A 50,718-nucleotide genomic window follows, 5' to 3' on the forward strand; every position below is an offset into this window, starting at 1 on the left:
GGCGAAAGAAAGAGGAAGAGGCACTAGGTCTTAGTCCATAGGCACTAGGGGGGAGTGTGAAGGAAAATCAAAAGAAACCTCCCCTCTATCACATACTCCGCTCTCGCAGGGCACATACCTAGCTGTCGCTGGCTACCTTCAAAGGGGGAGTTGATGCAATGCTAAAAGGGCGAATGTAGCGAGGCTGAGGTGTGTTTGCTTTGAAAAATAATAGTAGTGTTTTGTTTTCTGAAAAATAAATAGTACTTTTGCCCTTTATTGAAAAACATATTTAATATATGAAAAATATAGCTGAGAAAGATAAAAAAAACACCTCCGAAGAGAACTTGGAGATTGTAAAAAAGGTGCTTACCAAATATTTGGAAGACAACGGACACCGTAAGACCCCTGAACGCTATGCGATTGTGAAGGAGATTTACGAATACAACGACCATTTTGACATAGAGACGCTCTATGAAAATATGAAAAAGAAAAAGTATCGGGTGAGTAGAGCGACCCTCTACAACACGATTGAGCTCTTGCTGGAATGTGGTTTGGTGCGCAAACATCAGTTTGGACAAAACCAAGCGTATTACGAGAAATCGTATTTTGACCGTCAGCACGACCACGTAATCCTTACCGATACGGGTGAGATTGTGGAGTTTTGCGACCCTCGTATTCAAGCAATACAGAAAACCATAGAAGAAGTTTTTAACATTAATATTAGCAATCACTCTCTTTATTTTTACGGTACACGCAAAGCAGATGCCCCCAAAGAAGAGAGAGCAACTAAATAAAAGAAACAAAAATGGCAGTAGATTTATTATTAGGTCTTCAGTGGGGAGACGAAGGAAAAGGGAAAATAGTAGATGTCCTTACGCAAAACTACGACATTATCGCACGCTTTCAAGGAGGCCCTAACGCAGGGCATACTCTTGAATTTAACGGTATTAAACACGTGTTACACACTATTCCGTCGGGAATCTTCCACAAAGGTGCTGTAAATATCATCGGTAATGGGGTGGTGATAGACCCTATCATTTTCAAAAAAGAAATAGAGGCACTCGCTCCTTACGAGGTAAATTTGAAACAGAATTTGCTTATCTCTCGCAAAGCACACCTTATCTTGCCTACCCACCGCCTCTTAGATGCTGCTTCGGAAGCTTCCAAAGGTAAAGCTAAAATAGGTTCTACTCTTAAAGGTATAGGGCCTACTTATATGGATAAGACAGGTCGTAACGGCTTGCGCGTGGGCGATATAGAGCTCAGTGACTTTAACGAGCGTTACCGTAACCTCACCGATAAACACGAAGAAATGCTCACTAACTACAAGGTAGATATTCAGTATAACCTACAAGAGTTGGAAGCCGAGTTTTTTGAAGCGATAAAAGTGCTGAAAGAGTTTCAGCTTATCGACAGTGAAGAATACCTATACCAAGCCCTCAAAAAGGGTAAAAAAATACTTGCCGAAGGAGCACAAGGTTCTATGTTGGACATTGATTTTGGCACCTATCCGTTTGTTACCTCGTCGAACACAACGGCTGCCGGAGCTTGTACGGGCTTAGGTGTAGCCCCTCGCAGTATTGGTGAGGTAATAGGTATCTTTAAGGCTTATACAACCCGTGTGGGCAGTGGACCTTTCCCTACCGAACTGTTCGACGAAGTGGGCGAAACAATGACCCAAGTAGGTCGCGAATTTGGAGCCACTACCGGTAGGCGTCGCCGTTGTGGTTGGCTTGATTTGGTAGCCCTTAAATACGCTGTACAGGTAAACGGAGTTACCGAACTTACAATGATGAAAGCCGATGTGCTCAGCGGTTTTGAGACTTTAAAAGTATGTACGTCATATCTTTATAAAGGAAAAGAAATCAAGCACTTGCCTTACAATATAGAAGAACAGAACGTAACGCCCATATATACAGAACTCAAAGGCTGGCAACAAGACCTTACCAAACTCACCAATTACCAGCAACTACCCAAAGAACTTTTGGATTATATCAGTTTCTTAGAGAAAGAACTCGAAGTGCCCATCAAAGTAGTATCGGTGGGGCCTGATAGAACTCAAACGATTATTCGGTAGAACATCAGTGAATTTAGGAAGTTATAAAATGAATGAACTATGAACATCATAGTACACAACCTTTACATACCGAAGAGCAATTATTAGTAGAAGAATGACTCAAGGAAAAACTGATTTCTTTTGACAGAAGAAAAACTTATTTCACAAGAGGGTAATTAGCTTCCACAGAAAGAGGTATTGAGCAAGCTAATAACGGATTGTTGAGACCTTATACTGAAGTTAAGAAAAGAGCACGTGAAATATCCCTAAAAAATTAAAAATACTTAATATAATGAATTATCAGAATGTAACAGACTTGCCTAATAACAATACCATATTTTTGGTATGGGCATTTAAAAAAGATATAGACAAGACATTGCTTAATAATACTTTTGCAAAAGTATGTGGTTTGGTAGGAAACCTCAACAACTCGGTAGCCGACCGCTTTCCCGAAGGTCGTGCCAGTGTAACCATAGGCATTAGCCATAGGGCGTGGCTTACTTTAGGGTTACCCAAACCGCTCCCCAAAGAACTCAAAGATTTTGAGCCCATCAGAGGTAGTAAACACACTGCTGTATCCACCGAAGGCGACTTACACTTTCATATCCGCGCACACAACCCCAGCTTGGCTTACGATATGGCAGCTGCCATTAGCGAGGTAATGCAACCCATCGCCAATGGTATTGTAAACGTACAAGGGTTTAGGTATTGGGACGGGCGCGCTATCATTGGTTTTGTAGACGGTACCGAAAACCCGCGTGGCGCAGAACGCGAACAGTTTGCGGTAGTGGGTGATGAAGACCCCGATTACCAAGGAGGAAGTTATCTATTCGTACAAAAATACGTACACGATATGAACGCTTGGCGTGCGCTCCCCGTTAGCGAACAAGAAAAAGTAATAGGGCGTAGCAAAGAAATGGACATAGAAATGGACGAGGATACCAAGCCTACCAATGCGCACTCGGCACTTGCCAATGTAGGCGATGATTTGAAAGTAGTGAGAGACAATATGCCTTTCCACGACCCCGTAAGTCACCAAATGGGCACTTACTTCATCTGCTATGCTAATACGTTTAGTACAGTAGAAAAGATGCTTACCAATATGTTTATAGGCAATCCTGCTGGCAATTACGACCGCCTATTAGATTTCAGCACTGCCGAAACAGGAACACTTTTCTTTGTACCATCTTTGGATATGTTAGATGAATTTGCAGGATAAAATATGAAACTCCTTTTAACCAGCTTACTATTAGTTTATTTTATGACCACTACAGCGCAAGAAGTAGTGCCTGAAACACCTTTGGATACGATTGTGCTCAATGAGGTAATTGTAAAAGCACAGCGCAAAACACAATATACCGATAAGGCGAGCTTTACCTTTGAGAAGAAAGCTGTGGAACAAGCACGCTATGCCAAAGACCTCTTGCGCAGTTTGCCCAACCTGCACCTCAATCCTGTAACCAACCAAATTACTACCCTTAAAAGGGGTACGCTCTTGGTATTAGTAAACGGTGTAGAGGCAACCGACCTACAAATACGCGGTATCGCTCCTCAAAACGTGGCACGCATAGACTATTACGATATTCCGCCTGCACGCTGGAGCAATAGAGCTGACACAGTGGTGGACATCATCACACGTTCGGCTGAAGAGGGGTATTCGGTAGGGGTAGATGGGCTTTCGGCATTTACTACGGGTTTTGTAGATGCTTCGGCTTATGGTAACTACACCAAAGGCAAACATACGTTGGGAGTGGAATACAAATTGGAGTTTCGCGATTACAACGACAGACATTATGAAAAACATTCCGATTACGAACTATCGGGTGTGCGTTATGCAAACGACCAACAGTCAAAATCGGGGTTTAGCTATAATGCGCACAACGCTTCGGTGCGTTATAGCGCAGTAGTACCACAAAACTATAGTTTCCAAGCTAAAGCCGGAATGGAACTTTTGAATCGCTCTGCACATAGCAATGGCATAAACCTATTTACACAAGGTACAACCATTAGCCATCACACATTATCAGGTAAAAGTCACGACCACTGGTTGCGCCCCAAAGTAGACCTATACTTCTCTAAAAAATTAGGCAAACGAGATGGATTGAGCGTGAACGCCGTGGGGAGTTATTACAACACTACCAAAGAGAACCTCTCAAAGGAATGGGAGACCGCAACCCAGCAGAATGTGTACGACGATGATATGGATTTGAAAGTAAAACAACGCGGTTGGGTAGGTGAAGTAGCACATACTCATCAGTTTACTATAGGCAAACTCAATTCGGGCTACCGTATTAGCAGTACTTTTATCGACAACGACTTACGTAACTTGGCAGGTACTTCGGCTTACGATGTTACCTATACCAATCAGTATTTGTACACCGAGTTTGTAGGCAAAAAGGCTAATTTTATGTACAGAGCCAGTGCTGGGCTTACCCAAACCCACAACCGTAGTGCCGAAAACACTTTTACCGAATGGGTATTTACCCCAAAAGTAGTGTTGGGTTATGAACTCGCTAATAACCAGAGTTTGCGCCTCACAAGTTACTATGTACCCCGCAGTCCGCGTAGTGCAGAACTCAGTAGCAATATAGCACAACAAGCGCCGAACATCTTGGAGACAGGAAATCCTTACCTAAAATCACAACATATATTTTGGACTGGACTCTCTTATACTTTCAACAATGAGTACACCGATTTTAACCTTCAACCCTTCTACAAAAACACCCAACGAGTAATTACTGATATTTATATCAAAGACCCCGTACGCAATGGAATACTCAGCACTTATGAAAACAGTAAATATCACGAGGAGTTTGGTTTTTCATTAGATGGTACTTTTAAACCATTAAGGAATGATTTATTTGTATTTTCAGCTAATATAGCCCCTACACGTGAGACTTTGGTTACTGATGCTGGACTACGCGCTCGCAATGATTATATCGACAACAACCTATCACTTACTTTTACCTATAAAGATTTGAGGATAGATTACAGTTTCAACTTTCCTATTTATTACATAGACGGCAACACTATGAGCACTTATGAAAATAACAATGATATTTTTATAGAATACCAGTTAGGTAGTTGGACACTTAAAGGTGGTGTGTTTTGGTTAGGAATGCCTTCGGAATACAGGATGAAGAGCAGTTACGAAGGTTTGGTAAACCAACATAGTTATACCTACATAGAAAACAACCGGAATATGTTTGTATTAGGGATTAGCTACGATTTTTCGAAAGGAAAGAACAATTCGGTAGACAAGAAGCTCAACAACGATACCGCTCCTGCAGCGCAATTTTAAGGTAAGAGGTAAAAAATGAATACACCTTCAGCAAATTATACTATATACAACGCTTCGGCAGGGTCTGGAAAGACCTACAGTCTGGTGAAAGCCTATCTGAGAATTATTCTCGGCAGTAAGCAACCCGATTTGTTTAGGCAGTTACTTGCTATTACCTTTACCAATAAGGCGGTTTTTGAAATGAAGAACCGCATCATAGAGTTATTGGGGGTATTCAGTGAGGACAAAATGCTCACTAAACCTCACACTATGTTTACTGAATTAGCAAAGGAATTGAATCTCCCCGACGAAGAACTGAGAACGCGTTCGGCTAAGGTTTTGGAGCATATACTGCACAATTACGCGGCCTTTAATATCAGTACTATCGATGGGTTCAATCACCAACTGATACGCCACTTTTCACAGGATTTGCATCTCAATCCTTTCTTTGAAGTACAGTTGGACAGCAAGGCTTTACTAGAGCGAGCGGTTGATAATTTGATGAATCAGGCAGGAAACGACCCCGAGCTTACCCAATTGCTCATCGATTTTGCCAATGAAAAGATAGATGACGACAAGAGTTGGGATACTACTAAAGAATTATTAGGCGTAGCTGAAATGCTTACCAATGAGAACCATTACGAGCAATTACAATCACTGAAAGACAAGGAAATACCTGATTTTCTAACCCTTAAAAATACCTTACTCAAACAACGCAACAATGCCCTGAAAAGCATTAAAACTTCTGCCCAAGACTTTATGCAACTGATGTGTGAGCACGGTTTGGATAAAGGCGCTTTTAATGGAGGACATTTATACAAATTCTTCGATAACCTCACTGCCGACAACTCTAAGGAGCCTTCGTGGGGCAGTGGTTGGCAAAACAATCTATTAGAAGGCGAACCTCTTTATTCTGGTTCAGCGGCTAAGAAGTACGACACTGCCCTGATAGACAGTTTGCAAGAGATGATTGCCAACTTGTTTTTGGCAATCAAAAAAGCTTTTGGTGCTCTTGCCTTTGCGAACAACGCGCTGAGATATGTTGTGCCTTTGGCTTTGCTCAACCGCATACAAAAAGAAATAGAGACCATTAAAGAAGAAGAAAACATCTTGCCTATATGGGAGTTCAACGGAGTGATTTCCTCAGAGCTCAGCAACCAGCCTGCACCTTTTATCTACGAACGTATCGGAGAGAAATTCCGCCACTATTTTATCGATGAGTTTCAAGACACCTCAGTACTGCAATGGCAGAACTTTATACCGCTTATCCTCAATGCAGTACAAAGTGAAGTGAACAATAAGTGCGGGTCGGTATTACTTGTAGGCGATGGCAAACAATCGATTTATCGTTGGCGAGGAGGAAAAGCGGAACAGTTTATGAGTTTGTATAACAATGAAGTAAACCCTTTCCGCATCAAAGGAGAAGTGAAAGACCTCAATGAAAACTTTCGCAGTTTAGAAGCCATTATTGATTTTAACAACCATTTTTTTAAGTTTGCTGGAGACCTTTTCCAAAGTGAGACCTACAAAGAACTTTACAAAAACTCTACACAGGAATATCCCAAAAACAAAAAAGACCAATCCCTACCTGAAGGCTATTTCAATCTTTCGTTTATAGAAGTTGGAGAAGAAGTGCCTACAGAAGAAGACAATAGCAATGTTGTAGCACTTTCACCGCGCGAACGGAGTTATTGTGAAGCGATTTTAGAGAAAATAGAACACGCTAACCGAGCAGGGGCAGCCGATAAGGATATTACTATATTGGTGCGCACCAACCGCGAAGGAGCTGCTGTAGCCTCTTTCCTTTCAAAACAGCAAAGAAATGTAATTTCACCTGATTCACTATTACTGAAAAATGTCGCATCGGTACAGTTTCTCGTCACCCTATTACGTCTGCTTTATCACCCTGAAAGTGAAGAACTCAAACTGCAATTGCTCTTTGATTATCTGCGTTTTAAAGAAACTAAAGACCCTCACCTATTCCTCAGCAAATATGTAGAGGAACCCGTAAATACTTTCCTTGCCGATTTTCACTTCTCTATAGAGCTGTTCAACCAATATTCTTTATACGAAGGAGTAGCTTTGGCGGTGAATTGTTTTGACCTTGCCCGTCCTTCCGATGCTTATCTCACTCACTTTATGGATATTGTATTCGATTTTAAGAATGCGCGCAAAGGAGGCTTAGCCAATTTTCTAGAGTTCTGGGACGACCAGCAAGAAAAACTGAGTATCAGTTCACCCGAAGGGTTGAATGCTATTACTGTAATGACGGTTCACAAGAGCAAAGGACTTTCTGCCCCCGTGATTATCTACGCTTTCGCCGATAGCAAACTCATCGATACACATACTGAAAAACTTTGGTTTCCCGTAGACCACGAGCAGTTTAACGGTTTTGACTATCTGCTGGTAAACAGCAATAAAAGCTTAGTGAATTACGACGCACAAGCCGAAGAGCTTATGATGCAACTACACGAACAAAATCTCCTCGGCCAGCTAAATGTGTTATATGTAGCGATGACGCGTCCCGAATCATTTCTCTATGTAATCACCTCACTCTCCAAAAGCAGTGCCGAGACTTATGGCACACTCTTTAAAGAGTTTTTAGAAGAAAACGGGCAGTGGAATAGCGATGTAGTGGAATATACCTTTGGAAGTGCTGTATTTCCTAAGAAGAAAGAGAAAGAAGCTACAGAAGAATCACCTATTCCTTTCCAAAAAGGTTGGCAGTATCCGAACTACAAGATTGCGACAGGGGCTTCCCTGCTATGGGACACTCATCAACAAGAAGCCTTGGAGCGCGGCAACCTCATTCACGAGTTATTCTCGAAAATCACTTACGCTACCGACCTCGACACTGTACTCAACGATGCACTACAAGAGGGTACACTCACTGCCGAACAATACGAGTTATTGCAACCTCAAATGGCACGATTGCTTAGCGACAGCTCTTTAGCACCTTTCTTTAGCAAGGACTACGAATATTTTACCGAACGCGAGTTTATAGACACTAACGGCAACTATTTCCGTCCTGACCGACTTGCCTACAACCCAAGTACTCGCGAAGTCTATATCATAGATTACAAAACCGGACAACCCAACGACCAATACCGTACCCAACTACAGCATTACCAACAAAACATGACAGCCATAGGCTGGCAAGTAAAAGGAAAATATTTAGTGTATTTGGATTTAGGAGAAGTGGTAAAGATTCTCTAATCCTCTCTAAAATACGCCTTAGGATTGTTCAAAAAAGTTTTAGTAATGATATAATGTTCTACTTCTTGTAAAGGGGTAGCTTGCATTCCATTTTTGGTAACTTCATAGATTAGTGCATCAGGCATTGCCATTAGGATTGGAGAATGGGTAGCGATGATAAACTGTGAACGCTCTTTCTTTAGGTGTTCGCGTATGAGGTAGATGAGTGATAATTGGTGTAAGGGCGAAAGGGCACTTTCAGGCTCATCAAAAATATAGATTCCTTGTCGTTTCACACGTTGGGTAATGATATGCAAAAAGGCTTCTCCGTGAGAAAAAGATGCTAAATTTTGTCCGTAGTTGAACATCATATTCTGATAGGTAGGATTCTGACTTTTGAACGAATCAAAAATATTACCTTTGATCACATAATCGCCAAAGTCCTCTGAACGAAAGAAAAAACCACGACCATCACGTATCATATCGAGTTCTAAATCTTCTGCGAGCTCAGCAATAGGCTCAAACGATTCTTCTTGAAAGCCTAACGTATTGTTAATACGAGCCAAGCGGAGTTTGTAGGCAATAGCTTCAATAAGGGACGATTTACCCACCCCATTATCACCTACAATGAAAGTTACGGGCTGATCAAGATTGATATGTTTAGCATAGCGCACAGCTTCAGTATTATAAGGAAATCCTTGCACTCTATCAGTGGTAATATTTAAGGAACGGATATACATAAGTAATTAGAAAATGAGAAAATTATTAAATATGTGATGCGACAAAGATACAACATTTTGAAAAATAAACATATCCTTTCTTTGTTATTCCAACCAAAAACATTATCTTTGCCTTTGTTTATCACTGATGTATGAAACATATTGCTATTATTTTTATATTGCTTTGCCTTGGGGCGTGTAAGCACTCTAATCCTTATAGGGACACTACTATCGAATTGGTAGAGGTAAAGTCTTTTCCGTTGGAGAAGATAAGCGTGCGAGCAATGGTGCTCTTAGAGAAAAACGTGGCTTTTGCAGGCTCCGATGCTACCTTTGGTTTTATCAACACTCAAAACCAAACCATTGCGACTTCTAACTTGAAGAATCGCGGGGTGATTTCGGATTTCCGCGCGGTGGCAGCAACGACTCAGAACTTTTTTATGCTCTCTATCGGCAACCCTGCATTGCTCTACAAAGCAGAACAAAGTGGTATGGAAGAAGTGTATCGAGAGGAACACCCCGATGTATTTTACGATGTATTGCGCTTTACGGACGACCAATTTGGCATCGCTATAGGCGACCCTATCGATAATCGCCTATCGGTAGTAACAACGCTCAATGGCGGACAACAATGGACGAAACTCACGTGGTCACAATCGCCAAAACTCGAAGAGGGTGAAAGTGTATTCGCTGCTAGCAATTCGGCTTTGGCGCACTATGACAACAAACTATGGGTAGTAACAGGCGGAAGTAAGAGCAGGGTGTTATTCTCGGACAACAAGGGCTATAAATGGCAAGACCTCGCTACCCTACCTCTTGCCCAAGGTTCAGCTACTCAAGGGGCTTTCACCATAGCTTTCTACAAGGACCAGCAGGGTATTGTTCTCGGTGGCGATTATGAACAACCTACAGAGCGCAAAGGCTCTGGCGCACTCACTTTTGATGGGGGTAAAACTTGGCAGCCTATCGCGACCGACAAGGCTATTGGCTATGCCAGTTGTGTGCAATACATTCCTAATAGTGAGGGAAATGCTTTGGTAGCAACTTCGCCTAATGGTCTTTTCTTCTCTAACGACCAAGGTAGGAGCTGGCAACAACTTTCAGATAAAATCTATCACGCGCTACTCTTTGTAGATGAGCAAACTATGGTTGCTTCGGGCAATGAGAAAATCACCCTTTTTAGAGTTGTAAAGAAATGATGATAAGTGAGGTAACGGCTTTACGCAAAGCAGGTGACTTAGAAGAGGCGTTGCGCATCGCTCTTGAGGAATTTAAGGAAAACGATAGCAGTATCAACAAATATTCGTTGGGCTGGGTGTATTACGATTTTTGCAAGAGGGCAGTAGTCGAAAACGACTTAGACACTTTTCTGCAATATGTGCAAGCACTCAAAGACCTGCGTTTTAGCATTGAAGAAGTGCTCATCACCGACCAACTGCTTTGGCAATACGTGAAGTTCTTCGCACAGTTGCGCAAAACAGGAAAAATGGAACTTATTGATGTACTGTACGAGAGTTTGAAAGGTATGTATTTCACGATGCCTTCTGAAGCGTTTTCTGCCTTAGCAGAGCAGTTGCACAAAGCTTATAAAGACCGTGATGAATATTTAGAAGTAATTACTGATGTAATGCCTTTTCTGCGCGCTGAGGATTTCGCACCTAAGTCATACCAAGGTATACTTATAATGCCTTTGGCAGAGCAAATCTATATCGCTTATAGCAAACGTATATTAGAAAGTGGCGACAAAGAGATTATCGCCACCTTTATACCTATCTTGCATCAGTGGATTCAAGCGCACCCTGAATACAATTCGCTTATTTATTACTATGTGGAAATGTGCAATTTTGCCAATTTACCAATGTGATAATTATCAATTGTTCATTGCTGAACATTGGTTATAAAGTTCACGCCACGATGCTCCGCGTTTCCTCATTACATTTTCGAGGTATTCCTTCCACACCATTTTATCTTTGTCTTCATCTTTTACCACAGCTCCTTGCAATCCTGATGCTAAATCTTCATCGGTAACAGTACCGTTGCCAAAACTACCTGCTAATGCCATACTATTGGTAATAAGCGAAATAGCTTCGGCGGTAGAAATAACTCCGCTAGGCGATTTGAGTTTCTGTTTTTCGTCTAAAGTAGCTCCTTTGCGCAATTCGCGGAAAATAGTTACAATCTTCTCTATAGCTTCATTGCTTGGCAAGGCAGCTTTCAGTTTGTAGTTGTTAGAAATCTCGGCTACGCGCTTGGTTACGATAGACACTTCAGTTTCTAAAGTAGCAGGGGCAGGTAGCACGATGATGTTGAAACGTCTCTTGAGTGCTGAGGACATCTCGTTTACACCACGATCGCGGGTATTAGCTGTGGCAATAATAGAGAAACCGCGCTGAGCAAGTAATTCTTCACTGAGTTCTGGAATGGCAATATTCTTCTCCGATAGAATAGAAATCAGTGCGTCTTGCACTTCGGAGGCACAACGTGAAATCTCCTCAAAACGAGCGACAGTCCCTGTTTCCATCGCGCGATAAATAGGTGATTTAAGTAAGGCTTCGTGCGATGGCCCGTTAGCCAAGAGCATTGCGTAGTTCCACGAATAGCGAATGTGTTCTTCGCTGGTGCCCGCAGTACCTTGAATCACTTTGCCCGAATCACCACAAATAGCAGCTGTAAGGTTTTCGGAAAGCCACGACTTGGCGGTTCCTGGCTCGCCTATAAGCAGTAGAGAGCGGTCGGTAAGGAGTGTAGCAATAGCGATTTCCACCAAGCGGTTATGACCGATGTACTTAGGGGTAATCTCTACCCCACTAGCAGTACCTCCAGTTACAAATTTCAGCACAGCTTTAGGCGACAATTGCCAGCCTATGGGCTTTTCTTGTTTTTTATCCTCTTCTTTTAGAGCTTCTAATTCTTTTGCATATAGTTGTTCCGCAGGAAGACGTAATACGTTTGACATAAGTTATATAATCCTCCCTCGCCCCCTCCCAAGGAAGAGAGAATGCAATATAAATAGTTAGAAAATATATTATCCTACCCCCTCCCCTTGGGGGAGGGAAAGGGGTGGGGATTCTAATTAGCAAATGCGTGTTTGTAACCTTTTTGTTTATTCCAAGCTCCGCGAGTAAAATCAGGTATTTCTACAGGAGCACTGCCGTTTTCTAATGATAGTTTAGAAAGAGGTGCTAAGCAACACCATTCAGCAAGGTCATACACGTCCATATCCAAAGGTAAACCATTGCGCAAACAGTAGATGAGGCGATAGTCCATAATGAAATCCATACCTCCGTGACCGCCCACTTCTTTTGCTTTAGTTTCCAATTCTCTAAGAATACGTGGTTTGTATTTTTCCATCATTGCTTTTTTAGCCTCTTCGGGCATAAAGCTGTGTGCCGAAAGATTTTCGTGATTAGGCACTTCATCTTTTGCTATACTTTCTGGCTGAATAAGATAACCTTCAATCGGATATTTATTCGCAAATCCATTCGTTCCAGTAAGTTGATACATACGTGAATATGGACGTGGTGTTACCACATCGTGTTGTATTTGTATGGTTTTCCCTTTTTCAGTTTTAATCATTGTAACAGTAAGGTCACCGTTTTGGAAGTTAGGTTCTTCTTTGCCCATTACGCGTTTGTACACTTCTTTGCCTCTAAAAGCGTGCGTATCAAATGAAACCAAATAGTTCATCTTGTCTCCTCGGTGAATATTAAGCGCTTGGCATACAGGACCTATACCGTGCGTAGGGTATACATCTCCACGATTTTTAGCATTGTAGTCTAAACGCCAGTTGTTCCAATACTCAGTCCAAAAGTCGTCTAAGTTATGAATATAAGAGCCTTCGCCGTGAATCACTTCACCCAAGAGTCCTTGTTGTGCCATATTAAGAGTAGTAATTTCAAAGTAGTCATACACGCAGTTCTCAAGCATCATACAGTGTAAGCGTTTCTTCTCACTCATATTAATCAATGCCCAAATCTGTTCCATATCAAGAGCTGCGGGCACTTCTATCGCCACGTGTTTACCGTGTTCCATAGCATAAAGCGCCATTGGTACGTGGTGTTTCCAGTCAGTTACTATGTACACGAGGTCTACATCTTTGCGCTCACATAGCGCTTTCCAAGCATTTTCATCACCTGTGTACTGGGCTACACGCTTATGTCCTGCTTTTTCAATTACTTGTTGCGCTTTTTCTACCATTTCAGGACGTATATCGCAGATAGCTGTAACTTTCGCTCCGGGCACGTGCATATAACGTTCTACCGCACTATGTCCGCGCATTCCAAGACCAATGATTCCCACACGCACCGTATCCATTTTAGGAGTAGTAAGGTTTAGTACATCTGTTTGCCCAGCTGGACGAGGGGGGGTAGTTACTTTAATTTGATAAGAACTTCTACTCTTATTCTCATTAGAAGTAGCTTGATTGCAGTTACAAGCCACAAAGCCAAGACATACAGCAATGCCTATGGCTACTTGATAGATTTTTTTAATCATAGCTGTGAATATTTTTAAAGGTTGATTATTAATGTGACAAAAGTAGCAAAAAAAATTAATAGTAACAAAAGAAAAGTAAAAAAGATTTATTTATCCACTCCTTTACAATTACTTTTCAGTACCTTTTTTACAAAAAAACGTTCACTCTTAACCATTCACTTTCAACTATTTATATACCCTTTGTATACCAATCGTCCAAGATTCGTATAAGCTTCCTATAAGCTACCTATAAGCTAAACCTACCCTCCTTCCTACCAAAATTTGGCTGTGTAGTTCACACCTAATTTGTTAATTTGCTAATTAAAATAAGTTTCGTATCTTTGCGTTTTAAATGATAACAACCAAACAAATGGTATGGAAGAGTACATACTTACACTTGTAAATCAAACAAATAGAAATATTTTTCTCACAGGGAAAGCAGGAACAGGTAAAACTACTCTGCTACACAAAATCATCAATACTTGTTATAAAAATACGGTGGTAGTTGCCCCTACGGGTATTGCTGCTCTCAATGCTGGTGGCGTAACCATTCATTCGATGTTCCAACTCCCTTTTGCTTCTTTCTTACCAACACTGAGCAATCCCCCTATTGTGAATGAATTCTTGCGCTTTGAAAACCGATTTTCTTTGCGAAAACACTTCCAAATGCACAAAAATAAACAGCAGGTTATCCGCAATATGGAATTGCTAATTGTAGATGAAGTGAGTATGCTCCGTGCCGATGTGCTCGATGCTATGGACTATATGTTACAGTTTATCCGAAAAGACAAACGACCCTTCGGAGGCGTACAAGTGGTCTTTATCGGAGATTTGTTACAGTTGCCCCCCGTAGTAAAACAAGAGGAATGGGAAGTGCTCAAACATTATTATAAAGGAATGTATTTCTTTCAGTCCGAAGTCATAACTCAAAATCCTTTGCTATATGTAGAACTCGAAACCATTTACCGACAAACCGATAAGCTGTTTATCTCCATTTTAAATCACTTGCGTGAAAACCAACTTACCTCTGAGGATATCAAACAGTTAGAAAAGTATGTACAGCCAGATTTCCCTAAAAAACACCTAAAAGATTATATCACCCTCACCACTCACAACGCCAAAGCTGATGCAATGAACCAACGCGAAATGAGTAAGCTCACTTCTCCCCTATTCTCTTACGAGGCTGATATTGTTGATGATTTTCCCGAATACCTCTACCCTATCGAAAAAGTCATTCAGCTAAAAGAAGGCGCAAGAGTAATGTTCATCAAAAATGACATTTCAGGAGAACACCTGTTTTTCAACGGAAAGATGGGTACAGTGGTCTCTCTTTCCGAAGGTGAAATTACCGTGAAATTAGACGGTGGAAGGGTCATAAACGTCGAACGCTACGAATGGGAAAACGTGCGATATAAACTGAATGAAACAACCAAAGATATAGAAGAAGAGCGCCTGGGCTCGTTTACCCAATACCCATTGCGCTTGGCGTGGGCAATTACCATACACAAAAGTCAAGGGCTCACTTTCGAGAAAGCCATCTTAGATTTGGCAAGCGTATTTGCCTCAGGTCAAGCCTATGTAGCATTTTCGCGCCTGCGCTCGTTAGACGGCTTGATTTTGCTTTCCTCAGTAAGTGCTAATGGTATCAACAACAATGGTGAAGTGATAGGTTATGCCGAGAACAAAGCCTCCGAAAAAGAAGTACAAACCGCTTGTTATACAGGGAAAACCGATTTTTTGCAGGAGAATATTCTAAACACTTTCCAATGGAATACTCTTTTAGAAGAATGGGTGCTACACCGCAATAGTTATTCAGGTGAAATTGGCAATAAGAACCTATATAAAGATTGGGCATCACAGCAGTTGGTAAGAGTACAAGAACTTGTTACCGTCTCCGAGAAATTCATCAAGCAACTCAAAACACTTTTCAATAATGCAACCGATGTTCAGCATATTTTCGAACGCGTAGCCAAAGGTATCACTTATTTTACACCGCTCTTAAAACAATTGTGGTATGAAGTGCTATTAGTTGAAGGCAAAATAGCCAATCAGAAAAAAGTCAAACAATTTTTCACCGAACTAAAAGAGTTAGACAATAGCCTTTCCGAAACGCTAAAGAAGCTCTTCCGCTTAGAACAAATGATACAATTAGCACAATCCGACCAACCCTTTGATAAAGAAAAGATACATTCAGCCAAATTAGAAACTTTGTATACTGAACTCACCGGAAAAATTAATAATATTTTAAAGAACGAAAAACTCTTTATAAGCGAATATCCTCTCTCCAAAGATGATAAACCCAAGAAGGAAAAACGCTCTACTTATGATATTACACTTCAGCTTTGGAAAGAAGGTAAAACAGTAGCCGAAATAGCCAAAGAGCGTACACTATCACAGGCTACTATCTATTCTCACATAGCCAAATGCATAGAACAAGACAAAATTGCTATTACTGAGGTACTTCCTGAGAAAACTATCAATGAACTGAATACAATTTTCAAAGAAAACGAAGAACTTACTACCCTGAAAAGTCTTTATGAAAAGACAGAAGAAAGATACAGTTGGGACGAACTGCGTTTATTCAGAGCCTACTTACTAAAAGAAGCTAAAAAAGCATAATAAAAAAGAGACTTCTGAGGAAGTCCCTTTTTTCATTTTTTAAGTTATTAAAATCTATAAGTAACACCTGCTTTAAAACCTCCTGTTGCAAAAGAGTTGTGTTCTACAAACAACTCAGCATTCACACCGAAGTTTTCTGTAAAGAAGTAACGCCCCCCTGTTTGAAGACGCACTGCAAATCCTGAGTCATAATAAGGATCCCAATTGTCATATTTATAATCATTATTCCAATTGTAATATCCCAAACTTAAACCACCGTACAAATCTACGTTTGAAGGAAGTCTTCTTATAAGTTTATTGAAGTGGTAATTACTCGTAGCTAAAACACCTATATTATTGTATTTTACGCTATTGTAGTTTCTACCACGGTAAAATAACTCACCTCCTACAGTTATTTGGTCGTTAATCCCAACGTCCACTGAACCATATATCATAGCTCCTGGACCTGAAACACCAAGACCTCCATTAATTTGTACATCACCAGCCCCAAACGACTGTGCTGAAGCTACTCCTGCACTGAGGAGTAATCCAAAAAGTAAAACGATTTTTCTCATAAATAATTACTATTAACTTGTTTTAATAATGCAAAGGTAATATTTTTATTCATAATAACAAAAAAGACTACCCTAATTTTTAAGGTAGTCTTTTTAACACAGAAATATGTTTCTTATTTATTTTTGATTCAAAGGAGAACCTTCACGAGCGATATAAGTCAATTTCAATGCATTAACATCTTGTAATTTCTCACGAATATCACTCACTAATCCCATATTGGTATCAGCATCTACTTTCAAAGCGGTCATAAATACATCTTTTAGTGCATCGCGTAAACCTTCTCTATAATTCAATATATAGTGGCTTACCTCCGAAACATCAATGAATTTATCGTTCACTTGGATTTTAGCATTTACACCAAACTTAGCCTGATACTTAGGAAGTGGTTTCCCTGCATAAATGTAGACAACTGGGTCTTTCTTGTCCAATTTTTGTACCTGATCTGCCACTGGCAACTTATTTTGTACCATCAAATCACTATCTTTAGATTCTGTTACTGTCATAAAGAAGAACAAAAGCATAAAGATGATATCTGGCAAAGAAGCCGTAGAAACAGCGGGCGTTTCGCCACTTTTCTTTTTTGTAAATTTTGACATATCCTTCTAATTTTAGTGTTTCTTAGGTGCTGTTTCAAGCAATTTTCTTGGGAATAGCTCCTGTAATTTCACGATTTTAGGTTCTAACGCATCTTTCCTGTCTTTAGGAGTACGAGCTGCGTTAAATTCTTCCTCTATCTGAACGTAAGGTACTTCGTTAGGGAACAAACGTCTGCGTTCACGCTCACGTAACTCATTATATGCCTTAATCAATTCATTTTGTACAGCTATATAAGTGTGATATGAAGTTTCACGGTCGTTGCGCAAAGAAATAACTGCTTTATCTGGGTTGTCTGATGATAGAGGGTCTCTTTTACCTTTACAGTAAGTACAAGAACCATCTCCATTGTTATCCAAGAAATTAAGCGCTGTTTCTTTTACGTCTTTAAGTTCCTTAACTTCGTTGTTTATTAACAACTGGTTGTACTTGTTCACTACCACTACCAATACGTTTTTCTCTTTTACTGGTGGAGGTGGTGGCGTATTTTCTTGTGGTTTAGGAGGTAACTTTACAGTAATCCCTGAGTTGCTCTCAATAGTTGTTGTTACCAAAAAGAATATCAACAACAAGAAAGCAATATCAGCCATTGAACCTGCATTTACCTCGGGTGCGGAACGTTTTGCCATAATTTCTTATTTCATTAGTGCTTTTTTCACATTGGAAGCTATAAGAGCTACTACGGCTACCGCTACCAATATGTACAAAGCGATTAAACCTGTGCTTACCCATCTTCTTACAGATTCGCTGGCTTTCTTCACTTCGTCACTGGCATTAGCTTCTACAGCTCCTGAAGAGAAGATATAAGCTAAAAGAAGAACTACCACAAATCCTCCTGTATAGATAAGCGTTTTCTTAAGTGCTTTTGGTGAAGCTAAAATGTTTTGTGCCGCTGATATGATTACTGCTAACAAAGCTATTCCTAAAAGAACATATGTGAGCACAAACAAAGCTTGCATAGTACCGTTATTGGGATCCTCTGCGTTTGTAAAGAAAGACAAAACAATCCATAGAACTACCCCAATTACGCCCAAAGCAAGAGCTCCATATTTTGCTATTTTATACATACTTAAAGTTGTTTAATGGGTGAATAAATTATTTCATTTTTCTTGCTACTAAAAGGTCTATCAATGAGATAGAAGCATCTTCCATATCATTTACGATAGCGTCGATTTTAGCAATGATGTAGTTGTAGAATACTTGTAGTATCATCGCTACAATCAAACCAAACACTGTAGTAAGCAAGGCAACCTTGATATCACCAGCAATCAATGATGCGTCCAAACCACCAGCTGAACTAATCTTATCGAACGCTTCAATCATACCAATTACCGTACCCATAAACCCTAACATCGGTGCAATAGCAATAAAGAGCGAAATCCAAGATACGTTCTTTTCTAATTGTCCCATCTGTACACCTCCGTAAGATACTACTGATTTTTCAACCATATCAATACCTTCTGATGAACGGTCAAGACCTTGATAGAAAATAGATGCAACAGGGCCTTTTGTATTACGGCACACTTCTTTAGCTGCCTCAATACCTTTGCTATCCAATGCCTCTTCAATATCGGCAATTAGCTTTTTAGAATTGGTAGTCGCCATATTGAGATAAATAATTCTCTCAATAGCTACTGCCAAACCAATAATCAAGCAGAGCAAGATTGGAGCCATATAGGCAGGACCCCCTTCAATGAAACGCTCTTTAAATACTTGGTGGAAGCCTTTGCTTTGTTGCATCGCTTCAGTTGCTTCCTGAGCGCTAACCATAGCCACGTTTAAAATTAACATTGCTACTAGAAGTAGCTTAGATGACATTTTTTTCATTTGTTTAATCTTTTTAAATTGTTAGTTAATAATTTAATGTTTAATAATTATTCTGTTTTTTTTAGAAAGAAGCAGAGAGGAAGGGATTCGAACCCTCGATACGCTTGTGGCGTATATACACTTTCCAGGCGTACTCCTTCGACCACTCGGACACCTCTCTCTATGCTGTTTCTGAATGCCAAAGTAACAAATTATTTTTCTATCCCACAAGTTTTTTCTTAATTTTTTGCTAAATTTCTCCAGCTATATTTTCTTCAAACTTGATTTTGAATAGTTTATGAGAAATATTTTTTTTAAGCAAAAGCATCAATTTTGTGATTGCCGACTCGGTTGTGAGGTCTTTTCCGTCTATCACTCCCATCTTTTTGAGGGCTTCACTCGCTTCATATTTGCCCATCATCACACTACCTCCAGAACACTGGGTAACATTCACTATATGTATTCCTTTATTAATAGCACTCTGCAAACTCTCTACAAACCACGCATCGGTAGGAGCATTACCTGAACCGTAGGTTTCTAACACTACCCCTTTCAGATTTGGGATATTGAAAATACCATTCAGTATAGGTGCAGTAATGCCTGGGAACATCTTGATAATCGCTACGTTAGTTTCAAAATCTTTCCACACTTCTAAATGTTGCTTTTGCTTGCGGGGTAAAAGGTTCTCTTTCATCACCTTTAAATGTACACCACTTTCTACCAACAGCGGGTAGTTCAGCGAGGCAAAAGCTTGAAAATGCTCGGCGTTTATTTTGGTAGTGCGGTTACCTCGGTAGAGCTTGTACTCGAAATAGAGTCCTACTTCTTGTATCACGGGCTCACCATTTTCTTTTAGGGCTGCCAGCTGTATAGAGGTGATGAGGTTCTCTTTGGCATCGGTGCGCAAATCGCCTATCGGCAGTTGTGAACCGGTAAATATTACAGGTTTAGTAAGCCCTTGTAGCATAAAGCTTAAAGCCGAAGCCGAGTAGCTCATCGTATCACTGCCGTGCAACACTACAAAACCATCGTAGTGATTATACTCTCTTTCAATCACCTCAGCAATTTCAATCCAATGTTGGGGGTTCATATCCGAGGAGTCTATCACTTTTTCAAACGAGTGCACCGAGATTTCACAATCTAAGTGCGAGAGCTCAGGAATACGCTTGTAAAGATTATTAAACTCGAAAGCACGCAAGGCTCCTGTTTGGTAGTCCTTTATCATCCCGATAGTCCCCCCCGTATAGATGAGGAGCACTTTTGAATTATTGGTTTCCATCGAATTTGTTCTTTACAGGATTAGCGTACATCTCTAAGAACTTCTTTTGTGAAAGGTCTTCAGAATTGCTTCGGTTGTTCATTCGGCGTTCAAAACGTCGAAAATCTTTTTCGTTGTAGTATTCCTTATATATAGAGGTGTCGTTCAGCAAATCATAAGCAATATAATTCGCAGGAAACAACTTGTACTGTTGATGAATAGCACTGTCCAAACATTCAGCTAAGGCTTGCAATTGCTTGTTAAGATGCTGATGTGTGGCTTCTATAGTGTCTATCTGGTCGTACAGCGGTTGTCCTACCGAAATATGTACACGTCCTTTTTGTCCCAACAAGCCTTGAATGATGTTCTCAAAATCCTCTTTTTTAGATTTCACGTATTCTACCCCGTTATGTTGGGCAATAAGTGCAGGCAACTTCAACACATCAGTGGGGTCAAACTCATAGGAAATCGACATCGGTACTAAATTAAGTGTTTTCAGGTACTGCAAAGGTGATATATCTTCGGGAGCATTAAGGGTGAGCATCTTCAAAACCCCTTGCTGGGTACGGTCATCGCCGTTCTTAGTGCGCCCTTCTCGTTGCGCAATCCACACATTGCGATGCTCTTCTGTAATGCAGTGGTAAATATATTCCGATACCAATTTAGAATGCTCCAAAGCCTCTCGTGGGGGCAGACTCCTATATATAATGATATTTCTGTTGAGCATCGCCAATATCTTCAAATACTTTTTCCTGAGCAAATTGTCACCCATTGCCGAAGCCGTCATCGAAAGGTGATTGTCGTATAGGGCAACGTTTAATAAGGAAGTATCTAAAACAATATCGCGGTGATTGGAAACAAATACATAAGCTTTGCGCGGGTCTAAACCGTCAAACCCATCACAGGTAAATTCCGAAATACTTTTCTCAATCGCCTTAGTAACCACTTGATACATTATATCCTCCTGAAAATCGGACACCTTTTGGCAAGCAAGCAGTCGTCGCTCTCGCTCCTCAGGAGTTTCATCAGGAAATGCATAAGCCATCATCGCTCGAATCAAAGGATTATCTTTAATTTGCGACAAGGCACGTGCTACTTCGTTGTCGTTAAACGGACGTATGGACTTGAAATAATCGGTCATTTCAGATACTCTATATTCTCTTGTTTTGGATAACGAAAGGCAAAGTAACGAAATATATTTGATAATACCTAATTAAATCTTAAATATATTTGTAGCATTTTCGTCAGTAAGGCGTATAATCTCGCTTTCAGGCAAAGCATATATATCCGATAATTTCTCTACAACTTTCACTATATAAGCACTTTCGTTGCGTTTCCCACGGTAAGGTACTGGTGCCAAATAAGGTGAATCGGTTTCTAAAACGATATGCTGTAAATCTATATTTTTTAAAAACTGGTCTATCTTTCCGTTCTTAAAAGTTACCACTCCGCCAATACCTAAATGTAAGCCGTAGCCAATAGCGCGCTGAGCTTGCGCTTCTGTACCCGTAAAGCAGTGAAAAATGCCAAAAAGGTCGTCACTTTTTTCGGATTCTAAAATCTCAAACACTTCGTTGAAAGCCTCTCGACAGTGAATAACAATAGGCAACTGATGTTTTTTAGCCAACTGTATTTGCCTCTGGAAAGCCTCTTGTTGCTCTTTGAGAAAAGTTTTATCCCAATAAAGGTCGATGCCTATTTCGCCAATAGCACAAAAGAAATGCGATTGCATCAAATTCTCAACGTGCGCAAGTTCCTCCTGATAGTTTTCTTTCACGCTACAAGGGTGCAGACCGTTCATTAGGAAAACGTAGTCAGGATAATCGTTTTTCAGCTGAAACATTCGCTGGGTATAGCTCGCATCAATAGCTGGAATAAAACAACGGGTTACACCAGCTGCTTTGGCTCGTGCAATCATCTCGGTACGGTCAGCGTCAAATTCTTCTGAATATAAGTGTGTATGTGTATCTATCATCAGTTGTCAGCCGTTAGTGTTTAGTAGTTATTTACAATTATATAGGTTAAATACATCACAAGTGCAACTCCTAATAGCCAATATTTCTATAATCTTTCTTCACCTTATCTTCGGTATAGATTCGTCATTTATTCGTCTTTCCTTCGTCTTTTGTTCGTCCTTTAGCCACTGTAGACCCACTGTAGACCCACTGTAGACCCACTCTTCGTTCACCTTTCCTTCGTCTTTTGTTCATCATTCGTTATTCCTGTACTTCCCTTTTCCCTTTTACCTTTTACCTAAATAAAACGCTACTGCCGATGTTACAAACCTCTCAAAAGCCTCGGTTACTTGAGGAGCGTTCTTGGTAGTGAGAGCAAACGGACTCATATGGGTATACGGATAAGGAAAATCTTCTATTTGTACCTCTATATTGATATTTCTGTAGCCTCCTTTAAGGGTGTTGAGTGCCTCAATAGGAGGTGTTACCTCGTCCTTCTCCAATACTAAAGCTTTGATTTGCTTCTCCAACTGCAAAAAGCGCTGTTCACGTTCTTTCTGGTAATAGTTGTAGCGCAACATCGTTTTGAACCAACCTTCACCAAAATGAAGGTTACTGTCTTGATAATGTCTTAGGCGGTCGTCGTTCTTGAAATTGGTGCTGAGCAGTTCGGCAAAGGTTTTCTGCATTGTTATCGCTGCACGTCCGTCCATTATGTATTTAGAGATGGGGAACATACGGTCGATAGTCATACCTCCGCAGAAGCAAAAGAGTTTGGAATTAGTAAAATAGTCTTTGGGATTTGCCATCATCAATATTACAGAAAGGAAAGAGCCTATGGAATACCCAAAGAGGTCTACTGTAGCCGTAGGTGCAATAGTAGGGAGCAAGCCCGCTTTCAGGTCGGTGATGAGCTGTACTATGTCGTTATACGTTTGCAAACCCGACCAAAAGAGACGTTGAGGAAAGGCATCTAAACGCGTAGAAGTCGCCGCATTCACATAAGAGGTTTCCGAATTATCCGGAAACTCATTCATACGCTTTTGTGCAATAATGTACATTTCTTGGCGAGAGCTCCATCGCTCAGGGGCACGACTCATATGGAAGGCTATTGGGAAGAGCATTACTGCCTTACCTGTTTGTGTTGCCAATCCATAAGCCCACGGTAAGTATTTATCCCATTTCTTTTCGTTGAGTCCGTGAAATACAATAATCACTCCTTCAGCTTTTGGAGTTCCCAAAGGTTGTATTATATGATACTGGAAATGAATATTACAATCCACATCATAGTCAGCCCAATGGAGGTCGTCTTGCGCATCATTAAGCTGAGAAGGAAACGATAAGTTATGTTCTTGACAAAACAAATGCGGACTTCCTGGCAGGTAATACTTAGCCCCTTCGGAGAAGAAGCTATTATGCAAAATACGAATACCCAGCTCGGGTAATTCGGTATCGCACTGGGTATCGAAAACTGTTTTTAGTTTTTTGTATAATTCGTAATATTCCATATTTTTATAAATTAGAAAATTAGAAAATTAGCAAATTTTCACATTTACTAATTTGCTAATTATAGGATTACCAATTAGGATTTTGTTTCCAATTGCCTTGTTCGTAGTCTATATCATCTACTGGTATAGACCATACTATTTTGTAATAGTAATTACTTCCTACCTGAATATTGAGTTCACTATAATCAGAGGCAGGAGTATTCCTAATAGCCGTTACATCCTGAGGAGTGCCTCTTTTTACAGGCAATCCCCAGCGATTAAGGTCATACAGGCGGAAATCTTCAAAAGCTAACTCTCTATTGCGCTCGTTTTGTATGTCGGCAAAAAGGTTGCTTCCTGAGGTAGTAATAGCACTGAGCCCTCTTGCAGCACGTAATAGGTTTAAGTACTTTTTAGCATTAGTTTCATCATTGTTTTTATAGGCAGCTTCGGCTGCTATAAGGTAAGTTTCAGCTATGCGAAAAAGCTTAGCCTTATGCCCATAATAAAAATTATAACTATCAATAGGTTCTAATTCTCTATTTCGAGGGTACTTGTTTACAGCATAAAGAGAGCTAAACCCTACGGTTACTTCTTTCAAGAAAACATCTTTTCGCCAGTCGTCAGTAGTAAATAAATCTATAAAATCTTGAGTAGGCAATACATTAGGATTAGCGTCTATCTGTCCTGGGAAAAAGAAACTTTCACTTTCACCTAAATAGAGCTCATTGGTATTATCAGAAGTTTCATAAACTCCTGCATTAACAGCTGCATATAACTGAATAATACTCTCGGTATTATCATCTTCTGTCCATATTTTCTTGAAAGCATCGGCAGAGGTAGCCAATGGATAGCGATTAGTATTGATAAGCTCTACTGCTACTTGGTAGGCTTGTGCCCAATCATTTTTATAGAGCAATACCCTTGCTTTGAGAGCTCTGGCAGCATCGAGGGTGAAAGTATCAGCTCCTGCTGCTCCTGTTTGGCTTGCTAATAAGGTTTCAGCTTTCTGAATATCACTAAGTATAAAATCATAGGTTTCGGCTACACTACTGCGCGGAGGAAAGTTCTTGAGCGTAGGAGCTGTAAGCAGAGGTAAACCTAAATCGGTAGTTGCTGTACTACTGTTATAAGGTTTGCAAAAGTGCGTAACCAAATAGGTAAAGCAATAGGCTCGCCCTAAGTAGAGAGCTCCTGTAAGTTCTTGTATTTCTGATTGCTCAGGTATATTAGGGAAGCCCTTAATACCCGTGTTTATATCTTGAATGATAAGAAAGCGTTCTTTCCATATAGAGGCAGTAGCGTGCTCTGAAGAAGCAAACGTAGACCACCGATGCATATCGGGCAACTTTTCCATTGCTCCCGCAGCTGCGTTGAGATAATCGGCTTGGAGGTCTGAGGCATACATCTGTTGTCCCTGATTGTAATCACGCAAAGCGTTATACATCCCGTTTACCCACATTTCAGCATCGCGCTTATTCTTAAAACTGGTATTCTCACTGGCGTAATTATAAGGGTCTAAGTCCAAACGAGCACAACCCGTAGGCAACGACACCAAAAAAGAACATAAAAGTGCTATATATATTATTTTTTTCATTTTCCCTTTTTAGAATTTAAGTTCTACACCTATAGTAAATTGACGAGCAGGCGGATAACCTCCTCTTGATAACGTATTAGAAAACTCAGGGTCGGCTCCTGAATATTTGGTAATGGTGAAAATATTACGTGCCGATGCATATAGGCGCACTCCTGAAAAGAATCTCATTTGGTCTATTACCTCCTGAGGAAGCGCATAACTTAAACTTATACTCTTCAAGCGCATATAAGAGGCATTTTCGAGTAAGCGGGTATCTTTGCGCATATAATAAGCACTGCTGAGTTTAGGCAACTCTGTATCATCACCTTCTTGTTTCCAATAGTTAAACAATTCTCTATTAAAATTCTTACCTCCAAAAGTGCTTTGGTTTAAAGTATAGTATCGGTCTTCATTGATAAGCCATTTGCCCAAAGCATAAGAAAATGCCAAATCGAGTGATACATTCTTATAAGTAGCGCTTAGCCCAAAACCACCATTGATAGGTGCAAACATTTTCTTACCTGTAGTTTGTATTAGGTCTTCACTGAATTGGGTCGTAACTTTGGAGTCGTCTTTTTGTTGTATCATAGGGTTATCTTCGTTTCGTTGATACCATTCGGCATCTCCGTCTTTATTGATACCCTTAAATATTGGCAATGCCCATTGTAATGGTTCATTTAGCCTATATCCATTATTAAAAAGTCCATTCACAAAATTATCTTTGCTCAAGAATAGCGAGGTTACCTTCTGTTCATTGTAATTCATATTGAAATAAGGACGTATGCTTAAATCATTGTTCTTACTTCTATACGCAATCGTTGAAATAGTAAGGTCAAAACCTCTATTTTGCATATCACCTATATTATCCGGAATAGAAGTAAAGCCAGAGGCTGAGTTTATATAACGTTGTGCAAGAGTTTTATGGGTATTACGCTCATACACTTCAAAATTGATAGTAGTACCTTTGGCGATACCGATGTGCAAGCCGAGTGTTGTTTTCTGTTGTTCTTCCCACATAATATCGGGATTACCGAGCATCGCAATAAAATAACCTGGGGTTTGCTTATATAATTTTGAAGCATCTACCAAGGTTCTATTGCGATAATCACCAATAGAAGAGTTGCCCGAAATACCGGTGCTAAAACGCAAATCTAAGCTGGTAAGCCAATTTACCTTTTGCAAAAACTTCTCTTTTTTGAGTTTCCACATTCCTCCTATCGCCCAAAAATTGGCATAGCGATTATTTGAACCAAAAGCTGATGAACCATCACGGCGTGCTGATAGGTCTATAAAATAACGGTATTTATAAGAGTATTCCAAACGGGCAAAATAGGAATTAAATCCTGATTCAGATTGGCTATCTCCTACATTATATTCTTTAGTTCCGTGGCTGAGCATTGATAAAGCATCAGAAGGTTGCCCCTTAGACGATGCGTTGAACGAGCGCCACAGCGTTTCGATAGATTCTTGCCCCAATAGGAAATCAAAATCGTGTAAGTTCTTTATATTCCATTTGTATTGCAATAGGTTAGTATAAGTACGCTGTATATATTTATTGAGATAGCGAAAGGTTTGTGCTACCGTTTTGCTACTATCATTACTATAACGATAATCTATATAAGAAGGTAGAGGCCCTTTGCTTTCGGTTTCATTTACATTATACTGTATCCCTACTTGGCTTTTAAATGTTAAGTTCTTGATAGGTTCTATTAATAAATACCCTATAGGCAATATATCCTCAGTATAATCAATAGAAGGGTATTTTTCAGCCATATAATCAGGGTGAAAAAAGCCATTCTGACGATTAATAAAAGAAGGAATGTAATTCTTTCTCTTCCCATCGCTCTCTTTGGGAGAATAAATGGGGAGCGACAATATATCGGTTTCACTACCAGCGTTCGATACTCCTTCGGCAGTGGTAGTTCCTAAGGAGATTGAAAGTCCTGCTTTAAGCCAATCGGTTATTTGTGTGTCCAAATTAGTATTGAGATTATAGCGCTTGTAGTCCGAACGCGCCTTGATACCCTGTTGGTCTAAGTAGCCCAACGAAATGTAATAAGAAGTAGTATTACTTCCTCCCGAAATAGACACATCGGTGCGTGAGATAGGAGCGAAATCGCGAAAGAAAACTTTATCCCAACGTGTATTATAAGGATTTGCTGCCAAGATACTATCGGCGATAGCTCTTGCCGTAGTTTGGGTGTAGCCCGAACGCCTACCGAAAGCTACAATAGCATTGGGGTCTTTTTTTACCCAAAAGTCCATATACTCTTGTGGGCTCGCCATATTATCAAAGAATTTGCGAGTTACATTGGTGCGCATTGAAAAGCCCAACTGATGATTAATAGTAATATGAGTGCGCTCATTGCGTTTACCTCTTTTGGTAGTAATTAAAATCACCCCATTGGCAGCACGAGCTCCATAGATAGAAGTAGAAGCAGCATCTTTGAGTACTGTTACGCTCTCTATATCGGTAGGGTTATACATCGTCATTATATCGCCACTTACAGGGGCACCATCTATTATATACAAAGGTTCTGAGACTATCGTCTTATCAAAAACTGACATAAACGTGTTGAGCCCGTGAATGAGTACCGAAGAGCTTGCTCCTGGTCTTCCGGACTCGGTAGTTACCACCATACCTGCCACTTTACCTTGTAGTGCATCGGTGATATTAGCATTAGGAGTTTCGGCAAAATCTTTGCCTTTTACAGTAGCTACCGAAGCCACCGTGCGACTGGCTATTTTTTTGCTTCCATAGCCAGTTACCACTGTACCTTCTAATTGCTGAATATCGTCTTGAAGAACGATATCTATTTGGGTTACACCTGCCGTTACTTTCTTTTCGACAGATTTCATTCCCAAAAATGAATATTTGAGTACATCGCCTACTTGGGCATTGAGAGTATAGTTGCCATCAAAGTCAGTAGAAGTACCGTGTTGGGTGCCTTTTATAAAGACAAAAGCGCCCATCATAGGTTCACCTTTAGTGTCTTTCACCGAGCCCTTAATCGTTACATTTTGCGCTAAGGAAGGTAATACCCAAAGGAAAATACCTACAAAAACTAATAAATTTTTCAAATTCATAAATCGCTTTATTTTTCAGTGCAAAGTTTTCTAAAAAAAAATGAGAAAAACAAACAAAAGAAAAAAGAGATTCCTCTTTTAGAATATTTTTCTGAAAATAGAACTCAAAACAGAAAATAAATATGTTTTATAGCCTCTTTATTGACAAAATGGCGTTTTTAGAACACTGAGAGTTTATATACTGAAAATGTGATGAATATATTTTTTATGAGCGTTTTTTTGGGTAAAAAAAATTTTATATGGAGCTTATAGGAAGCTTGAACGAATCTTGGACGATAGATATAGGAATGTTACTGAAAGCCTTTGTACACCTTGGCTGAGCGCTATAAGGTAGTTACACTTATGTTCTGTTATTGGTTTTTCTAAAAAAGTATTATCTTATAGAAAAATACGCCATTGCTTATTGATAAGGTAAGATTTGGCTATTTGTAATTATTTATTATCTTTGCCGAAAAATATAAACATATGAATATGAAGCGCTTTTTATCAGCTATCACACTCCTTGTTATGAGCCACTTAGCTTGGTCACAAAGTCCTAACATTTTAGACCCTGATTACCAAAACAGCCGTCCTAACCCTTGGACTTATGGGGGAAATATAGGCATTGGTTACTCTACTTATGGATTGGGGATTGATGTATCGCCACGCTTGGGGTACAAAATCACTGAGGATTTGGAGCTTGCTGCTGTGGTGAATGGTTCTTTTCAAAACTCGGAATACTACCGCAGTTTGCTAGTGGGCGTAGGTCCTGCTTTAACCTATTACATAGGTAGGGTGGCGTATGTGAGTAGTTCTTATCAGCATTATTTTATCTCTCAGAAGCATAAAAGCACCAATTACAAATACAATACTGAGGAAGACGCCTTGTATGTGGGAGCTGGTTATATGCAAAATGTGGGGGGTAATGTGTATATACAGATAGGTGTGAGCTACAATGTGCTCTACAAGAAGGACAAAAGTGTTTTCAGCAGTGGTTTTATACCGAGTGTTGGGATAGTGATAGGACTTTAGTGTGAGCCACAGAGTGAAGTGCGGGCCACACAGGCAATTAGCACGACAAACAGGTGTGAGCGAATGAACAGTAGAGAAATTTATTTATTTATAATTGTTCATTTATAATTATTTTATACCTTTGCACCGAAAAACATAACAAGAGGACAAATTTGTACTGATTGCAACCTCTTGGGGTACTCCCCGAAAAATGCTAAAACAGTAATCTTTACTTGCTTTTCACGTCAGTTCCCCATTCTTCTTTACAATTGCGTCCTCTACTAAATCATAATTACCAATGGGATATTTATTCACCTCTGAGTCCGTTTCTGAAGGACACCCCGACAAAATCGCAGACCAAATAAGCGATGCTCTAATCGACAACTTTCTTGCTTTCGACCCTCATTCGAAGGTGGCGTGCGAGACTTTAGTTACTACCGGTCAGGTAATATTGGCTGGGGAAGTAAAATCGAACACCTACATAGATGTACAGCAAATTGCGCGCAACGTGATTGAGAAAATTGGCTATACTAAAAGCGACTATATGTTTGAAGCTAAATCGTGTGGTGTGCTTTCGGCAATTCACGAACAATCGCCCGATATCAATCAGGGGGTAGAGCGCGGTAAACCCGAAGAACAAGGCGCTGGCGACCAAGGAATGATGTTTGGTTATGCGGTAAACGAAACCGAAAACTATATGCCTCTTGCCTTAGACCTCTCGCACACTTTGCTGAGAGAATTAGCCGATTTACGTCGTGAAAACAAAGAGATTACCTATTTGCGCCCCGATGCGAAAAGCCAAGTAACCCTTGAATACAGCGATGACAACAAACCGGTGCGCGTGAACACGATTGTGATTTCTACCCAACACGACGAGTTCGACACGGAAAAGAAGATGCTTCAAAAGATAAAAGAAGACATTGTGAACATTCTCATACCGCGTGTGATTAAAAAGTATCCTCAATATGCACCATTCTTTGACGACAAGATTATTTACCACATCAACCCTACGGGTATCTTCGTGATAGGAGGTCCTCACGGCGATACAGGCTTGACTGGTCGTAAAATTATCGTAGATACGTATGGCGGTAAAGGAGCTCACGGCGGAGGCGCTTTCTCCGGCAAAGACCCGAGCAAGGTAGACCGCAGTGCAGCTTATGCTATGCGACATATCGCTAAGAACTTAGTAGCTGCAGGAGTAGCCGATGAGATATTGGTGCAAGTGAGTTACGCCATAGGGGTAGCCGAACCTACGGGCGTATACGTAAATACTTATGGTACAGCTAAGGTAAACCTCACCGATGGTGAAATAGCGAAGAAGATACAAGAAATCTTCCCTTTGCGTCCGTATGATATAGAACAACGCCTGAAACTACGTAATCCTATCTATAGCGAAACAGCATCTTACGGACATATGGGACGTACACCTAAGGTGGTAACCAAAGTGTTCTCGTCACCTTATCACAAAACAAAAACGATAGAAGTAGAGCTTTTTACTTGGGAAAAGTTAGACTTTGTAGAGAAAGTAAAAAACACTTTTTTTAATGATTAATGATTAGTGGTTAATGTTAATATTAATATAAAGAAGGCTGTCTGATATAAAACAGACAGCCTTCTTTTATTTTTTAGGAGGTGATATACAATGCAAATTAAATAGTTGGAAGGGAGAATATATGATAGAAAAACGATTTTTCACTATCCAATATTCTCTCTTAAAGCTCTATTTGGTATTGCAATACAAAAGTACCTAAGCGAGTGCTTACCTTTTTATCAGTAGCATCGAAGATAGGGCGGTTCTCATAGCCTAAGGAGAGTTTGCTCTTTTGTCCGTTAAAATAAGTATTCACGCCTACTGAATAGATATTCACGTTGCTGTTGAGGGCTTTATAGTTAGCAAATCGCCAGCCTGCATTGGGTTGTACACGGATATTACAATTTTCCCATTTAGGAAGCAGATAGCCTAATTGCAAGAATAAGGTACTACCTGTACCTATGGCGGGAGTAGCATTGCCAGCTCCATTAAGAGAGGTTCCTCCTGCAAAAATGCTATTAGCACCCACACTTCTCACATAATCACTACCAAAATGAGTGCTGTTAAAGCCTAAATAAGCGGTAATAGCGTCGTTGTGTTCAGAAATAGGAGTATCTATAAAAAAGTCGATTCCTAAATTGAAGTAATCGCGATAGGAAGTATTAGTTCCATCAGTGATTTCTCTTATTTTAGCTTGATATTCATAGCCAATACCGAGATTCATTATGTGTTTAGTTCCTAAATAAGTGCCATTACCTCCGCTAGTAGGCAATTTGTTGCTCTCATCGTCCCAAAACTCATATTTTAGGTAAGAGGAAGTAAGCACTTTGGGTTGCCCTTTGCTATAATTAAAAGCTGTACGAACATTATCAGAGGGGGCAGGTGAATTTTGCAAAGACACGAAATAATCAATCTTTCCTAACTGACCTTTGGCGTAAACACCTATCCTACGCCCCATATCATCGAAATGATTAAGGGTGTTAAGATAATAAACGGAAGGGTCGAGAGTGAGCATAGAGCCATTAGAGAAAGTGTTGGAAAAACGCCCAGCTCCTGCAAAGGTGGTCTTGGCTACCCCAATGCTCAATTTTTCGCTAAAAGTATACTGACCGAGCACGTCAAGCAAACGGAAATCGGAGCTTTGGAGGGTACTTTGGTTGAGATTATTATTTCCCATTAGGATATAGAACAACCATTTCTTTTCTACTTGGGCGAAGAAGCCTAAGCGATAACGCCGTACAGAAAGGTCGAATACCTTATCGGCAGGTTCACCTTGTACGGTAGTACCAGGGTTTGTTTCGGTAAGGCGAGCCCAAAACTGTCCACGCACAATACCTTGAATAAAAGTGTCGCCTTCTTCGTCGAAATTATGACGAAGCAACTGAGCTGAGGCAGGAATTGCCATCAATAAAGCTACTAAAAATAGGATTCTTTTCATTTTATGGTATAATATTGGTTTAAAAAGTATTTTCTTAACACAAAGTTTCTATTTAGCTTTCGAATTAGTAAGAGCCATTAAACTCACATCTATCAATTCCTTCAAGTTTTTATCGGAAGGCATTGGTGCATTGCTGTTGATGATATTAGCCTGTGCATCAATAAGCATATAGCGAGGGATACTTCGCAAGTCGTACAAAAACTTATAAGTATCTTTCACTTCTGGGGTGGTATACAGATGAATACCACTTAGTTTATCATTCTTTACCATCTCTTTCCACGCTTCTTTATCACGGTCTACTGAAATACTGAGAAAGACAATAGGCTTACCTTTATAGGATTGCTGTAAGGCTTCTAAGGCGGGCAACTCTTTACGGCAATCAGGGCAATAAGTAGCCCATATATCTACAAATAGCAATTTGCCTTTGAGGGGTAAACTCTCATATTTCACTTCTTTATCGTTCAAGTCGGTAAGAGCTTTAAAAAGAGGGAAAGGTTGTCCTGCTTTGAGTCGGTTTACTGTAGCAATGCGTCCTGAAAGAGCGTTTAACAGTTCGTTATCTTTTACTGCCTTTTGCACTAAGGCTATAATCTGTTCATTGGTAGTCTCAGCCGAGGTAGCCGATACTCCTTCGATGAGCAAAGGGGTGAGGTTTTCTTTAATATTTTGTGATTTAAGCGTATTGAAATCGGCTAAAATCTTACCCCACGGGTCGTTGAACTCATATTGCACTTGATAGCGATAGATTTTCAGTTGGAAGCAATTATGCACTAAGGTTTTATAAGCATTATACGCATCGAAATCGGTAGCGTTATCTAAATCTACATCTTTAAGAGATTCTTCCAAGGCTTTGATAGCAGGGGCTTCTTCTTCGGTATATTTGCGATGATTCAGTAAATAAGCAGAAGTAAGAGACAAAAGTTCGTATTGGTTCTCTTTCTCTTCTTTAACTATAAAATCAGAAGGTAATCCTTTAGCGTTAGTTAACACCTCAGCGCATTGTTTACTTATCGCTTGTAGGTTCTGCTGAAAAGCAACGGGGTTCTGCCCTAAAAGTTCATTTTGCTTTTCGGGAGTTTGCAAACCTATAGCTTCCTTTTGTTGCTGATACGCTTTTATGGCTTCTTCAGGATTGGTACAAGCACTCAATCCTAACACAATGAGAAATGCAATAAATAGTTGTTTCATAGCTTTAGAATTTAAAATAATGACAAAGGTATAATATTTTTTTGGAAATAGGAACTTTTTTTATGAATATTTAAATAATGGTTAATGATTAATGGTGTAATTGGGGGAGGATTATACAAAGCTTATAGGATAATCGAACGATGAGTGGTTTTTCAGTGGCTCTACAGTGGCTCTACAACGAACAAAAGACGAACAATGAACGAACAATGAATGGAGATAAGATGAAGATAAGATGAAGATAAGATGTATATTGATTGTATTTCAGGGTAATATTGAAATAATTTTAATAGGTTTAGGCTAAAAAATATCATTGATTATTTATATTTCAAAAATATTTTGTACCTTTGCAGTCGATTTAAGGAAATAGCACAATGAAGTATCAACAAAAGAAAAAAGCGGTATTACTCCTTGCTGATGGCACTGCCTTTTATGGTAAAAGCGTTGGCTATGAAGGTACTGCTTTTGGCGAAGTGTGTTTCAATACGGGTATGACGGGCTATCAGGAAATATTTACTGACCCTTCGTACTTTGGTCAGATTATGGTGATGACCAATGCTCACATCGGTAATTACGGTATCTGTGAAGACGACAACGAATCGAATGGTATGAAAATTGCAGGGCTGGTATGTAGAAATTTTAGTTATGATGCCTCCCGTGCTGTTGCCGAGGAAACCTTGAAAGACTTTTTAGACCGTAACCACTTGGTAGCCATTTGTGAAGTAGATACTCGCGCTTTGGTAAGTTATATTCGTGATAATGGCTCGATGAACGCTGTTATTTCCACAGAAACTGACGATTTAGCACTGCTCAAAGCTCGCTTAAATGAGATTCCTAATATGAAAGGTTTAGAATTGGCATCGAAAGTGTCGGTTACTGAACCTTATTTTTTTGGCAATCCAGAAGCGAAGTACAAAGTAGCAGCGCTCGATTTCGGCATCAAGAAAAACATCTTACGCAACTTGGCAGCCCGTGATATGTACATCAAAGTATTTCCGTACAACACGCCTTTGGCTGAGCTTAAAGCGTGGAACCCCAATGGCTATTTCTTGTCTAATGGGCCTGGCGACCCCGAACCGCTCACCGAGGTGATTGCCCAAGTAAAGCAGATGATAGCAGAAGATTTGCCTATCTTCGGCATTTGCTTAGGACATCAGATTATTGCACTGGCAAACGGCATTAGCACTTACAAAATGCACAACGGTCACCGTGGTATTAATCACCCTGTGAAGAATTTGCTTACAGGTAAGGACGAGATTACCTCTCAGAATCACGGTTTTGCTGTGAATAGAGCAGAGGCAGAAGCTAATCCTAATGTGGAAATCACGCATACCCACCTGAACGACAATACTGTGATGGGTTTACGAGTGAAAGGCAAGAAGTGTTTCAGTGTGCAGTATCACCCTGAAGCCGCTCCTGGTCCTAATGATGCGACGTATTTGTTTGACCAATTTGTGGAGCAATTGGGGAATTAGAAAATAAGGCAACATCCCCCCTACCCCCTTCGAAGGGGGAAGTAGCGATGGTCATCACACAAGAAATATAACTTTTTGATTAATTTTAATAATAAATGAAAGAATTACTTACACCCGAAGCATTGCTCACTAACCTAAAAGATGTACGTGGTCTCACTCGCAAGGTGATTGAGGCTTTTCCCGAGAAAGACCTCTTTGAGTTCAACATTGCAAACCTGCGTCCGTTTTCAGGAATGGTAGAAGAGTTTTTGAGAGTTATGGACTATCTTTTTAAAGAAAGATTTCAGGAGCAACACACGCTTTTCTTGGAAGGAGCCTTTCCTACTACCAAAGCGGAAGTATTGGCTTTGTGGGACAGAGCTACTGAAATTCTCGACCGTGAATGGCAAAAAGTAGGTGATTATACCCAACCATTCACTATTTATCAAATGACTTTCAGCTTTGCCCAATGGATATTATACTTCATTGAAAACGAGAGTCACCATCGCGGACAAGGGTATACTTACCTCCGCGCTTTAGGTATTCAACCGCCTTTCTTTTGGGGAAGAGAAAGCTTTGGTAATTAGCAAATGAGAAAATTAGTAAATTAGCAAATTGTCTTATGTAGCTTTTGCATTACAAAATTTGCTAATTATCACATTGACTAATTTTCTAATTAAATTCGTAAATAATTAAATAACAAAATATATGAGTATTATTGTAAGCGTGCACGCACGTCAGATTTTGGATTCAAGAGGAAATCCAACCGTAGAAGTAGATGTAATGACCGAGAATGGTTTCCTTGGTAGAGCTGCTGTTCCATCAGGAGCATCGACAGGTGAATACGAAGCCGTTGAATTGCGCGACGGTGGTAAAAGTTATATGGGTAAAGGCGTACTCAAAGCCGTTGCTAATGTAAACGATATCATCGCTGAAGAAATCGTAGGTATGGACGTTTTCGAACAAAACCTTATCGACAAAACAATGATTGAGCTCGACGGTACTCCTAACAAATCTAAATTAGGAGCAAACGCTATTCTTGGGGTATCATTGGCAGTAGCAAGAGCCGCTGCTGAAGAACTCGGTTTGCCTTTGTATCGTTATGTAGGTGGGGTAAGTGCTCGCACTTTGCCTGTACCAATGATGAACATCATCAACGCTGGGGCACACTCCGATGCGCCTATTGCTTTCCAAGAGTTTATGATTATGCCTGTGAACGCTAAGAACTTTTCACAAGCTATCCAAATGGGTTCAGAAGTGTTCCACAACCTTAAAAAGGTATTGCACAAAAAAGGATTGAGCACTGCCGTAGGTGATGAAGGAGGTTTTGCTCCTAACTTTAAAGACATCGAAGACGCTCTCGATTCTATTAAAGAAGCTGTAAAAGAAGCAGGCTACAAATGGGGTGAAGATATCAAAATCGCCTTAGACTGTGCTTCTTCTGAGTTCTACAAAAATGGCAAATACGATTATACTATCTTTGAAGGTGCTAAAGGTAAAGTACGTACTTCAGCTGAACAAGCTGACTACTTGGCTGAATTGGTAGCTAAATACCCTATCATCTCTATCGAAGACGGTATGGATCAAAACGACTGGGACGGATGGAAACTCCTTACTGACAAATTGGGCAAAAAAGTACAATTGGTAGGTGATGATTTGTTCGTTACTAACGTATCTATCCTTGAAAGAGGTATTGCCAAAGGTATTGCCAACTCTATTCTCATCAAAGTAAACCAAATCGGTACTTTGTCTGAAACTATCGCAGCCGTAGATATGGCAAACCGCGCTGGTTATACTGCCGTAATGTCTCACCGTTCAGGAGAAACAGAAGACAACACTATTGCCGACTTAGCAGTAGCTTTGAACACCGGACAAATCAAAACAGGTTCGGCTTCACGTTCTGACCGTATGGCGAAGTACAACCAATTGCTCCGCATCGAAGAATCTTTGGGTTCAGTAGCTTACTATCCTAAAGAAAAAGCCTTCAATGTAAAGAACTAATGTTTTAATATGATTAGGGTGTTCGAGGGCACTCCTCGAACACCTATTTTTTTACCCTTAAAAGAAGTAAGTATGATGAAGAAGATATTATGGTTTTGTATGTTTTTATGTGTGACGACACTTGTAGCTCAGGAAACAGTGTTGCACGGACATATTTACAGTGTGCAAAACAATAAACCAATGCCTAATGTACACATCTTAAACCTCAATAAAGTAAGAGGTACTACTACCAATGACAAAGGTGATTTTAGTATCAGAGTAAGTGCTAACGACACGCTATACATTTCTTTTTTAGGGTATAAATCTACCAAGATACGCATAACAAACGATATGATAAAATATCAAGGGTTGAAAATAGGAATGACAGAGCTTGCTTATACTTTACAAGAAGTGGTTGTAACTCCTTATAAACTCACAGGCTATTTGGATATTGACGCTAAAAATGCACCTATCAATGACAATACGCGTTATAGCATTTCGGGGTTAGATATAGGTTATGAAAGTAGAGCTAGTGCAAGTGCTGTGGGTAGAGTGCTAAGTGCTGTAATGAACCCTGCCGACTTGCTGAGTCGCTCGTTTGGTGCCAAAGGAAAAGAAATGCGCAAACTGAGAGAGATGCGCAAAGACAACGAATTGAGCGATGCTCTTTCCACCCGTTACGACCGCGAAACCCTATTAGAACTTTTGCAAGTAGACCGTAGTGAATTAGAAGATATCATTCGCTCTTGCAACTATTCTAACGATTTTATAATGACGGCAAACGACCTGCAAGTGCTTGAAGCCATCAGTCAGTGTTACGAAGAATATAGGGTTTTACACAAGAAAAAATAAAAAATATTTTGTCATTCCAAAAAATTGACGTACTTTTGCCCCGCTATTGATAAAATAGAGAGATAAAGTATCATTTTTAATAAGATTTTAAAGATTAACAAGCAATGAAAAGAACATTTCAACCTTCAAAGAGAAAAAGAAGAAATAAACACGGATTCAGAGAACGTATGGCAACTGCCAATGGTAGAAAAGTGTTAGCACGCCGTCGCGCTAAAGGACGCAAAAAACTTACTGTATCCTCTGAGCCAAGACATAAAAAATAACAATTTTAATTGTTTAAAGATTAGTGGTTAATGATTAATGACTTGTGAAATTAATCATTAACCATTAATCATTTATCATTATTATGAAGATTACTTTCCTCGGTACAGGTACTTCACAAGGGATTCCCGTAATAGCAAGCAACCACCCTGTGGGGAAAAGTACCAACCCCAAAGATAAACGGTTGCGCACTTCGGCACTTATCAGTTGGGAAGACACTAATATTGCAATAGATTGCAGTCCTGATCTTAGACAGCAAATGCTCACCAACGATGTACAGCATTTGGAGGCTATACTGTTCACTCACGAGCACGCCGATCATACCGCCGGGATGGACGACATACGCCCTTTTGTACGCTTGCAAGGCGATATGCCTATCTACGGACTAAAAAGAGTAATCGATGAGCTGAGAGTGCGTTTTGGTTATATCTTTGCCACTGAAAACCGATATGAAGGAGCTCCTTCGGTAATACCTCACGAGATAGACGAAGCGCCTTTTACTTTGTATGGTAAAACAGTTGAACCTATACACATAATGCACGGTAATTTGCCCATCGTAGGCTATCGGATAGAAGACTTGGGTTATATTACCGATGCCAAATATATAGACAAGAGCGAAAGAGAAAAACTACGAGATTTAGATGTTTTAGTATTGAATTGCCTAAGAGATGATGTACACCCTACACACCTCAATTTAGCGGAAGCTTTGGAAATTATAGGAGATGTACAACCTAAGCGCACCTATCTCACACACGTGAGCCAAACCTTTGGTTTTCACGATGAGATACAAAAAAGATTGCCTAAAAACGTATTTTTGGCATATGATAACTTAGTAATAGAATGTTAATATTTAGTTAATTATTAGGTGGGCGAGAAAAAAAAGTTTATTTTTGCCCTCGTAATCAAAAAACAATTAAAGATGAAAAAAATTGCACTTTTACTTGTAATGGCAGTATTGGTAATGGCTTGTAAGAGTTCTTCAGGCTCAATGACTGCAAAACCCAAAGAAACAAATATAGCTAATAAAGCTATTAAAGGTGAATGGACATTGCAATCCATCACATATAGTGAAAAAGGTAAATATGAAGTTACCTTGTTAAACGATACTTCCAAAGAATGCTTTGAAGGCAGTACTTGGAAATTCGTTCCGAATAACAACCGCGGACACTATACTATCAACGCGAGTGGTTGTTCAACAGGACAAAGAAACTTCATTTTTATTGTACAAGAAGTAGATAAATCAACAGGATACTATGATTTTCTGTTGAAACCTACTAATGAAAAATACGTTTCAGAAACTAAACAAGGTATTCGTTTGCACTTGGCAAGTATTTCTGACAACTCAATGGTGTGGGAACAAACCGTGAGAGTAGATGGCAAACCTTTTGTTATCTCAATGAATTTTGTAAAATAATTAAAGATTAATACAAACAGAAGATGAAAAAAATCGTAGTTTTAGCCTTATCGGCAGCTGTATTGCTTACCGGTTGCGAGGCATACAACAACTCTAACAAAGCACAACGCGGAGCTGTAATTGGTGCTGCCGGTGGAGCTTTATTAGGAGCTATTTTAGGGAACAACGTAGGTAACGGACAAAACAGCGAACTCGGTGCTGTACTCGGTACAGTAGTAGGAGGTGCTGCAGGAGCTGTTATCGGTAACCAAATGGATAAACAAGCTAAAAAAATAGAAGAAGAAATCCCAGGTGCCGATGTTAAACGTGTAGACGATGGTATCGTGGTTACTTTCGACGAAAATAACGGAGGTGTATACTTTGATACTAATAAGTATAACATCAACAACAAATCAAGACAAACACTTGATAAACTATCTGCTATTCTTAAAGAATATCCTGATACTAATGTGATAGTAGCTGGCCACACTGATAATGTAGGTAAAGATGAGTACAACTTAGGTCTTTCACAACGCCGTGCACAAGCCGTTACTAACTATTTTAAAAGTAAAGGTTTAGCGGGTAGCCGTTTTACTACCAAATGGTATGGTGAAAGAAACCCTGTTGCAAGTAACGAAACTGCTGATGGACGAGCTAAAAACCGCCGTGTGAATGTAGTAATCGTTCCTAATGAAAAGATGAAAGCAGACGCTAAAAAACAGGCTGGAAACAAATAAAAATAGTTTGATACTTGACTATACAAATGAGTGTTGAGAAGTACTTCTCAACACTCATTATTTTTTATTAAATATCTAAAACAACAGATAAAAAAGAACGTTAGAAATATAACAATATCACTTCCAAATGACATTTTTTAATCTTCACTTTTCTCTTTTCACTAAAATACACTACCTTTGCACTGTTAATTTCGGTATTTTGGGTATTTAGGTTTATTACTTACCTCTTACCATACTCTGCTGTCGCAGACTTTACCTCATATCTAAAAGAAATGCAGATATTTAAATTTGGAGGCGCCTCAGTAAAAGATGCTGCAGGCGTGCGCAATGTCGCTAAAATATTAGAAACGGTAGGCTATGCTAATACGCTCATCGTCATTTCAGCAATGGGAAAAACCACTAATGCTTTAGAAGTAGTGGTAAATAGCTATTTTAAAGAACAAGAAAAACTTTCGGAAAGCATTCAGCTGATAAAAGACTTTCATTACCATATCATTCGCGAACTATTTACCGATGAAAATCACCCTGTGTATTGGAAAGTAGATGGCTTGTTTGCAGAGCTCACTTCGTTTTTAGAACGCAACAAATCGCCGAAACACAGTTTTGTATATGACCAAGTGATTGGCTTTGGTGAACTCATTTCTACTACTATTATCAGTCAATATCTGAATGACAATGGTATTAAAAACACGTGGATAGATGTCCGTAATCTCGTAAAAACAGATAGTAATTACCGTGATGCCTCTATCGACTGGGAAGAAACACAAAGTAACATTCGCACGCATATTAACAAATCATTACTGAACATCACACAAGGTTTCTTAGGAAGCGATGCAAATTTCTTCACTACTACCTTAGGGCGTGAAGGTTCAGACTATACAGCGGCTATTTTTGCCTATTGTTTAAATGCTGAAAGTGTAACGATATGGAAGGACGTTCCTGGCGTTCTCAATGCCGACCCTCGATATTTTCAGCATACAGAGCTCTTGCATAAAATCCCTTATAAGGAAGCTATAGAACTCGCTTTTTATGGCGCTTCAGTAATACACCCAAAAACCCTACAACCACTCCAACAAAAGGAAATCCCTCTTTATGTACGTTCGTTTTTAAATCCTACCGCTGAAGGAAGCGCTGTGTGTAATGTAGCTGAATTATCTCCAAAGGTACCTTGCTTTATCCTCAAGAAAGAACAAATACTGCTTTCTCTCTCTTCACTTGACTTTTCATTTATAATGGAAGAGGGTATTAGCTATATCTTCAAGAATTTGCATAAGACTAAGATGAAAGTAAGTGTGATACAGAACTCGGCTATTAGTTTTTCAGTATGTGTAGACAACAAATTCGATACCTTAACTGAACTTTTAGAAAAATTGGAAGAACGCTTTAAGGTATCGGTAACTGAGAACGTAACACTTTATACCATTCGCCACGCTACGGAAGAGGCTATTAAAGAAGTGGAAATGAACAAAGAAGTGCTGCTTAAACAAGTGGCTTCAGATACGGTTCAGATAATAGTGAAGTAAATCTATCCTCTTATTATCAGTTATTGTTTAAACAACAATCAAACAAAGCATACAATAAAAAAGGGACTGATAATATATCAGTCCCTTTATATATATTCTATGATTCATATTATTGAAATAATGCTTCATTTACCTCATTAAAATTATATTCTTTTTGAGTGCCTTTAAGCATATCTTTCAATACAAAAGTATTTTTGGAGAGCTCGCTTTCCCCAATCATCACTACAAACGGAATGCTTCGCTTATTAGCATATTCCATTTGCTTTTTAATCTTAGCTGCATCGGGGTAGAGTTCTGCTCTTTTTCCGAGTTTACGCAACTCTTTCAATAGTTTCATACTCTGTAAAGCTTCGTTATTGCCAAAATTTATACAAAGCACTTCTATGCTATTGCTCAGTGATTCAGGAAAAAGATTCAGTTCTTCCATCACCAATCCTATGCGGTCTAAACCAAACGAGATACCTATACCACTTATCCCCTTCAATCCAAAGATGCTCGTAAGGTCGTCATAACGTCCCCCTCCACCAATAGAACCCATTTGTACTCCCGCTGGAGCAGCAACCTCAAAGATAGCTCCTGTGTAATAATTCAGTCCACGTGCGAGGGTAACATCGAGGTCTAAAATAGCTGTTTGTAAGGTAAGCCGCTGTATTTGTTGTGCTATAAACTCCACCTCTTCAATACCTTTCAACCCCGTTTCAGAAGTTTTTAGTATCTCTTTCAGAGCCGTGAGCTTTTCAGCAAGAGCTCCTTTAAGTGCAAAAATAGGTTGTAGCTTGCTAATAGCTTCGTGGCTGATACCTCTTTCCATCATTTCTTTGATAACACCCTCTTCGCCTATTTTATCGAGCTTATCGAGAGCTACGGTAAAGTCGATGAGTTTATCACTCTCCCCTATCACTTCGGCAAAACCGCTGAGAATTTTGCGGTTGTTAATCTTAATAGTCACCCCTTTAAGATTGAGCGCTGTAAACACGGTGTCGTAGAGCTGTACGAACTCCACTTCCTGCCACAAGCTGATACTGCCTACTACATCGGCATCGCATTGGTAAAACTCTCTGAAACGTCCTTTTTGCGGACGGTCGGCGCGCCAAACAGGCTGAATTTGATAACGTTTAAAGGGGAAAGTCAGTTCATTTTGGTGTTGTACTACATAGCGTGCAAAAGGAACTGTAAGGTCATAACGGAGTGCTTTTTCTGATATTTGGGGAGTGAGCTTCTGAGTATTCTTAGTTTCCCAATCGTCTTGTTTAACTCCTTGTGTAAAATCACCTGAATTGAGTATCTTGAAGATAAGACGGTCGCCTTCTTCGCCATATTTACCCATCAATGTATCGTAATTTTCAAAGCTGGGCGTTTCGATAGGCTGAAATCCAAAAGCGTTAAAAGTATTTTTAATAGTGTTAATAATAAAGTTGCGTTTAGCCACATCGGCTGGTGAAAAGTCACGAGTACCTTTAGGTATGCTTGGTTTTTGTATTGCCATTGTTTTTTATTGTTTTACTATTTTCTTAGCTTCTTGCCAATAAGTTTCCATTTCTTGTAAGGTCATATCTTTGAGTGATTTTCCCTTCTCATTGGCTCGTTGTTCCAAGTATTGAAACCGAGTTATAAACTTACGATTAGTGCGCTCTAAGGCATCTTCAGGATTTACTTTCAAAAATCGGGCATAGTTAATAAGACTAAAAAGAACATCGCCAAACTCACTCTCAATATTTGTCTGTTTTTGCGCTTTTACTTCGGCGTGTAGCTCATCTATTTCTTCTTTTATCTTCGCAAAAACATCGTCTATATTATCCCAATCGAAGCCTACACCTGCCACTTTGTCTTGTATACGAGTAGCTTTTACTAATGCAGGCAAACTTTTAGGCACACCTCCTAGTACGCTCTTGTTACCTTCTTTGAGTTTTATTTTTTCCCAATTGCGCTTTACATCGTCTTCGTTGTCTACTTTCACATCTCCATAGATATGCGGATGCCGTTCAATGAGTTTTTCACACACACCATTTGCCACATCAGCAATATTAAAATCACCCGTTTCACTACCTATTTTGGCATAGAAAACGATATGAAGTAACAAATCACCAAGTTCTTTCTTCACTTCTTGCAGATTGCCACTGAGGATAGCATCGCCCAATTCATAAGTTTCTTCAATAGTGAGATGGCGCAACGATTGTATTGTTTGTTTCTTATCCCACGGACATTTCGCACGCAGGTCGTCCATTATATCGAGGAGTCTCCCAAAAGCCTGAAGTTGTTGCTCTCTCATATCAATCCTATAAATTTACTACGGGCGAGAAGACTTGCACCTAATAGACCCGCCTTATCACCTAATTTTGATACTTTTATCGAAGAGTCTTTATTCACTAAATTCAAAGAATACTTCTTGATAGCACTGCGCAAAGGCAATATCAAATAGTCGCCTGCATTGGCAAGAGTACCACCAATAATCACCAATTCAGGATTAAATAGGTTGATGAGACCCGCCACGTGTTTACCTAACGTATTTCCCACCTCTTCAATAAGTTCTATAGCCAATATATCTTCCTGCAAAGCTACATCTATGATATCGTTGAGTGTAATTTCGTCTTCATTTTCCTTCTGTTGAGTAAGTAAAGACGATTGACCGTTATGAAGTTTTTCCAAGAATTTACGATAAAGAGCAGAGCCCGAAGCCTCTGTTTCTAAGCAACCTTTCTTACCACAGTGGCATAATATCTCGTTTTCAAAGGCAGTAATATGCCCAAACTCACCTGAAAAGCCCGATTTCCCATAATATAGCTGCCCATTAACGATGACTCCTAAGCCTAATCCCCAACCTACATTCACGTAGATGATATTTTTTTCAACCTGTACGCGCCCTTTAATATATTCACCATAAGCCATCGCACGCGAATCGTTATCAATAGAGACATCTATACCCAATTTTTCTTCAAACATTTCAGTAAGCGGACGTTCATCGAAATAAAAGAAACTATAACTATGCCCCGTTTGAGGGTTCACACGCCCTGAAATATTAATGCCAATACTCAGTATTTTGTCCTTAGGCACCACTGTATGGCTCATAAAATCTTCAATTATTTCACATAAACGTTCAAAACGCTCGTGAGGATGCGCTTCCTCAAAAGAGATATCCATCTGTTCATCTATCAAATCTCCCTTAAAGTTGATAAGCCCTATATGAACGCGTTTTTGAGAGATATCTACACCTATAAAATATCCCGAACTTTGGTTCAATCCATAGATATTAGGACGTCTACCTCCTGGGGTTTCCATCTTCCCAAAGTCCATCACTATACCATCTTCTATCAGTTCGCCCACCATTTTAGTAACGGTAGGCACACTGAAGTTCAGTTCTTTACCAAGGTCGGCAAGTGTATCATCTCCGTTATTGATGTAATAACAGATAATATTCTTTTTCAATGAGGCGCTTCTGATGCCTTGTTTAATTTCTTCTAAAAATTTTAGTCCCATAGCTTTTTAATCTTAATCATTATTGTAAAGGTGAGGCAAAATTACTAAAAATATTTTAATAAGAATGCAATAATAAAAAAATAATTGATGTTTGTAATTAGTATTTAATGCTTTTCTCTACGGATTAATAGTAACGATTTTACCCTCACGGCGCACCACAATCTTTTGATTATTCTTCCGCTTTTCGGCTATCATTCGCTTGTAAGCAACGTCTAAACCTTTTAAAAGTTTGTCTCGAAATAACTTTTTTTCTGTATTTCTATCTCCCATAGCTGTTTTTCATTTGATTATAGGTAGCATAAAGATGCATAATCACTTCTTATTACTCATCTGTCATCTCATAAAACCAATTTAAGAAAGGGTCATCGGTTGCTTCGTCGTCCATATTATGAGGGGTTACCACTTCTAATCCTATTGCGGGGATAGTGGTATGAAACGTATTTTGCACCCATTCTTGGTATTGTGTATTGGGGTGGACGAACATTTCGTTCTTATCACTGTTAGGAGGGAGTGGATAATACTCGTCCCAACAAATTTCATCATAGCCAATGGCTAAAAGGCGCAAGAAATCCAAGGCGTTTTTCACCAATATACAGGTCATCATAGAGCCTGAACCCGACCCGATATGCACGATTTGGGTACGCCCTTCATCGTCGAGCCACAAGGCACATTCCGAACCATCGGCACCACTGCGTGCAAAGACGAGCAAACGGCGCTTTATCTTCTCGGCGTGCTGTTTGTATTGTATTTCTAATAGCTCATTACGATAGGATTCTTCATCTACATTGAAAGTAATAATGGTACCTCCTTCTCGCTCATCATCTGTCCAGCTTTCTTCTAATTTATCCCACGGATATAGATAGCCATAACGCACGCCATCTCTGTCCTCATAATAACCATTGTCCTCTATCCACTGATAGAGTTGGCGGAGTTCCTCAGGGATTTGCATTCCCTCAGGGAGGGCATTTTCTAATTGTTGTAATAAAATATTTTTCATTTTTCTTTACGATTCATACATCATCGCATCATACCAACCTTCAAAATCATCATTTAAGCCACTATCCTCTGAGTTCATTGGTACAAAAATATCTATTCCTTTTGTGCGAATAGATACTTTATTGAAATTCAATTGCTTTTTTACCACTTCCCAGTTGCCTGCCTCTTCAACCGTATTCACACAACGGACTATTTGGGTTGTTCCTCTGTAGTCCAACCACAAAGCTACCATAGAACCATTGTATATATTTTCGGCTATTTGCAAAAAACGCTGAGCAGCATCGTCGGCATTCTTACCAAAAGAAATGGTTAAGAGTTCTTTACGAAAGTTTTCTTCTTCCATATAAAAGGCAATATCGATATCTACGTTTACGTCATCTAAGTACGTATTCCTAAAAGGATTTTTAGGGTATAGATATCCGTAACGTACACCATCGTCTCTGTCCTCATAATACCCGTTATCTTCTATCCACTGATAGAGTTGGCGGAGTTCTTCAGGGATTTGCATTCCTGTGGGAAGTGCGTTTTCTAATTGTTGCAATAAGATGTTGGGCATAAATTGTTGTTATTTCTCCTTAAAGATATCTAATATTTTATCTCTCACTAATGGAAATTCAGTATATCCTCCTCGGTCGAGAAAGTGTTTCCCTTGTGGAAGACGAATAAACTCACAATTGAGCAAGCGAGAGAGATTATCACTTAGCTGAGTGGGTACTATATCGTCATCTATAGCCGAAATAACCACTGCTTTACCTACCATTGGTAAATGTTTGAAACTTGAAAACTTCTCTACAAATGGGTTTAAGCTCTCGAAATTGGGTACTGGTTCATAAAATCCCGATACGAGTACGATACCTTTAGGTTCTTTTTTGCTCTCCAATAGGAAATCCAGAGTAGTAATCGTACCCAAGCTATGCGCTACTATTACTGTTTGAGGTGTTACATTCACCTGTTTTTTAAGTGTTGCTATCCAATCATCAACGTTTGGATTATCAGGAGAAGGCATTGCAACACGATAGGCTTTAATTTTATGCTTTTTTAATTCTTCTTCCAACCACTTAAACCAATGATTATCAGGTGTGGCGCCATATCCGTGTACTATATACACTTGTTTTTCCATTTTTTTAGTATTTTTATTCTGTGCATAACTTATAGAAAAGACACTTAAAACTAATATTAATAATATATTTTTCATATAAATTATTTATTTAATAGCAATTTTTGACTTTTTTCTACGCTTTCATTATAGTAAAGTGTAAAGGAATATATTTAAAAACCTTCCTCTAATAAATTTCAAAGGGGAATATTGAGAAACTAACACAACAAAACTTTCTATTTCTTAGTTGCTCGTTTAGGTTTTTCAAGTGTTTTTATTTCATTACCTAAAACGGTAATTACTTGATTGTTAGAAATAGGTCGCAAATCTACTTTCTGTGAATATTCGTTTACTATTTTTTGAGTAACTTCCTTATATGGAAAGTTCAAATAATGAGGCAAAAAGTAAAAATCTACCAAATGTAATCCTGAATAATCAGTTAATTCTGGAGCTTTTTTAGTTTCATCCATATCACTAACGAACTCAATATTAGGAGAAGCAATGATAGAACCTGCCGAAGTACCTATGTACAACTTTCCGTTATTAATTTGTTCCATAAGTAGTTTGTCAGCTCCTTTCTTTTTTAGTTCCTGCATTAGGTAGAACGTATTCCCTCCAGAAATGAAAATATAATCATTTCGTTCTAATGCTGTGGCTATTTCTTCAGTAGTAGCGGTAGAAACTTCTAATTCTTCTATGATAATCCCTAATTTTTCAAAGGCTTTTCTATCATCATCGACATAAAAACGCACTTTTTCTACCAAACTTGCTGTTGGAATAAATACGATTTTCTTTCCATTTACTGGTTCTCCTGCAAAATCTTCAAACAATTTGGATACTGAACTGAATGATGAGGTTAAAAATAATCTTTTCATATTTTCATTTTCGTTATTCGATAGTGTATTTTGTCCCATAGAAAGATAAAAAACACCACATAATATTGTTGTTAGTATTAATTTCATTACTATTTTTACAAAATCAACGTATCGTAAAGGTACGTAAATTACTCCTTGTTGAATAATTTACGTACCGTTGATACGTGTAAATGAGTTGTTTTTAACTCTCTTTGGTGCCATTGCTTGCCGTTTTGGGATTCTTTTTGGCACGTGTAGACCTACTTGCTTTCAGCGCTACGAGCTTATCAATATGAATATTGATACGTGCAATAAGCTGATTGAGGGCTTCGGTGGGTTGTATCACGGCAAGAGCATTGAGGTGCATAATGATTTCGCGATATACCACATCGATGTCTTTGCGAATGAGCCTGAGTGCGCGAGTCCCTGCGATAGTAGAAGCCCGCTCATCGCGGCGTGTTCGGTAGAGCTCCATAAAGGTGTTCTCGGCTTCTTCAAGCCAATTCACCCATCGCGCTAACGAAATCTTCTTAACCGCTGCCGCATACTTATCGGCGCGAAGGTCTTGAATGAGGTTTTGTGTCTTGCTGTGTTGCGACTCGAAACTCTCGGAAATGATATTGCCATAGGTTTTGAGCAATATCTTAATAAGCACTGCCGCCTCGCGTTCCTCTTTCGTAGGACTGTAATAGGCTTCGTTCACGCAAGCCGAAAGCCCTCGAAACATATTGTCGCGATTGCGGTCTAATTCTTTCAAGCGATGCGTGTGCTCACTCTTGGCAACCACCTCAAGCGATTTGTTTTCCTCCTCTACCAAAGGCGTAAACTTACCCAAAAGGGTAGCGAGCGATTCAATATTGGCTTGTTCTAATGCCAATTTTACTTCGGTTACGAACCCGTAATGTTCGTGGTTCTGTAAACTTGCAATAGCAAGTCCTTTAATTCTTTTATTCATAATGAATCTCGGTTATGATTTGTTAAGAAATAATGCCACAACAAACGTACCAAAAGCCTTGATTTTCTGTCTAAATTAGCCGTCAGAAGTGTTAAACTTTAAGATTTAAAACTTTGAAAAGATATATAAACTAATTATTGTTTGGCAAATTCTTCTAAAAACTGACGGTATAGCGGTACGCTTCTCTCTATCCATTCGGTTGTACTGTTCAGCTCGATGCCGTAATAGGCAAAAAACGGACGAAAATCGGCGTGAATGTATTCGAATGTGAGTTCAAAAGGACGTAATAATTCCTTAAGGGTGTATTTATATTTTTCGTTATGCGCATATTCACGCTCATCAATACCTGCCGAAATGGCAAGCGTTACCTTTTTGCCACCTACTTTATAGCCGCTTTTGCTCCCGTAAGCCCAACCGTAGGTAAGAACTTCGTCTTGCCATTTCTTTAACAACGGTGGCATACTAAACCAATAGAGCGGAAACTGAAATACAATTTGGTCGTACTGCTCTATCAGTTGTTGTTCCTTCCTGACGTCGATATATTCGTCGGGATATGCTTTGTACAACTGATGTATGGTATATTGCTCTGGGTATTTCTCGAGCTCCTCAATCCAACGTTTGTTGATGAGAGAATCCTCTATATGAGGGTGTGTTACTATAATGAGTGTCTTCATTCGATACGAGCCGCACGGGCAATTAATGATTTAATTAAATTGTTAATATATTTAAATTGCTTAATCAATTTACGAATAATCAAAAGTGAATAGTACGATACGGCTTACGGGCTCGTAAAACATAATGATAGCATCGATACCGCCACCATACCAATCGTAACTTGCCGTTTCTGCAATAAAATAGAAAGGGTTTCCTTGATAGGTTATACTAATCCCATCGTTAGGGAGGTCATTACCTATTTCTATTTTCATATCAAATGCTTTCGGATATTCATCACTTTCAATAGTTGTAGTCCAATTTCCGTCCCATATATCTCCCCCCAATCTGTTTAAGTAGTTCACTTTATTCAGTTTTCCGTAGTATTCAGGAGAATATAAATTAATTAATGAACCGTATTTCTCGAAATTTGCTTTACTTTTCTCGTAGCCTTTCTGCATTTCTTGAAATTCCTTTTCTTCTTCGGAATTGAAATCCCAGTCGTGAATGGCTGTTCTTTCAAAAAATCCTTCTTTTCCCAGAAACTCAAACTTGTTATCATCAGTCAGTTTAAAGGCTAACCAATTCGTAGCAGTATACTCATTATGATATTCGGTAGTATTATAGCCTATATAAACCTCGTAAGGCTCAAACGGACTGAGCATATATACCTTTTGTCCCGCCCAATCGGGGTTGATTTCTGCCA

45 protein-coding genes, 1 tRNA gene and 1 pseudogene are annotated in these 50,718 nt (G+C 39.5%); 19 read left to right on the forward strand and 28 right to left on the reverse strand.

Features of this window, described 5'->3' with window-relative positions:
• Nucleotides 1-278 precede the first annotated feature (278 nt).
• From HMPREF9072_RS05275 to HMPREF9072_RS05295, 5 genes are all read left to right on the forward strand, one after another.
• Complete coding sequence (locus tag HMPREF9072_RS05275) at nucleotides 279-776, forward strand: Fur family transcriptional regulator (protein ID WP_002673241.1); 498 nt, start codon at nucleotides 279-281, stop codon at nucleotides 774-776.
• 11 nt (nucleotides 777-787) lie between these two features.
• Nucleotides 788-2,059: an adenylosuccinate synthase gene (locus HMPREF9072_RS05280; protein WP_009410889.1), complete on the forward strand. Its 1,272-nt coding sequence runs from the start codon at nucleotides 788-790 to the stop codon at nucleotides 2,057-2,059.
• 271 nt (nucleotides 2,060-2,330) lie between these two features.
• A complete protein-coding gene (locus HMPREF9072_RS05285; protein ID WP_009410890.1) occupies nucleotides 2,331-3,257 on the forward strand; it encodes a Dyp-type peroxidase in 927 nt (308 codons plus the stop codon).
• 3 nt (nucleotides 3,258-3,260) lie between these two features.
• A complete protein-coding gene (locus HMPREF9072_RS05290) occupies nucleotides 3,261-5,339 on the forward strand; it encodes an outer membrane beta-barrel protein (protein WP_009410891.1) in 2,079 nt (692 codons plus the stop codon).
• A 15-nt stretch (nucleotides 5,340-5,354) separates the two neighbouring features.
• Nucleotides 5,355-8,534, forward strand: coding sequence for an exodeoxyribonuclease V subunit beta (locus HMPREF9072_RS05295; protein ID WP_009410892.1), 3,180 nt, complete (start codon nucleotides 5,355-5,357; stop codon nucleotides 8,532-8,534).
• Here the strand turns inward: HMPREF9072_RS05295 and HMPREF9072_RS05300 are convergent.
• Nucleotides 8,531-9,253, reverse strand: a complete 723-nt coding sequence (locus HMPREF9072_RS05300; RefSeq protein ID WP_009410893.1) for an AAA family ATPase — start codon at nucleotides 9,251-9,253, stop codon at nucleotides 8,531-8,533. The genes HMPREF9072_RS05295 and HMPREF9072_RS05300 overlap by 4 nt on opposite strands.
• 131 nt (nucleotides 9,254-9,384) lie before the next feature.
• Here HMPREF9072_RS05300 and HMPREF9072_RS05305 point away from each other — a divergent pair, with 131 nt between their 5' ends.
• Together HMPREF9072_RS05305 and HMPREF9072_RS05310 are read left to right on the forward strand one after the other, a co-directional pair.
• Nucleotides 9,385-10,431 carry a hypothetical protein gene (locus tag HMPREF9072_RS05305; protein ID WP_009410894.1) on the forward strand — a complete coding sequence of 349 codons (1,047 nt, stop codon included), beginning with the start codon at nucleotides 9,385-9,387 and terminating at the stop codon, nucleotides 10,429-10,431.
• Entirely contained in the window at nucleotides 10,428-11,096 is a 669-nt protein-coding gene (locus HMPREF9072_RS05310; RefSeq protein ID WP_009410895.1) for a hypothetical protein, read from the forward strand. Before HMPREF9072_RS05305 ends, HMPREF9072_RS05310 begins: the two co-directional genes overlap by 4 nt.
• A 6-nt stretch (nucleotides 11,097-11,102) precedes the next feature.
• Here the strand turns inward: HMPREF9072_RS05310 and HMPREF9072_RS05315 are convergent, their stop codons facing one another.
• Nucleotides 11,103-12,188: an AAA family ATPase gene (locus HMPREF9072_RS05315; RefSeq protein WP_009410896.1), complete on the reverse strand. Its 1,086-nt coding sequence runs from the start codon at nucleotides 12,186-12,188 to the stop codon at nucleotides 11,103-11,105.
• Between the two features lie 113 nt (nucleotides 12,189-12,301).
• Nucleotides 12,302-13,726 (reverse strand): Gfo/Idh/MocA family protein, encoded by a 1,425-nt coding sequence (locus tag HMPREF9072_RS05320; RefSeq protein WP_009410897.1) that lies wholly within the window; start codon nucleotides 13,724-13,726, stop codon nucleotides 12,302-12,304.
• Nucleotides 13,727-14,077: 351 nt separating this feature from the next.
• Here HMPREF9072_RS05320 and HMPREF9072_RS05325 point away from each other — a divergent pair.
• Nucleotides 14,078-16,324: pseudogene (locus HMPREF9072_RS05325) on the forward strand (helix-turn-helix domain-containing protein); the annotation flags it as partial.
• A gap of 47 nt (nucleotides 16,325-16,371) precedes the next feature.
• Here HMPREF9072_RS05325 and HMPREF9072_RS05330 read toward each other — a convergent pair.
• From HMPREF9072_RS05330 to HMPREF9072_RS05385, 12 genes are all read right to left on the reverse strand, one after another.
• A complete protein-coding gene (locus HMPREF9072_RS05330; RefSeq protein ID WP_009410900.1) occupies nucleotides 16,372-16,878 on the reverse strand; it encodes an outer membrane beta-barrel protein in 507 nt (168 codons plus the stop codon).
• 117 nt (nucleotides 16,879-16,995) lie between these two features.
• Entirely contained in the window at nucleotides 16,996-17,475 is a 480-nt protein-coding gene (locus HMPREF9072_RS05335) for a biopolymer transporter ExbD (protein WP_002673265.1), read from the reverse strand.
• Nucleotides 17,476-17,487: 12 nt separating this feature from the next.
• Nucleotides 17,488-18,102, reverse strand: coding sequence for a biopolymer transporter ExbD (locus tag HMPREF9072_RS05340; RefSeq protein ID WP_002673266.1), 615 nt, complete (start codon nucleotides 18,100-18,102; stop codon nucleotides 17,488-17,490).
• Between the two features lie 6 nt (nucleotides 18,103-18,108).
• Nucleotides 18,109-18,540 carry a hypothetical protein gene (locus HMPREF9072_RS05345; protein WP_009410901.1) on the reverse strand — a complete coding sequence of 144 codons (432 nt, stop codon included), beginning with the start codon at nucleotides 18,538-18,540 and terminating at the stop codon, nucleotides 18,109-18,111.
• 28 nt (nucleotides 18,541-18,568) lie between these two features.
• The gene (locus tag HMPREF9072_RS05350) at nucleotides 18,569-19,300 is read right to left on the reverse strand and encodes a MotA/TolQ/ExbB proton channel family protein (RefSeq protein ID WP_002673269.1); all 732 of its coding nucleotides are present in this window, start codon (nucleotides 19,298-19,300) and stop codon (nucleotides 18,569-18,571) included.
• 72 nt (nucleotides 19,301-19,372) lie between these two features.
• Nucleotides 19,373-19,460: transfer RNA gene (locus tag HMPREF9072_RS05355), tRNA-Ser, on the reverse strand.
• A 69-nt stretch (nucleotides 19,461-19,529) separates the two neighbouring features.
• Entirely contained in the window at nucleotides 19,530-20,558 is a 1,029-nt protein-coding gene (locus HMPREF9072_RS05360; RefSeq protein WP_009410902.1) for an asparaginase, read from the reverse strand.
• Nucleotides 20,545-21,678: a 1-acyl-sn-glycerol-3-phosphate acyltransferase gene (locus tag HMPREF9072_RS05365; RefSeq protein ID WP_009410903.1), complete on the reverse strand. Its 1,134-nt coding sequence runs from the start codon at nucleotides 21,676-21,678 to the stop codon at nucleotides 20,545-20,547. The genes HMPREF9072_RS05360 and HMPREF9072_RS05365 overlap by 14 nt, the downstream gene beginning before the upstream one ends.
• A 72-nt stretch (nucleotides 21,679-21,750) precedes the next feature.
• Nucleotides 21,751-22,512, reverse strand: coding sequence for a TatD family hydrolase (locus tag HMPREF9072_RS05370; RefSeq protein WP_009410904.1), 762 nt, complete (start codon nucleotides 22,510-22,512; stop codon nucleotides 21,751-21,753).
• A 267-nt stretch (nucleotides 22,513-22,779) separates the two neighbouring features.
• Complete coding sequence (locus HMPREF9072_RS05375) at nucleotides 22,780-24,000, reverse strand: DUF6051 family protein (protein ID WP_009410906.1); 1,221 nt, start codon at nucleotides 23,998-24,000, stop codon at nucleotides 22,780-22,782.
• A 67-nt stretch (nucleotides 24,001-24,067) separates the two neighbouring features.
• Complete coding sequence (locus tag HMPREF9072_RS05380; RefSeq protein WP_009410907.1) at nucleotides 24,068-25,576, reverse strand: RagB/SusD family nutrient uptake outer membrane protein; 1,509 nt, start codon at nucleotides 25,574-25,576, stop codon at nucleotides 24,068-24,070.
• A 9-nt stretch (nucleotides 25,577-25,585) separates the two neighbouring features.
• Nucleotides 25,586-28,642 (reverse strand): SusC/RagA family TonB-linked outer membrane protein, encoded by a 3,057-nt coding sequence (locus HMPREF9072_RS05385; protein WP_009410908.1) that lies wholly within the window; start codon nucleotides 28,640-28,642, stop codon nucleotides 25,586-25,588.
• 465 nt (nucleotides 28,643-29,107) lie between these two features.
• On the opposite strand from HMPREF9072_RS05385, the gene HMPREF9072_RS05390 reads away from it, so the two are divergent.
• Complete coding sequence (locus tag HMPREF9072_RS05390) at nucleotides 29,108-29,653, forward strand: hypothetical protein (protein WP_009410909.1); 546 nt, start codon at nucleotides 29,108-29,110, stop codon at nucleotides 29,651-29,653.
• Between the two features lie 277 nt (nucleotides 29,654-29,930).
• A complete protein-coding gene (gene metK, locus HMPREF9072_RS05395; RefSeq protein WP_009410910.1) occupies nucleotides 29,931-31,184 on the forward strand; it encodes a methionine adenosyltransferase in 1,254 nt (417 codons plus the stop codon).
• 160 nt (nucleotides 31,185-31,344) lie between these two features.
• Here the strand turns inward: metK and HMPREF9072_RS05400 are convergent, their stop codons facing one another.
• Nucleotides 31,345-32,601, reverse strand: coding sequence for a hypothetical protein (locus tag HMPREF9072_RS05400; RefSeq protein WP_009410911.1), 1,257 nt, complete (start codon nucleotides 32,599-32,601; stop codon nucleotides 31,345-31,347).
• Between the two features lie 48 nt (nucleotides 32,602-32,649).
• Nucleotides 32,650-33,789, reverse strand: coding sequence for a TlpA disulfide reductase family protein (locus tag HMPREF9072_RS05405; protein WP_009410912.1), 1,140 nt, complete (start codon nucleotides 33,787-33,789; stop codon nucleotides 32,650-32,652).
• Between the two features lie 371 nt (nucleotides 33,790-34,160).
• On the opposite strand from HMPREF9072_RS05405, the gene carA reads away from it, so the two are divergent.
• The 9 genes from carA to HMPREF9072_RS05445 all read left to right on the forward strand — a co-directional run bounded on the left by carA (nucleotide 34,161) and on the right by HMPREF9072_RS05445 (nucleotide 41,986).
• Complete coding sequence (gene carA, locus HMPREF9072_RS05410) at nucleotides 34,161-35,261, forward strand: glutamine-hydrolyzing carbamoyl-phosphate synthase small subunit (RefSeq protein ID WP_009410913.1); 1,101 nt, start codon at nucleotides 34,161-34,163, stop codon at nucleotides 35,259-35,261.
• 95 nt (nucleotides 35,262-35,356) lie between these two features.
• Complete coding sequence (locus tag HMPREF9072_RS05415; RefSeq protein ID WP_009410914.1) at nucleotides 35,357-35,827, forward strand: DinB family protein; 471 nt, start codon at nucleotides 35,357-35,359, stop codon at nucleotides 35,825-35,827.
• A gap of 121 nt (nucleotides 35,828-35,948) precedes the next feature.
• Complete coding sequence (gene eno, locus HMPREF9072_RS05420; protein WP_009410915.1) at nucleotides 35,949-37,241, forward strand: phosphopyruvate hydratase; 1,293 nt, start codon at nucleotides 35,949-35,951, stop codon at nucleotides 37,239-37,241.
• 72 nt (nucleotides 37,242-37,313) lie between these two features.
• The gene (locus tag HMPREF9072_RS05425) at nucleotides 37,314-38,072 is read left to right on the forward strand and encodes a carboxypeptidase-like regulatory domain-containing protein (protein WP_009421677.1); all 759 of its coding nucleotides are present in this window, start codon (nucleotides 37,314-37,316) and stop codon (nucleotides 38,070-38,072) included.
• A gap of 104 nt (nucleotides 38,073-38,176) precedes the next feature.
• Complete coding sequence (rpmH, locus tag HMPREF9072_RS12050) at nucleotides 38,177-38,335, forward strand: 50S ribosomal protein L34 (protein WP_002669412.1); 159 nt, start codon at nucleotides 38,177-38,179, stop codon at nucleotides 38,333-38,335.
• An 83-nt stretch (nucleotides 38,336-38,418) separates the two neighbouring features.
• Entirely contained in the window at nucleotides 38,419-39,180 is a 762-nt protein-coding gene (locus HMPREF9072_RS05430; RefSeq protein WP_009410917.1) for an MBL fold hydrolase, read from the forward strand.
• Nucleotides 39,181-39,252: 72 nt separating this feature from the next.
• Nucleotides 39,253-39,747: a lipocalin family protein gene (locus HMPREF9072_RS05435; RefSeq protein WP_002673313.1), complete on the forward strand. Its 495-nt coding sequence runs from the start codon at nucleotides 39,253-39,255 to the stop codon at nucleotides 39,745-39,747.
• Between the two features lie 23 nt (nucleotides 39,748-39,770).
• The gene (locus tag HMPREF9072_RS05440; protein WP_009410919.1) at nucleotides 39,771-40,463 is read left to right on the forward strand and encodes an OmpA family protein; all 693 of its coding nucleotides are present in this window, start codon (nucleotides 39,771-39,773) and stop codon (nucleotides 40,461-40,463) included.
• Nucleotides 40,464-40,735: 272 nt separating this feature from the next.
• Complete coding sequence (locus HMPREF9072_RS05445; protein ID WP_009410920.1) at nucleotides 40,736-41,986, forward strand: aspartate kinase; 1,251 nt, start codon at nucleotides 40,736-40,738, stop codon at nucleotides 41,984-41,986.
• 109 nt (nucleotides 41,987-42,095) lie between these two features.
• Here the strand turns inward: HMPREF9072_RS05445 and hisS are convergent, their stop codons facing one another.
• From hisS to HMPREF9072_RS05500, 11 genes are all read right to left on the reverse strand, one after another.
• Entirely contained in the window at nucleotides 42,096-43,472 is a 1,377-nt protein-coding gene (hisS, locus tag HMPREF9072_RS05450) for a histidine--tRNA ligase (RefSeq protein WP_009410921.1), read from the reverse strand.
• A 6-nt stretch (nucleotides 43,473-43,478) separates the two neighbouring features.
• The gene (mazG, locus tag HMPREF9072_RS05455; protein WP_009410922.1) at nucleotides 43,479-44,255 is read right to left on the reverse strand and encodes a nucleoside triphosphate pyrophosphohydrolase; all 777 of its coding nucleotides are present in this window, start codon (nucleotides 44,253-44,255) and stop codon (nucleotides 43,479-43,481) included.
• The gene (locus HMPREF9072_RS05460; RefSeq protein ID WP_009410923.1) at nucleotides 44,252-45,460 is read right to left on the reverse strand and encodes an ROK family transcriptional regulator; all 1,209 of its coding nucleotides are present in this window, start codon (nucleotides 45,458-45,460) and stop codon (nucleotides 44,252-44,254) included. Before HMPREF9072_RS05460 ends, mazG begins: the two co-directional genes overlap by 4 nt.
• A gap of 117 nt (nucleotides 45,461-45,577) precedes the next feature.
• Nucleotides 45,578-45,730, reverse strand: a complete 153-nt coding sequence (locus HMPREF9072_RS12340) for a hypothetical protein (RefSeq protein WP_002673339.1) — start codon at nucleotides 45,728-45,730, stop codon at nucleotides 45,578-45,580.
• A gap of 52 nt (nucleotides 45,731-45,782) precedes the next feature.
• On the reverse strand, nucleotides 45,783-46,457 hold the full coding sequence (locus HMPREF9072_RS05470) for an SMI1/KNR4 family protein (RefSeq protein WP_009410924.1): 675 nt from the start codon (nucleotides 46,455-46,457) through the stop codon (nucleotides 45,783-45,785).
• Between the two features lie 6 nt (nucleotides 46,458-46,463).
• Nucleotides 46,464-47,012 (reverse strand): SMI1/KNR4 family protein, encoded by a 549-nt coding sequence (locus HMPREF9072_RS05475; protein ID WP_009410925.1) that lies wholly within the window; start codon nucleotides 47,010-47,012, stop codon nucleotides 46,464-46,466.
• Between the two features lie 9 nt (nucleotides 47,013-47,021).
• Entirely contained in the window at nucleotides 47,022-47,576 is a 555-nt protein-coding gene (locus HMPREF9072_RS05480; RefSeq protein WP_034566209.1) for an alpha/beta hydrolase, read from the reverse strand.
• Between the two features lie 212 nt (nucleotides 47,577-47,788).
• Nucleotides 47,789-48,427, reverse strand: coding sequence for a peptidase E (locus tag HMPREF9072_RS05485; protein ID WP_034566211.1), 639 nt, complete (start codon nucleotides 48,425-48,427; stop codon nucleotides 47,789-47,791).
• 181 nt (nucleotides 48,428-48,608) lie between these two features.
• Nucleotides 48,609-49,361 (reverse strand): DUF6261 family protein, encoded by a 753-nt coding sequence (locus tag HMPREF9072_RS05490; protein ID WP_009410928.1) that lies wholly within the window; start codon nucleotides 49,359-49,361, stop codon nucleotides 48,609-48,611.
• A gap of 134 nt (nucleotides 49,362-49,495) precedes the next feature.
• Nucleotides 49,496-50,035, reverse strand: a complete 540-nt coding sequence (locus HMPREF9072_RS05495; protein ID WP_009410929.1) for an NAD(P)H-dependent oxidoreductase — start codon at nucleotides 50,033-50,035, stop codon at nucleotides 49,496-49,498.
• Between the two features lie 69 nt (nucleotides 50,036-50,104).
• Nucleotides 50,105-50,718 (reverse strand): hypothetical protein (locus HMPREF9072_RS05500; RefSeq protein WP_009410930.1); only part of this gene is annotated, 614 nt, incomplete at its 5' end.

This window comes from Capnocytophaga sp. oral taxon 324 str. F0483 (assembly GCF_000318315.2).
Classification (GTDB): domain Bacteria; phylum Bacteroidota; class Bacteroidia; order Flavobacteriales; family Flavobacteriaceae; genus Capnocytophaga; species Capnocytophaga ochracea.

Bases quoted from the DNA above. Each gene is read 5' to 3' on its own strand.
- HMPREF9072_RS05380 (WP_009410907.1), bottom strand. From the start codon at position 25,576: ATGAAAAAAATAATATATATAGCACTTTTATGTTCTTTTTTGGTGTCG.
- HMPREF9072_RS05340 (WP_002673266.1), bottom strand. From the start codon at position 18,102: ATGGCAAAACGTTCCGCACCCGAGGTAAATGCAGGTTCAATGGCTGAT.
- HMPREF9072_RS05490 (WP_009410928.1), bottom strand. From the start codon at position 49,361: ATGAATAAAAGAATTAAAGGACTTGCTATTGCAAGTTTACAGAACCAC.
- HMPREF9072_RS05370 (WP_009410904.1), bottom strand. From the start codon at position 22,512: ATGATAGATACACATACACACTTATATTCAGAAGAATTTGACGCTGAC.
- carA (WP_009410913.1), top strand. From the start codon at position 34,161: ATGAAGTATCAACAAAAGAAAAAAGCGGTATTACTCCTTGCTGATGGC.
- HMPREF9072_RS05385 (WP_009410908.1), bottom strand. From the start codon at position 28,642: ATGAATTTGAAAAATTTATTAGTTTTTGTAGGTATTTTCCTTTGGGTA.
- HMPREF9072_RS05485 (WP_034566211.1), bottom strand. From the start codon at position 48,427: ATGAAAAGATTATTTTTAACCTCATCATTCAGTTCAGTATCCAAATTG.
- hisS (WP_009410921.1), bottom strand. From the start codon at position 43,472: ATGGCAATACAAAAACCAAGCATACCTAAAGGTACTCGTGACTTTTCA.
- HMPREF9072_RS05335 (WP_002673265.1), bottom strand. From the start codon at position 17,475: ATGTCAAAATTTACAAAAAAGAAAAGTGGCGAAACGCCCGCTGTTTCT.
- HMPREF9072_RS12340 (WP_002673339.1), bottom strand. From the start codon at position 45,730: ATGGGAGATAGAAATACAGAAAAAAAGTTATTTCGAGACAAACTTTTA.
- HMPREF9072_RS05475 (WP_009410925.1), bottom strand. From the start codon at position 47,012: ATGCCCAACATCTTATTGCAACAATTAGAAAACGCACTTCCCACAGGA.
- HMPREF9072_RS05440 (WP_009410919.1), top strand. From the start codon at position 39,771: ATGAAAAAAATCGTAGTTTTAGCCTTATCGGCAGCTGTATTGCTTACC.
- HMPREF9072_RS05460 (WP_009410923.1), bottom strand. From the start codon at position 45,460: ATGGGACTAAAATTTTTAGAAGAAATTAAACAAGGCATCAGAAGCGCC.
- HMPREF9072_RS05280 (WP_009410889.1), top strand. From the start codon at position 788: ATGGCAGTAGATTTATTATTAGGTCTTCAGTGGGGAGACGAAGGAAAA.
- metK (WP_009410910.1), top strand. From the start codon at position 29,931: ATGGGATATTTATTCACCTCTGAGTCCGTTTCTGAAGGACACCCCGAC.
- HMPREF9072_RS05320 (WP_009410897.1), bottom strand. From the start codon at position 13,726: ATGATTAAAAAAATCTATCAAGTAGCCATAGGCATTGCTGTATGTCTT.
- HMPREF9072_RS05295 (WP_009410892.1), top strand. From the start codon at position 5,355: ATGAATACACCTTCAGCAAATTATACTATATACAACGCTTCGGCAGGG.
- HMPREF9072_RS05400 (WP_009410911.1), bottom strand. From the start codon at position 32,601: ATGAAAAGAATCCTATTTTTAGTAGCTTTATTGATGGCAATTCCTGCC.
- mazG (WP_009410922.1), bottom strand. From the start codon at position 44,255: ATGAGAGAGCAACAACTTCAGGCTTTTGGGAGACTCCTCGATATAATG.
- HMPREF9072_RS05415 (WP_009410914.1), top strand. From the start codon at position 35,357: ATGAAAGAATTACTTACACCCGAAGCATTGCTCACTAACCTAAAAGAT.
- HMPREF9072_RS05300 (WP_009410893.1), bottom strand. From the start codon at position 9,253: ATGTATATCCGTTCCTTAAATATTACCACTGATAGAGTGCAAGGATTT.
- HMPREF9072_RS05285 (WP_009410890.1), top strand. From the start codon at position 2,331: ATGAATTATCAGAATGTAACAGACTTGCCTAATAACAATACCATATTT.
- HMPREF9072_RS05390 (WP_009410909.1), top strand. From the start codon at position 29,108: ATGAATATGAAGCGCTTTTTATCAGCTATCACACTCCTTGTTATGAGC.
- HMPREF9072_RS05405 (WP_009410912.1), bottom strand. From the start codon at position 33,789: ATGAAACAACTATTTATTGCATTTCTCATTGTGTTAGGATTGAGTGCT.
- rpmH (WP_002669412.1), top strand. From the start codon at position 38,177: ATGAAAAGAACATTTCAACCTTCAAAGAGAAAAAGAAGAAATAAACAC.
- HMPREF9072_RS05330 (WP_009410900.1), bottom strand. From the start codon at position 16,878: ATGAGAAAAATCGTTTTACTTTTTGGATTACTCCTCAGTGCAGGAGTA.
- HMPREF9072_RS05290 (WP_009410891.1), top strand. From the start codon at position 3,261: ATGAAACTCCTTTTAACCAGCTTACTATTAGTTTATTTTATGACCACT.
- HMPREF9072_RS05360 (WP_009410902.1), bottom strand. From the start codon at position 20,558: ATGGAAACCAATAATTCAAAAGTGCTCCTCATCTATACGGGGGGGACT.
- HMPREF9072_RS05495 (WP_009410929.1), bottom strand. From the start codon at position 50,035: ATGAAGACACTCATTATAGTAACACACCCTCATATAGAGGATTCTCTC.
- HMPREF9072_RS05305 (WP_009410894.1), top strand. From the start codon at position 9,385: ATGAAACATATTGCTATTATTTTTATATTGCTTTGCCTTGGGGCGTGT.
- HMPREF9072_RS05470 (WP_009410924.1), bottom strand. From the start codon at position 46,457: ATGAAAAATATTTTATTACAACAATTAGAAAATGCCCTCCCTGAGGGA.
- HMPREF9072_RS05345 (WP_009410901.1), bottom strand. From the start codon at position 18,540: ATGTATAAAATAGCAAAATATGGAGCTCTTGCTTTGGGCGTAATTGGG.
- HMPREF9072_RS05350 (WP_002673269.1), bottom strand. From the start codon at position 19,300: ATGAAAAAAATGTCATCTAAGCTACTTCTAGTAGCAATGTTAATTTTA.
- HMPREF9072_RS05365 (WP_009410903.1), bottom strand. From the start codon at position 21,678: ATGACCGATTATTTCAAGTCCATACGTCCGTTTAACGACAACGAAGTA.
- HMPREF9072_RS05480 (WP_034566209.1), bottom strand. From the start codon at position 47,576: ATGGAAAAACAAGTGTATATAGTACACGGATATGGCGCCACACCTGAT.
- HMPREF9072_RS05425 (WP_009421677.1), top strand. From the start codon at position 37,314: ATGATGAAGAAGATATTATGGTTTTGTATGTTTTTATGTGTGACGACA.
- HMPREF9072_RS05310 (WP_009410895.1), top strand. From the start codon at position 10,428: ATGATGATAAGTGAGGTAACGGCTTTACGCAAAGCAGGTGACTTAGAA.
- HMPREF9072_RS05275 (WP_002673241.1), top strand. From the start codon at position 279: ATGAAAAATATAGCTGAGAAAGATAAAAAAAACACCTCCGAAGAGAAC.
- HMPREF9072_RS05445 (WP_009410920.1), top strand. From the start codon at position 40,736: ATGCAGATATTTAAATTTGGAGGCGCCTCAGTAAAAGATGCTGCAGGC.
- HMPREF9072_RS05375 (WP_009410906.1), bottom strand. From the start codon at position 24,000: ATGGAATATTACGAATTATACAAAAAACTAAAAACAGTTTTCGATACC.
- HMPREF9072_RS05315 (WP_009410896.1), bottom strand. From the start codon at position 12,188: ATGTCAAACGTATTACGTCTTCCTGCGGAACAACTATATGCAAAAGAA.
- eno (WP_009410915.1), top strand. From the start codon at position 35,949: ATGAGTATTATTGTAAGCGTGCACGCACGTCAGATTTTGGATTCAAGA.
- HMPREF9072_RS05435 (WP_002673313.1), top strand. From the start codon at position 39,253: ATGAAAAAAATTGCACTTTTACTTGTAATGGCAGTATTGGTAATGGCT.
- HMPREF9072_RS05430 (WP_009410917.1), top strand. From the start codon at position 38,419: ATGAAGATTACTTTCCTCGGTACAGGTACTTCACAAGGGATTCCCGTA.